Origin of the sequence: Pantoea sp. FN0307 (genome assembly GCF_050113815.1) — a bacterium.
Lineage (GTDB): Bacteria > Pseudomonadota > Gammaproteobacteria > Enterobacterales > Enterobacteriaceae > Mixta > Mixta alhagi.
Window position 1 is genome coordinate 57,672 of record NZ_JBNJSO010000002.1, and the last position, 57,671, is coordinate 115,342.

Consider the following 57,671-nt stretch of genomic DNA (forward strand, 5'->3'; position numbering starts at 1 on the left):
ACGCCAGGTGTTGGCGTTTTGCGTCAGGTTGCCATCCGAACCAATGCCTTTTACCTCCGCGCCCAGACCGTGGCCGTACAGCAGAGCGCTTTTAGCCTGACCGGCGCGCAGCCCGTAAAAGCTGTCGTTGTGCAGCGCCGCCATGGCATGAAAACCAGTGTCACCGGCGTTGTCATTGCGAACGCCATTATTGACGCGCTCTTCGTTATCTTTGGCGCGCAGCCCGCTGAGCATAAACTGGAACGGTCCGACAAAGTTATTGGCGGTTACGATATAGTTTTGGATGGTGTTATCCACCGTTTCAATATCGCCAAAGTTGCGGCCGTAAAGAGAAAAGTTGCTGCGTACCCGATCGTTCCAGCGCACGTCATAAATTCCGCCGCCGGTTCCGGCAAGAAACACCACATCCGAGTCCAGCCAGTGAATATCAAAGTTATCGCGATCGAAGCGCTTGCCTGCCCATAGCGTGCTGTTATGGAACGCGCCGGTAAAGGTCGGCAGGCTGCCTAACTCAACGAAAGCCTGACGCAGATTCAGGCTGCTGGTATCTGCCGTCCAGTCGTTGTAGCTCTGCTGACCATCTGCCAGCATCGCTTTAAAGCGGGTTGTAGCACCGTTAGCCAGGCGGGTTTTATGTTCCAGGTTAAGTTCGACATAGGTGTTATTTTCATTGCCGAGTCTCCCTATCGCACCGCCGGTTTCGCCTGCTGGCGTCAGATAGGGACCGCTCTGCGTGCTGGTGGCCGCATCATTCATGATCAGGCCGGATCGTGCATAGCCGTGAAATTCAAACCCTTCGGCGATCTCTGGCGTTTGCGTCGGCGCGTCTGGCACGGCAGCAGTGGTCATTGGCGATGAAGAAGGCGATGGTACGGCAGCTGAAGACGCAGAAGCGGCGTGCACAGGGTTCGCTGCGGCTGGCGGCGCAGTGTTCGTCAAGGCTACCGGCTGAGACTTGTCACGCTGCTGTTCAATTCCGGCAACGCGCATTTCTGCCTGGCGGGCGCGTTTTTCCGCGTCGGCCGCGCGCTGCTCAGCCGCCTGTAGGCGAGCCTCCATAGCAGCAAGTCGGGCGGCAAGCTGATCTACGCTGGTATCGGCAAAGGCGAACGGCGTGGTGACCAGGGTAAAAGCAGCAACACCAGCCAAAGGGGTCAAGATGTTCAATTAGGCTATTCTCCAGAGGATTAACAACTTTGCTAAACCGGTTCGACAGGAGGATATTGAAATTGGATCTAGTAGATCAATAAAACTTGCTAACCCGGTTTAGTAATTGTGACCGGGCCAGCAATTTTCTGTTTTTAGTGGGGATCCTGATAAGGCAGGGCGGTCATTGCACCGCGTGCCGTTGTTGCCAGTGCGCCACAGCGTTGAGCGCTGGCGATCGCCTGCGGAAGCTCAACAGGTGAAAGGGGGTTAGGATCGCGGATCAGAGCGTCCAGCAGACCGGCAACAAACGCATCGCCTGCACCGGTAGTATCAACTACTTTAACCTGCGGGGCTGAATAGTGGCTCAGTTCGCCGTTCTGCCAGAGCGTCACGCCTGCCTTGCCCTGGGTAACCAACAGCAGAGCGGGACGATAATGCGCGCTGAAACGGGTAATGCCGTCATGCAGCTCGTTGCTGTCGGTGAGAAAATAAAGCTCTTCCAGTGAAAGCTTTATCACATCTGCTTTCAGCAGCGCCTGAGCGACAACGTCGCGCATTTCCTGTGGATCTGACCAGAGGTCTTCCCGTAGGTTAGGATCGAAACTCACCCAGCCGCCAGCCTGCTGGATACCATCGATGGCACTGAAAGCTGCGCTGCGTGATGGCTCGGCGCTGAGGGCAATCGAACAAAGATGCAGACCTTCGCCTTTCTGAAACACAGGGAGATCCGCCGGGGTCAAAAACAGATCGGCGCTCGGGCGTACCATAAAGGTAAAAGTGCGTTCGCCTTCTTCGTCCAGGCCGACCAGCACCGTTGAGGTGCGTTGGTCCGGCAGCGCACGCATATAACCGGTATCCACATTTTCCTGCTGAAGCGTTTTCCGCAGTAGCTGACCAAAGGGATCCTCTCCTGTGCAGCCAATAAAGGCGCTGTTTCCGCCCAGTCGGGCGATGCCGACCGCCACATTTGCCGGCGCGCCGCCAGGACAGACTATCAAACGCTGCTCGCCTTCCGGCAGCAGATCCACTACGGCGTCACCCAATACCCAGATACGTTTTGTCATCGCTTCCTCTTAGCTAATCATGCTAAACCGATTTAGCTAATCATGGCACATTTTTCAATGCGGGTGATAGCCCTGCGTAAACGAGCTTTAAAGGAAAAGAATTGCGGAGCGCCAGCCAGCACGGCCTGCATACGGGTAATTCTGGCTGCCTGCGCATCACCGGGCAGAGCTGTTGCGAATGATGCCTGCGGGAACAGGCGCGCGGCGGATAGCGCCCGGCACGCCGTATAAGTTACGTTTAAGGTTTTCGTGCGAAGGATCAATGAAAAGCTCAATAAAAAGTGAAAAACAGTGCTTTGCGCGCATGAACATATAAGAAATTTCTGACTATGGCCGATAAAGAGGGCACCGGTTTTATTCAGAGATCCCTTTAATGACCATCAAACGCTCTTCACTTATTATTCTGATCGCCTTACTGGCAATTTTTCTGTTCAGTTCCGTGACTAACGCTTTCCTGTTTGTGCGCAGCAATAACTCGCTCGACAGTGTGAACAAGGAAATCCGCGTGGTGTTGTCCATCATCGATCCTATCAACCACAGCCGTAACCTCCGTGTGCATCTGATGGAGTATATGAAGCAGCTGGAGAAAGGCGATATTGAGAGTGCCAACGCCAGAATGGCGGGTGTGGAAACGCTGGTGCAAAAAATGGATGATGCCTTTGCCGCCTATGTAAAAGCGCCGCGTCTGAAAGATGAAGATGTGCTGCTGGCTGAGTATCAGCGTGCCTGGCTGGCCTATAAGCAACAGGGAATCGAACCGCTGATCGCCGCAGCGCATAGCGGCGACCAGGCCGGATTCACCAGTCAGCTCACCCAGGTGGCTAAACTGGACCGCCAGTATGAAATTGCGCTGGATCAGGTGCTGGCGTTGCACGAAGCCTACGCGAAACAGCTCAACGCTACCGCTCAGCAGAACTTTAACTTCTCGGTGATCATGCTGGTGCTGTTTGCCGTGGTGTTTGTTTTCATTATTGGCCTGATCTATTTCCTGTTGAAAAAATACCTGCTTGATTCACTGCTGGCAGCGAAAGAGCAGTGCAGCAAAATTGCCGAGGGGCAGTTACAGCATACCGTACCGGTTAGCGCGACCTCACGCACTGAAATTTCTGAAGTGATGCGCTCTATTGAGCAGATGCGTCTGGCATTGATTCAGATCATTAGCCAGGTACGTGACTCTTGTCACTCCGTAGCCAACGCGTCGCAGGAAATTGCCGTTGGTAATATCGATCTCTCTTCGCGTACTGAGCAACAGGCGTCAGCGCTGACACAAACCGCAGCCAGCATGGAAGAGCTGAGTGCAACGGTAAAACAGAATACCGATAACGTTTATCAGGCAACGCGCCTGACGCAGGAAGCGGTAAAAGCGGCTCAAAGCGGTAACGAAGTCTCGAAAGCGGTGATCACTACCATGAGCGGCATCACACAGAGCTCACGGAAAATCGAAGAGATCACCACCGTGATTAACAGCATCGCCTTCCAAACCAACATTTTGGCATTGAACGCTGCGGTAGAAGCGGCGCGAGCCGGGGAGCAGGGACGGGGCTTCGCGGTAGTGGCCGGTGAAGTGCGCAATCTGGCAAGCCGTAGCGCCGCCGCCGCGCGCGAAATCGAAGAGTTGATTAAAGATTCCGTTACCAGTATCAGCCAGGGATCGCAGCAGGTGACCAAAACCGGCGAGGCGATCGCGAATATCATCGATTCCGTTACGCGCGTTAACGCACTGATGCAGGAGGTTTCTACCGCGTCCGACGAGCAGAGCCGTGGCATTATGCAGATTGAACAGGCGGTAACAGAGATGGATGGCGTGACGCAGCAAAACGCCGCGCTAGTGCAGGAATCTGCTTCTGCGGCTTCTTCACTGGAAGAACAGGTTAACTACCTGAAAAATACCGTTTCGGCGTTCCAGCTACCCGCGCATTAATCAGGCCAACAAGGGCGATAACGTTGCGTCGCCCTTTTCCAACTTGTTTCACAGAAATTGCTGGCAGAGCATAGCCATCTTTTGCGTTATTCACACGCAACTGCCATGCTCTGCTTTCTCTCTTTTTTCTCTCAGGAGTTTAGTGTGCAGGGTGTGCCGCAACAGTTTCCCAGTGAAAAGGATCGCGCCCAGTTTCTTCAGCTTAGCGAGCTGCCCGGCGTTGAACTTTATCAGGCGCATATATCACGCTATGCCTTTGAGCCTCATACCCATGAAGCGTTTGGGATCGGCGCGATTGATTTCGGCGCGGAGCGCTTTCGTTATCGCGGCGCCAGTCATATTGCGGCGGCGCAATCGCTGGTAATGATGAATCCGGACGAACTCCATACCGGCGAATCGCTGGGAGAAGAGGGCTGGCGTTACCGTATGATCTATATCGATCCTGAAACGCTGGAGACGCTGACGGGCGAGCGCGGCTGGTGGTTTACCGAGGTAGTAAAAGAGGAGCCTTTGATTGCTTGCCAGCTTTCGCAGGCGATAGCCGCATTGTGGCGGGCGCCTGATGCACTGACCGCTCACGGTCAGATGCTACAGATTGTGGATCTGTTCCGGCCTTACGCCCGTATTGCGGATAAAGCACCGCAGGAGAAAATGCACCGTTTTGATAAGGTGCGCGACTATTTGCGTGCCAGCTATGCCCAGTCGGTCACCCTGGCGGAACTGGCTGAACTGGTTTCGCTCAGTCCTTATCATTTTTTGCGTCAGTTTAAATATCACTTTCATGTTACGCCGCACCAGATGCTGATGGCCTTTCGTCTGTTTGAGGCCAAGCGCATGTTGGCGCAGGGTTACAGCGCCGCCGATGTTGCTCTTGGCGTGGGGTTAACCGATCAGGCGCATCTGACACGCGCGTTTGCTCATCGCTATGGCATAACCCCCGTTCGCTACCAGAAGCAGATAGCTGGCCGTTAAAAGCCGTCGACCAGCGCCAGTGATCCTCTCCTGCGCCGATCGCAATCTCCTACAATATTTTCCGCTCAACCTGCGTCACAATGGCCGCTCATATAATTGTTAATGAGACCGCTATGCTTGCAGGAGTACTTTTTGCGCTGGCCGCTGGCCTGCTATGGGGCCTGATTTTTGTTAGCCCGCTACTGGTGCCGGAATATCCCGCCACAATGCTTTCCGCCGGCCGCTATCTGGCCTTTGGAATGATCGCTCTGGCGTTAGCCTGGCACGACCGGCACCGTTTGAAACGGTTATCACGCGGCGACTGGGCAGAAGCTTTCCGTCTGACGCTGATAGGCAATCTTCTTTATTACAGCTGTCTCGCCGCCGCTATTCAGCGTACCGGCGCACCCGTATCAACCATGCTGATCGGAACACTGCCGGTAGTAATAACCATCACTTCAAACCTGTTATATGGTGGTCAGGAGGGGCGCTTAGCCTGGGGTAAGCTAATGCCTGCACTGCTACTGATCGTTGTCGGTTTAGTCTGCGTGAATGTGGCTGAGTTACGCGGCGCGGCGCAACACATTGAATGGGCCAGTTATCTGAGCGGTATTGCCCTGGCGGTTATGGCGGTGATCTGTTGGACCTGGTATCCGCTGCGCAACGCCCGTTGGCTACGCGCTAACCCCGATAAAAAACCGGGGACCTGGGCTACGGCACAGGGCGTGGCAACGCTGCCGCTGGCACTACTGGCCTGGCTGCTGGTAGCCCTGATGATGAACTGGACTATGCCAGGTTTTGCTCTGCCTTTCGGCCCCCGGCCAGAGGTCTTTATTCCTCTGATGCTGGCGATTGGGCTGTTTTGCTCATGGATTGGGGCGCTGTGCTGGAATGAAGCCTGTCAGCGTTTGCCGACGGTGCTGGTAGGGCCGCTTATCGTTTTCGAAACGCTGGCGGGGCTGGCCTATACTTTCATGCTGCGCCAGAGCTGGCCACCGCTGCTCACGCTAATGGGAATTGCCTGTTTAATTATTGGCGTATTGATTGCTATTCGCATTAAACCTGAGCCAATAGTCGCACCGTTGGATATTTCCCCATAATTTACTTAGAAAAAGCGTCCGGTTTAAATAGCTGACCAGGCGCTTTTAAGAAAACCCTCAACGGCTTTTCACCGTTTTTGTTTTGATTTGCGTTAAGTGGCAACGTTTACGTAAAAAAAGCCCGTCCGGGAAATAAAATTTTTGCTGAAAGGGAGCTAATATTGCAGTAGATAAAAATTGGCCCTGATATTAAGATAATACTTAACCTGATAACGGCGGTAACCTGGGTCATTTCTCAACTAACTATCTGATTGTCTTGCCATAAGTGCCCCCTCCTGCGCTATCGGATTTTTCGCTAAAACGTTTCAACCCAGACGCATAAATGTCAAAGTTTACTACTGTATCGCTAATGTGTTGCACATCACATTATGGTAAAAATCGCGATCCAAACATTGCTTGAGTTGCCCTCAACAAGCAGAGCGGTAAACAAAGATCCTCTTACAAAAATCATTAGAAACCTGAAAGTGAAAACGGTTAAGACCATCTTTTGAACGCATTGCAACGTGATAATCATTAACTGTGCTTAATGACTTTGCGGCGATCCTGCGATGAGTAGGGTACGGCAAGCAGATAAATCAGACCCCGATTTGCCATAAAAGGCATGGACAAACCGATACAGATTTATCTGGAAAGTATAAGGCAGATTGAAGCGAAATGGACCGTTACAGAGAAGACTATTAAAAGGGCTGAAGTGCTTCCCGGCCGCCTTTCCTGCATAAGTAAAGAAAGGTAAGCCGGGAAATACCTGAAATAAAGGGTTTTAATGTGAGTGTGATAAAAGAAAGCCTAAAAAACAATCGTGCCCAAACTGAAATAGTTCAGGAAAAAATGGTACGAATGGCTTGTTCTTAAAATTTTAATTAATTTCACACATCTTTGCTTATCAGATTTATCCTGAGCGTAGGCATTATTATTTAATCAGTGATTATCACACTGCCCGGAAGGATAGTGATAAACGCTACGGCTAATATCAAGCAGGCGGCAGCTACGGCGTGTACCTATCTCGAAAGTATCCTGTAAATAATTAACTGCTTGCCGCTTATCATTAGTCGTAAAGAAGTTTTTGACCACGCTTTGCAGCATCGCTTTATCAGAACTCAGAATTTGCAGTTCCCGGTTTAGTGCCTGCAGTCTCTCCTCTAACTCTTTGATTTTTCTACCTTCCTCGGAAGATAACCCAGCGTACTTCTTCTTCCAGCTATAAAAGGTCGCTTCAGAAATCCCCAAATCTTCACAGATATCTTTGACCTTAACGCCACACTCAGAAGCTTTAATCGCATTGGTGATTTGCTCTTCGGTGTATCGTGACTTTCTCATAAATGCTGTTACCTTTCTAATCAATTAATGGATGAGAAAAGCTGCAATAATAAATGGATCTAATCCCCTGGAATATTAAAGCAGCGTTTTAAAGTGCGCGATTTGAATGGCAAGCAATAAGTTAAGTTATCCTGTAGAAATATCATCATGGGATTTCTCTTATTTTATCTTTGGCTTAAACCCATACCTTTCTCAGCACCCAGTTTTGTTATAAATTCACTTCCCGTCAGGTGAACGATTTTGACAATGCTGGCACTCCACCGGAAACTTGCGTAACGGTAAATTTGTGCCAGGGTAGCTTTCAAAAAATAATTTTTATGAAATCGTTTACACAAAATTGAAAAGACCATTTTTTACCAGATAGCCTATGAGAAAAATCTCATGAAAAGGCAAGTAACCGTTATTTAGATAACCGGTAGTGGAATGTGGTTTTTAATCTTGTGCCGCCAGAGTTCACTGTGCGTAATTGTACGTTTAAAACACGGACGTCTTTTTCATATGTGAGAAGTGAGAAATACAAAGGATGCGTCGATGAAATACAGTGTGATGTCCAACGCCGCCTGGATGATATCTGAAAAATTTGTTTCCATATTTGGCGTAATTTTTGTCACGTCTTATGTAGCAAAATCTTTTGGACCCACGGTATTTGGTCAGATGTCTTTTTCAACATCGCTGTTCTCAGTGGTGCAAACTATTGCAATTTTTGGCACTGAAACCCTTCTGTTCAAGCGCATCAGTAAAAGCGCACAGAAAGGGATGCGTCTGATGACCATCGCCAAAAAGCTGCGTTTGGCTTTACTGTTGCTGCTTTCCTTGCCGCTTTTGGTTTGGATGTACTACCACATGCGCGAGAACTATCTCGCCTTTGCGTTGGCTTCGTTTGTAGCGGCGCTGTTTGTTACGCAGGATACCTTTAGCGTTTTTAACAATGCCCAGCTGGCGTCGCGCTTTAATACGATTGCCAACACCGTGGGCATGTTGCTGGGCTTTGCTATTAGCTTTAGCGTTGCCTGGCTAAAGTTGAGCCCGCTGTGGTTGACCTTGTCTATTGTCGCCGTCACGCTGGTACCATACATGATTAAACGGTATAGCTTTTATCAGCGTTACAGTGATGAAGAACCGCCGCCAGGTAAAAGCGGCAGTTATCTGCGTTACTTAATATATGCCGGACTGCCTTTAGCGATTTCGAGCATATTTATTTCAATTCAGATAAAAATGGCGCAATTCTTCCTGGTCAGCGTAGGGACTGCAAGGGATGTTGGGTTATTTAACGCAGCGAATATCATTTCTGCATCATGGATATTTATTCCTGCGGCAATTATTACCTCAAGCTTTACTGAAATATTCAGAGAGCAGTCAGAGAAGGCGTTAAAGCTGACTGCACGGTTGAATGGCTATGTCATGGTTATTTCACTATTGATGCTGCTTATCGTATCCCTTTACGGTGAGAAGATCATTATTACCCTGTATGGGGAAGATTACACACAATCAGGAAGTATCGTTACGTTGTTGTCATTAGCAACTTGCTTTTCGTCAATGGGGACGGTCGCATATCGTTATATGGTCAAAGAAGGAGGTTTTAATTATCTGTTGAAGAAAATTCTCTGTCTGATGTTAATCAGCATACCGCTGGCATGGTTATTAATTACCTGTTTTGGTTTGGTTGGCGCAGCCTGGAGCGTTTTAATCACAGAAATTCTGTCCCTGACCGTAATGAATTACTTCTTTAAGCATGGCGTCATTCGCAAGATCCACGTTTCCTCACTCAACTACAAAACTTACAAATGAGGTTAAAATGTCTAAGTTTAAAGATGAATTAAGAAGAAGCGTTCTTTATTTTGTTAAGAAAATGCCGTGGGCATATCAGGACCGCATTCACTATTTTCGTAAATTTAAAAGACTACCCAACATCCGTGAACCCAAGCTGTTTAATGAGAAGGTTCTGTATCGTAAGTTTGTCAACGGCGACTATGCCCGTTACGGCAAACTCTCCGATAAGTTCACGGTACGCGATTATATTGCTGAAGCGATTGGCGAAGAGTATTTGATCCCACTGGTGCATGAAACCAGCGATCCGACGACGCTGCTGAGCTTGCCTGGCCTGAAGAACACGGTGGTTAAGCCTAACCATGGTTCTAACATGGTAGAAATTTTGTTAGAAGAGCCTGATAGCCTGCAAAAGCAGCTGATCATTAATCGTTGCCAGGAATGGCTGCGTAAAGACTTTTCTGAAGAAGCGCGCGAAATTCATTACCGTTATATTAAGCCGCGCATTCTGGTTGAGCAGTATATCGGCGATGGGAAAAGTGCGCCGATCGATTATAAGTTCCACATGTTCAATAAAAAGGACGGTAATTTTGAATATGTGCTGCAGGTGATCTACAACCGCAGCAATCCGGCGTTGTCGATGAACTTTTACGTTAACAACCTAAAAGAAGCCTGGTACAAAATTCGCGATACGGGTCTTGACCTTAATGGAGTGATGCCGAAGCTGGAGCACGCATTAGCGTTAAGTAAAACCCTGGCGAAAGATTTCGATTATGTTCGTGTGGACTGGTATATCCATGAAGAGCAGGTGTGGTTTGGCGAATTAACCTTTACGCCAGGCGCAGGATTGGTTACCGGCCTCGACCGTGGACTGAATCGGATGATGGGTGAAATGTGGTTGCAGGATCATATCACGCAGCCAACGCCAGGCGCTTCGCCGGATGTGACCGACGTAACGCTGCCGGCGATACTAAAAAAAGTATAGTGGTGTTCGGCTGGGTGAATAATAAAAAAAGCGAGCCAGCAAGCTCGCTTTTTTTATCAGGCAATTAATCAGGGCATCGGCCATGCAGGTGGCGTCTGGCTCATGATATTAATAAATGCCTCTTTGGTGATGTTCAGGAAATTATTGAAATTTTCCATACTGAACGTCATCCCCAATAGACCAGCAACAAACCAGCAGGTCAGGCCCACGCCAATGCCGCTAAAAACAAAGGCCATTACCGGATGGCTTGTCTGACGACATTTTGTTTTAAAAGTGCTGGCGAAAAACATTAGTACGGCGCTCAGCAATTCCCAACGCATTACAACAAGGCTGGCGGTAAGCGTAGCCATAATATGCAACCCCTGTGTCTTATCAACCCTGACGCCTGGAAGGAAAAGACAGCGATAAAGATGTCAGGAAGTCTTTATCGGTCATAAACGTAGAGTACTAAAGTGTGACTTGGGTCACATTATAACACTAGATTTTAAAATTTGAACAAAATTTACACCGGCAAAAACGGCTGTTAGCCGTTTAAAAATTAATCGCAGACCAGCACAAAGCGGCGCTCCAGGATGAGTCCTAATCAGACACATTACCGACGAGCAAAAAGAATATAACTAATTGTTTTATCGGCGAATTACAGAGCGATCACCTGCTTTGAGATGAATCTGACCGTCCGTCTTATTGTACCGGGCATGGCATTCAGTCAGTCTTTTTCGAAGTTGCGGGCGCAACCGCTTCGCCCTTTTTATGCACGCCGCTAGCGCTGCGTCTGCCCCTATTATTCAGGACCTATTTATGACCAGGTTGCTTTCTGCTGCTGACATCGGTCTCAGGCATCGCCCACAGCCCAGCACATCGTTTCCCGGCCTCTGTTACGGAGGACGATGTGATTAAATCTCACCCTCACTTTTCTGAAACCGCTCCGGCGATCGCGCGTCCCACACTGCGCAAATCGCTGCAGCGTATTCATCTGATCATTATCGTTGTTTCCATGACGATTTCCTGCATCTCTTTGTCCACGCTTTCCCTGATTGCGTTACGTAACTATGCAGAAAATAACCTGGAGCTATTGGCCTCAACGCTGAGCTATACGGTGCAGTCGGCAGTAATAAAAGGCGACGGACAGATTATCCGCGAAGCGCTGGCGGAAATTGGCGGGCGTGGCTGTCTGGCCGACGGACGGGTGTATGACGGACAGGGGCGGTTATTAGCCAGCTGGCATGAGGCCTCGCATCAGAGCAAAAACGGCCTGGAACGCCTGATTGCGCGCTGGTTTTTTCCGCAGCCGATGAGTATACCGGTGATGCATGGTGGGGAAGAGATTGGAAAGATCTGGCTTATCGGTAACGCCAGTCAGGTTATCCAATATATCTATAAAACGCTTGCCTGGCTGGCTGCCAGCCTGCTGACCACGGCAACGCTGGCTTCACTGCTGTCGCGGCGGATGCATGCCGGGATTATACAGGCGCTCCAAAGTATTACCCTGGTAACCCAGGATGTACGGCAGCGTCGCGCTTTTGGTCGCCGGGTTCCTGCTGCTGAAATCGCTGAGCTACAGGCGCTCAGCCATGATTTTAATTGCCTGCTGGCGGAGCTGGACGAATGGCAAAGCCATATGAAGCGTGAACATGACTATCTGACGCATCAGGCCAGTCATGACAGCCTGACCGGCTTAATGAACCGTATCGCATTTGAACAGGCGCTGACTCAGGCTTTTGCTGATAACGCGCAGCGACAAAGGCTGGCAGTGCTGTTTATTGATGGCGATCGCTTTAAGCAGATCAATGATACATGGGGACATGCGGCAGGCGATGCCATTATTACCGCCACCGCACAGCGGCTGCGCGCGCAGGTAAGAAAAACAGATATCGTGGCGCGCCTCGGCGGCGATGAATTTGCGGTTCTGTTGCGTAATATCACTGAGCCGGAGGAGATAGCCACGGTAGTCGAGCATCTGATGATCAGCATGGAAAGTCCGCTGCTTTTGCCGGACGGCGAGCCAATTATCTGGTCGGTGAGCATTGGCGCAGCGATGGGAAAAAATGCGCGATCCACAGAAGGGTTAATGGCTCAGGCAGATGCTGCTATGTATCACATCAAATCGCTGGGCGGCGGATGGTACTTATCGCCGCTGCTACAAAGCCATCCACAGGCTGAAATAGCCTGAAAGCGGCCCGGCAAACGCGCCGGGCCTGGCTTACGCTTTTAACCGCTGACCGGGCAGCAGATGCCGGTGGTACGCTGGGCGTAACTGCCAATAACATCGTTACGATTATAATTAACGGAACGCTGACGCAGCGCGCTTTGACGACGCATGCTGTGGCGATAGGCCGTGGGCGTTTGTGAAAACTGACGGCGGAATACGCGCGAAAAAGTTTGCTGCGAGTCAAAACCATACTGCATCGCAATATCAAATACCGGACGCTGGGTCAGAGTAAGAGCTTCCGCCGCCAGCGTCAGTCGACGCTCGCGAATATAGCTGCCCAACGTCTGTTTCGTTACGGTACGGAACATACGTTGCAGGTGCCATTTTGAGTAGCCTGCTTTGGCGGCGACTTCATCGATGGACAAGTTTTTATCTAAGTTCTGATCAATCCAGTCAGTCAGAGAATGAATAATGTCGTTATGCATCATGACTACGTCCTTCTGATGAGATTTTAAGCGTTGCGGGTTAATGGGGTGGGAGTATAATTCCTCAAGTTAACTTGAGGTAAAGCGCAAAATGAAAAAAAACAGTTCTCCCAAACCGGTACTGACGCCAGGCGAAGTGGCGAAACGTAGTGGGGTAGCGGTTTCCGCGCTGCATTTTTATGAGGCGAAAGGGCTGATCGCCAGCACGCGCAATGGTGGAAATCAACGGCGCTACAGCCGTGATGTGCTGCGCCGCGTGGCAATCATTAAAATTGCCCAGCGCATCGGCATTCCCCTGGCGACGGTTAGCGAAAGTCTGGCGCATATGCCGGTCGAAAAGCGTATTTCGCCTAAAGCCTGGGAAGAACTCACAGAGCAGTGGCGCGCCGAGCTAACGAAACGGATCGAGACCCTCACGCACCTGCGTGACGATCTTGACGGCTGCATCGGCTGCGGCTGTTTATCGATGCGCGACTGTCCGTTGCGCAACCCCGGCGACCGGCTGGCGGAGAAGGGCACCGGCGCGATCCTGCTCGATCCGCAGCGCGAAGAGGAGTAGCCGCTATACTGGAGGCTGGCGCTTAACCACAGGAATCGGCCATGATCGTTGTCCATCATCTCAACAACTCCCGTTCTCAGCGCATCCTCTGGCTACTGGAAGAGCTGGAGCTGCCCTATGAAATCCGGCGCTATCAGCGTCAGGCAAATATGCTGGCGCCGGAGGCGCTGAAACAGGTGCATCCGTTGGGGAAAGCGCCGGTTATCAGCGACGGCAATCGCGTAGTGGCTGAATCGGGCGCGATTCTGGAATATCTGGCGGACCGCTACGATGCCCAACAGCGGTTGACGCCGCAGAATGAAGAGGAAGCGTTGCAGAGTCGTTACTGGCTGCACTATGCGGAAGGGTCGCTGATGCCGCTGGTGGTTATGCGCCTGATCTTCAGCAGAATGGGCAAGCCGCCGGTGCCCTGGCTGTTGCGTCCCATCGGCGCAGCCTTCGGTAACGGCGTGCGTAAAGGCTTTATCGATAAGCAGCTGGCCACGCATCGTGAGTTTATCGAGCGACATCTGACTACCCATAGCTGGTTCGCTGGCGAACGGCTTACGCTGGCGGATTTTCAAATGAGCTTTCCTGTTCAGGGGCTGGCGGCGCGCGGCGGGTTGAATAATATGCCGGCAACGCAGGACTGGCTTGCTAACATTATGCGTCGTCCCGCCTGGCAGCGCGCCATTCAGCAGGGCGGCGAACTCGATCTGGCGGCGGAGTAGCCAGATAAAGAGGACGTAACGGCTCTTCCTTGCGAATTATCCTGGTTCAGGCGTAAACAGCAGTTGAAAATATGCCCGTAAAGGCAGGATAATCGTTTGCCTTTTTACAGGCCACTATTGCGGCCTAATTCGCGCGGCGAAGTAATCGTTTGCTTTTTTTACTGGCGTCTTCTGTTCATTTCACGCCAGCATCTATCCAGGGATATAAAAACGGTGCGTTCTGTCGCCGCGCAGGCTGTCATCCAAAAATAATGAGGTTTTTCATGTCGACTCCAACACAACCCGCGCGTCGCTCGCTTGATAGCTGGTTCCAAATTTCTGCGCGCGGCAGCAGCGTGCGTCAGGAGATCCTGGCGGGTTTAACCACCTTCCTGGCGATGGTCTATTCGGTGATCGTAGTACCGGGAATGCTGGGTAAGGCGGGCTTTCCGCCCGCTGCGGTGTTCGTTTCCACCTGTCTGGTGGCCAGTTTTGGTTCCATTATTATGGGGCTGTGGGCAAACCTGCCGATGGCAATCGGCTGCGCCATCTCACTGACCGCGTTTACCGCGTTTAGCCTGGTACTGGGGCAGCAAATCACCATTCCGGTGGCGCTGGGCGCTGTTTTCCTGATGGGCGTACTGTTTACCCTGATCTCCGCCACCGGCATTCGCGCCTGGATTTTGCGTAACCTGCCGATGGGCGTGGCGCATGGTACCGGCGTTGGTATTGGCCTGTTTTTACTGTTAATCGCTGCGGACGGCGTTGGCCTGGTGGTAAAAAATCCTGCTCCCGGTCTGCCGGTGGCGCTGGGGGATTTTACCTCTTTCCCGGTTATGATGAGCCTGCTGGGTCTGGCGGTGATTTTCGGTCTGGAAAAACGCCGTGTGCCGGGCGGCATCCTGCTGACAATCATTGCTATCTCTTTGATTGGTCTGGCGGTGGATCCGGCGGTCAGCTTTAAAGGGTTGTTTGCCATGCCCAGCCTGCGCGACGCAAATGGTCAGTCGCTGCTGTTCAGCCTGGATATTGGCGGCGCGTTGCAGGCGGCGGTACTGCCAAGCGTACTGGCGCTGGTGATGACGGCGGTATTTGATGCCACCGGCACGATCCGCGCCGTGGCCGGACAGGCTAACCTGCTGGATAAAGACGGGCAGATCATCAGCGGCGGCAAAGCGCTTACCACCGATTCGGTTAGCAGTATTTTTGCCGGCCTGGTCGGGGCATCACCGGCGGCGGTCTATATCGAATCGGCAGCCGGAACCGCAGCGGGCGGTAAAACCGGCCTGACGGCGATTGTAGTCGGTCTGCTGTTTTTGTTGATCCTGTTTATGTCGCCGCTGGCCTATCTGGTTCCGGCCTACGCCACCGCTCCCGCGCTGATGTATGTCGGGCTGTTGATGTTGAGCAACGTTGCGAAAATCGACTTTAATGATTTTGTCGATGCGATGTCCGGCCTGCTGACGGCAGTGTTTATCGTGCTGACCTGTAACATTGTTACCGGCATTATGCTGGGCTTCGGCGCGTTGGTGATTGGTCGTATATTTGCTGGCGAATGGCGTCGGCTGAATATTGGCACCGTGATTATCGCTATCGCTCTGGTGATCTTCTATGCCGGAGGTTGGGCGCTTTGATCGTTCAGGCGCGGCCGCAGTGCCGCGCTTTCCTTTATTTTTCCGTCACTTTCCTCTGATTTCTTTCATCTACAAAGAAATATCCTGAAGCGTAAACGATCGCACGCCATGTTTTTAACAGCTCGATCGTTTTGTTTTACACTGCTACGGGGTAACCCCAGGGTAATCGATTCACATATGCCTGTTGGAAGAGGCTATAAGGAAAGCATGGAAATCTTTTTTACTATTCTCATTATGACGCTGGTGGTGTCACTGTCCGGCGTTGCCGCCCGTATTATCCCGTTCCAGATCCCTCTGCCGCTGGTGCAAATCGCCGCCGGTGCGCTATTGGCATGGCCAACCTTTGGCCTGCATGTGGATTTCGATCCGGAACTGTTCCTGGTACTGTTTATTCCGCCGCTGCTGTTTGCCGACGGCTGGAAAACGCCGGTCAATGAGTTCCTGCATCATGGTCGGGAAATCATGGGACTGGCCTTAATGCTGGTACTGATTACGGTTGTGGGTATTGGCTATCTGATCTACTGGATGGTGCCAGGCATTCCGTTAGTGCCCGCCTTTGCGCTGGCAGCGGTGCTGTCGCCGACCGATGCCGTGGCCCTTTCCGGTATTGTTGGCGAAGGCCGTATTCCCAAGAAGATTATGTCGATACTACAGGGTGAAGCGCTAATGAATGACGCTTCCGGCCTGGTATCACTGAAATTTGCCGTCGCGGTGGCGATGGGAACCATGGTCTTTACCGTCTCCGGCGCGACGGTGGAATTTTTTAAAGTCGCGATCGGCGGTCTGCTGGCGGGCGCTGCGGTCTGCTGGATATTTGGTAAATCGCTGCGTCTGTTCAGCCGCCTGAGCGGTGACGATCCCGCAACACAAACCGTACTGCTGCTGCTGCTGCCGTTTGCCTCTTATCTGATTGCGGAGCATCTGGGCGTATCGGGTATTCTGGCGGCCGTGGCGGCCGGTATGATGATCACCCGTTCCGGTATTATGCGTCGTGCGCCGCTGGCGATGCGTCTGCGCGCCAACAGTGTCTGGCAGATGCTGGAATTTGTGTTTAACGGCATGGTGTTTTTGATGCTGGGCCTGCAGTTGCCGGGCATTCTGGAAACCTCCATTACCGAAGCCAATGCCGATCCTAACGTTGAGCTGTGGATGCTGTTTACCGACATCCTGCTGGTTTACGCCGCCTTGATGCTGGTGCGTTACGGCTGGCTGTGGGTCATGCAGCGCATCAGCAAGCGTTTCCTGAGCAAAAAACCCATGGAGTTCAGCAATTACAGTTCGCGTGAATTGCTGATCGCCTCCGTAGCGGGTGTTCGCGGTGCGATTACGCTGGCTGGCGTGCTGTCGATTCCGCTGTTTCTGCCTAACGGCGAGGCGTTTCCGGGGCGTTATGAACTGGTATTCCTCGCAACCGGCGTTATTCTGTTCTCGCTGTTCGTGGGCGTGATTGTTCTGCCATTACTGCTGCGCGGGATTGATGGCATCGACAAGTCCGTACATCGCCGTGAGCTACAGCAGGCGCGGGCGATCATGGCGGGCGTGGCGATTGACAGCCTGTATAAGATGGAAGAGCGGCTGGCGCATGACACGGAAGAGAATGTGGATAACGAGCTGCTTAAAGAGGTGAGCTCGCGCGTGATCGGTAATCTGCGTCGTCGTGCTGACGGGCAGGGCGATCTGGATAATGCCCATATCGCCGAAGAGCTGGAACGCCGCTTCCGACTTACTGCGCTGCGCGCCGAACGTGCCGAACTTTATCATCTGCGCGCCACGCAGCAGATCAGCAATGAAACCATGCAACAACTGTTGCGCGATCTCGATCTGCTGGAAGCGCTGCTGGTAGAGAAAGATCATTAAAAGCGGCAGGCGGGCACCTTTGCCCGCCTATACCCACAGGGTCGGCGCATCGCCCGGCCAGTATTCACGGCAGCAGTCAATCCACGCCTGCGCGCTGCGGGAAAGATAGCTGCCTTCTCGCCAGATCAATCCCAGCGTCCACGCCAGTTCCGATTCCAGCGGCAGCCACAGCAGCGATTGCTTATCCAGCCGCTGACAGATCGGCTCTGGTAAAATCGCCACTCCCATCCCCGCCTGCACCATCGACGCCAGAAAATCCCATTGTCCACTGCATACCGCGATCCGCGGCGTCAGGCCTTCACGCTGGAAAGCCTGCTTTAGCTGCCGGTTAAGCGAAAACTCTTCGTTAAAAATCAGCAGCGGGTGCCGGGTGACCTCCGCCAGCGAGACGCTGGTACGCTCCAGCCAGGGCGCGGCGTGCGGCACCAGCACGCACAGCGGATGGCGCATTAGCGTCAGCGTGTTGAGCGGTAGCTGTTCATCTATTGGCAGTGCGGTAAGCGCTAAATCCAGGCTGCCGGAGAGAACCGCTTCCTGCACCGTCAGCCCGCCGGACTCAACGATTTTTAACGTAATGCCGGGATAACGCTGGCGAAATGCAGAGACAGAACCGGCAATTTGCATACCGACCATAGGCGGCACGCCCAGCCGCAGCTCACCGATTTTCAGCTGATTGATATCGCCAATTTCCTGCTGCAGCTGTTTGAACTCCTGCAAAATCATCAGGCCGCGTTGATAAACCACCTGACCGCTGTCGGTCAGGTGTAGCCGACGGCCTTCACGCAGCAGCAGCTTGCAATTCAGTTCATCCTCCAGCTGACGCAACATTTTGCTGATGGTTGGCTGCGTCACGAATAGCGCTTCAGCCGCGCGGGTAAAGCTTTGCTGACGCACCACCTCAACAAAGTAGCGTAACGCCCGAACATCCATCAACTATTCCTTTTATGCATACTTTGGATAATTTTAATTCATTTTTTTCACCCTTTGCCAGCGCCGTATACTGACAGTCATCACAGAAACAGGGGGAGAAAATCAAAATGGCTCTGGCCTTAAGCCCGCAGAAAACGGGATGGTTGCAACGTTTGCAGGTGCCTGTACAGGTCGCTATTTATGTCGGCCTGTTTATCTGCGCGCAACAGCTGGTGAGTTGGCTGCATCTGCCGCTACCCGCCAATATTGTTGGTATGCTGCTGCTGCTGGCGCTGTTGGCGTTGCGCATCATGCCACTGAAATGGGTCAAGGCGGGCGGCAACTGGCTGCTGGCAGAGATGCTGCTGTTCTTTGTTCCGGCGGTAGTCGCGGTGGTCAACTATGGCGATCTGCTAAAAACTGAGGGCTGGCGTATCTGCGTAGTGATTGCGCTAAGCACCCTGATGGTGCTGGCGGCAACGGCGCTGGTGGTGGACAGAGTTTACCGGCTGGAGATCTGGCTGGCGCAACGTAAGCAGGCGCGCCATGAATAATCTCATTATTAGCCTGCTCTGTTTTATCGCCACGCTATGCATCTACTTTCTTAATAAACGACTCTACCGCCGCTGGCGCAAACTGCTGCTGATGCCGCTGGTGCTGACGCCGCTGCTGCTGGTGGGCATGCTGCTGGTGATGCATATCTCCTGGCAGAACTATATCAGCGAGAGCCGCTGGCTGCTGTGGTTACTTGGCCCGGCGACCCTGGCGTTTGCGGTGCCGGTCTATGAAAACCAGAGCATTATCCGCCAGCACTGGCTTTCGCTGTCGGTTGGCGTGGTCACCGCCACGCTGGTGGCCGTATGCAGTTCGGTCTGGCTGGCGCGTCTGCTGGCGCTGCCGGAAATTATCCAGCGCAGCCTGGCGATACGCTCCATCACTACCCCTTTTGCGCTGGCGGCGGCAAAGCAGGTAGGCGGACAGCCCGATCTGGTGGCGCTGTTTGTGGTGCTGACTGGCGTATTCGGTATGGCGGTCGGCGACGTACTATTTCTGCGGCTGGCGGTAAAACAGGGCATGGCCAAAGGTGCAGGTTTTGGTGCCGCATCACACGGTGCCGGTACCGCGCGCGCTTATGAACTGGGGCAGCAGGAAGGCGTGGTCTCCAGCCTGGTCATGATGCTCTCTGGCGTGGTAACGGTGATCATCGCGCCGCTAATTGGTCAACTGATGTGGGCCGCAGCCCGGTAGCAGGCGCCTTAACGGCGAGGCTAAATAAAAACAGGGCCCGTAGGCCCTGTTGTAAAGGATGATAAAGTTGGAGCGTGACGATCAGTGCGTCTTGCCCTGATCGATACCCAGCCCGGTTTGTGAACGAACAAACTGCGAGTGGAACAGCTGACGCTCCTGGGCGCCTTGCGCCGAATGGTCGGTGACAGAGAACAGCCAGGTGCCGATAAAGGCTGCCAGCATCGAGAACAGCGCCGGATACTCATACGGGAACACCGGAGATTCATGTCCCATCACCTGAACCCACACGGTAGGGCCGAGGATCATTAGTATCACCGCCGTCAGCAGACCCAGCCAGCCGCCCACCATCGCACCGCGCGTGGTTAGCCTCGACCAGTACATCGAAAGCAGGATAATCGGGAAGTTACAGCTGGCGGCGATAGAGAAGGCCAGCCCCACCATAAAGGCGATATTCTGTTTCTCAAACAAAATACCCAGGGCAATAGCCACTACACCCAGCACCAGCACGGTGATTTTCGATACGCGCAGCTCCTCGCGTTCGTTGGCCTGCCCCTTACGCCATACGCTGGCATAAAGGTCGTGCGAAACCGCAGAGGCGCCGGCCAGCGTCAGTCCGGCGACCACCGCCAGAATAGTGGCGAACGCCACCGCAGAAATAAAGCCGAGGAAGGTGCTGCCGCCGACCGCATTCGCCAGATGCACCGCTGCCATGTTGTTGCCGCCAATCAGCGCACCAGTGGCGTCTTTAAACATCGGATTTGCACCCACCAGCAGGATCGCGCCGAAACCGATAATAAAGGTCAGGAAATAGAAGTAGCCCATAAAGCCGGTGGCCCAGAACACGCTTTTACGCGCCTCGCGGGCATCGCTCACGGTAAAGAAGCGCATCAGGATATGGGGCAGCCCGGCGGTACCGAACATCAGTCCCAGCCCCAGCGACAGCGCTGAAATCGGATCGTTTACCAGCCCGCCGGGACGCATAATTGCCTGGCCGTTAGGGTGTACTGCCATCGCCTCGGTGAACAGCGTATTGAAGCTGAAGCCGACCGTTTTCATCACCATAATTGCCATAAACGACGCGCCGAACAGCAGCAGCACCGCTTTGATAATCTGCACCCAGGTGGTGGCCAGCATGCCGCCGAACAGCACATAGAGCACCATCAGAATGCCCACCAGCACCACGGCAACGTGATAATCCAGGCCAAACAGCAACTGGATCAGTTTGCCCGCGCCCACCATCTGGGCAATCAGGTACAGCGCCACCACCACCAGCGAACCGCAGGCGGAAAGCGTGCGGATCGGTTTCTGCTGTAAGCGGTAAGAGGCCACATCGGCAAAGGTATAGCGCCCGAGATTACGCAGCCGTTCGGCAATCAGAAACAGAATGATCGGCCAGCCGACCAGGAAGCCCAGCGAGTAGATCAAACCATCGTAGCCGGAGGTGTAGACCAGCGCGGAAATACCCAGAAACGAGGCGGCGGACATAAAGTCGCCGGCGATCGCCAGCCCATTCTGAAAACCGGTAATATTGCCGCCGGCGGTATAGTAGTCGCTGCGCGATCGGGTGCGTTTCGACGCCCACCAGGTGATCCCCAACGTACCGGCGACAAACACCAGAAACATGATAATCGCCTGGTAGTTCGTTCCCTGTTTTTGCACTGCGCCAGTCAGCGCGTCGGCAGCCAGCAGCGGCAGCGGAAACAGCAGAGCGAGCCCCGCCGTAAAGCGTTTTAGCCCGTTCATTATTTCACCTCATCAAGGATCTGTTTGGTCAGACGATCGAACTCGCCGTTGGCACGCCAGACATAAACGCCGGTGAGCAGAAAAGAGATAACAATCAGGCCGACGCCGATGGGAATACCGCGCGTGACGTTGGTGCCTTCATGCAGCGGGGTTCCCAGCCAGTCGGGCGCAAAGGCGATAAGCAGAATAAAGCCAACATACAGGATGAGCATGATAATGGTGAGAAGCAGCGCAAAACGCTGGCGCTTTTGCACCAGCAGTTTAAAGCGCGCACTCTTCTCTATTCGGGCATAGATAGCGTCGTTCATTACAGCGTCTCCAGAGGTAAGAAAAGCGCAAAGGATTTTTTATCGTGTTATGACGTCTGTTTTTTCCCGGCTGGCAGAACCCGCCGAGTCGCGTGCTGACTACGCCGGGCGGCCCTGAACCGCCCGCCGATTATGGCATGGTAATCCCCTGTTTTTCCTCGAGCAGTTTTTCCACCACGCCGGGATCGGCAAGCGTCGAGGTATCGCCCAGGTTGCTGGTATCGCCCGTGGCGATTTTGCGCAGAATACGTCGCATAATCTTGCCGGAGCGGGTTTTTGGCAGTGAATCAGTCCAGTGCAGAATGTCGGGCGTAGCGATCGGCCCAATCTCTTTACGCACCCAGTTGCGAACCTCCGCATAAAGCTCCGGCGTTGGTTCCTCACCGTGGTTCAGCGTGATATAGGCGTAAATCGCCTGTCCTTTAATTGAATGAGGAATACCCACCACGGCCGCTTCGGCGATTTTGGCATGGGATACCAGCGCCGATTCAATTTCAGCGGTGCCCAGACGATGCCCGGAAACATTCAGCACATCATCCACGCGACCGGTTATCCAGTAATAGCCATCTTCATCGCGTCGCGCGCCGTCGCCGCTGAAGTACATATTTTTAAAGGTGGAGAAGTAGGTTTGCTCGAAGCGTTCATGATCGCCGAACAGGGTGCGCGCCTGGCCCGGCCAGGAATCAACAATGACCAGGTTGCCCTCGCAGGCTCCCTCTTGTGAATGACCCTCGTTATCCACCAGCGCAGGCTGAACGCCAAAGAAAGGTCGGGTGGCCGATCCCGGTTTCAGCTCAGTAGCGCCGGGCAGGGGAGCGATCATAAAGCCGCCGGTCTCGGTCTGCCACCAGGTATCCACTATCGGGCAGCGGCTGTCGCCAATTTTTTTGTAATACCACTCCCAGGCTTCCGGGTTGATAGGTTCCCCCACCGATCCCATGATACGCAGCGAAGCGCGGCTGGTGCCGGCAATCGCCTTGTCGCCTTCCGCCATCAGAGCGCGGATCGCCGTTGGCGCGGTATAGAGTAGCGTTACCTTATGTTTATCAACCACTTCCGCCATGCGGCTTGGCTGCGGCCAGTTGGGCACGCCTTCAAACATCAGCGTCGTGGCGCCACAGGCCAGCGGACCGTAAAGCAGATAGCTGTGACCCGTGATCCAGCCAACGTCAGCGGTACACCAGTAAACATCGGTCGGATGATAATCAAACACATACTTAAAGGTCGTGGCGGCATAGACCAGATATCCGCCGGTGGTGTGCAGCACGCCTTTCGGCTTACCGGTAGAGCCGGAGGTATAAAGGATAAACAGCGGATCTTCAGCGTTCATCTCTTCCGGCTGATGATGGGCGCAGGCGCTGTTCATCAACTCATGCCACCAGCAGTCACGGCCGTTTTGCCAGTTAATTTCATTACCGGTGCGCTTCATCACCACCACATGATTAATGGTGGTAACGCCCGGATTTTTTAGCGCGTCATCAACATTTCTCTTTAAAGGAATGGTACGACCTGCACGCACACCCTCATCGGCAGTGATCACCAGTTTCGCGCTGGAGTCGATAATACGACCCGCCACCGCTTCTGGCGAAAAGCCACCGAAAATAACCGAATGCACCGCGCCGATGCGTGCGCAGGCCAGCATCGCGATCGCCGCTTCGGGCACCATCGGCATATAGATAGCAACGACGTCGCCTTTGTTAATATTCAGTTCTTTAAGAACGTTAGAGAAGCGGCAAACCTCGCGATGTAGATCGCGATAGGTCAGGGTTTTACTTTCTCTGGCGTCATCGCCTTCCCAGATAATTGCCGGATGATCGCCACGCTCATGCAGATGCCGGTCAAGGCAGTTGGCGGCCAAATTCAGCGTGCCGTCTTCGTACCAGCGAATGCTGATATTTCCGGGAGCAAAGGAGGTATTTTTAATTTTGCTATAGGGCTTAATCCAGTCCAGGATTTTGCCCTGTTCGGCCCAGAACGCGTCGGGGTCCTGCACCGATTGTTGGTACATTGCCTGGTACTGTTCCGCATTAATCAGGGTGTTTTCCGCAATATTGGCGGGAACGGGATGCTTAATTATTTGGCTCATGGCTGATCTCCTTGAAGTTGTTAATAATATGTCAATCAAAGGTTAATGACAGCGAGAGGCAGCGCTTTGTTTCCTTTTTGCGCGATAGATCACGGGAATAGTAAATGCGATGAAAAATGCAGGGTTTTTATTAGTCTGATGGCAAAACGATAACGCTTCATCTTCTGATTAAGTGTAGGTAATGACGCGCAGAATTGTTGAAAAAAACAGCAAACGGTATCGCTGCGTTAATGCATAGCTATGCTAAAAGCACGGCCTATATTACTTTTCATAACATAGAGTTAGTGTATCAATAACCTAAAGGCATTTATCTTGCCCTGGCACAATCAGACGAAACAGCGTGTCGGAAAGGTTGCTTTTCGCCCGTTGATAATGGTACTTATCAACGGCCCTTTTCCGGGCGATACCATCAATAACCCTCGATTTTACCGGACTTTGTCCCTTTCCCTTATATGTGTCAGCGTCCGCGCTTCCCAGGCGAAATCAGGGTTTGTTAAGGAAATGAAACACTATGAAAGGTTTTAAAATCAGCCTTGCCTGGCAAATACTGATTGCATTGGTGCTGGGTGTCATCGTTGGTGCGATTTTGCATAACCAGCCTGAGGATCGTGAATGGTTAATCACCAATATCCTCTCGCCCGCCGGTGATATCTTTATTCATCTGATCAAGATGATTGTTGTGCCTATTGTTATCTCTACCTTAGTGGTGGGTATTGCTGGTGTAGGCGACGCAAAGAAGCTTGGACGCATCGGCGTCAAAACGATTGTCTACTTTGAAGTGATTACCACCATTGCCATCGTGGTAGGGATTACCCTGGCGAACGTGTTTCAGCCTGGCACCGGCATTGATATGTCGACGCTGGCAACGGTGGATATCTCTAAATATGAAGCCACTACCGAACAGGTACAGAGTGGAGCGCACAGCCTTGTTGTCACCATTCTGTCGCTGATCCCACAGAATATTTTCGCTGCGATCGCCAAAGGCGATATGCTGCCGATTATCTTCTTCTCGGTGCTGTTTGGTCTGGGCCTTTCATCGCTGCCGTCCGAGCATCGCGATCCGCTGGTGAAAGTGTTCCGTTCGGTTTCGGAGACCATGTTCAAAGTCACGCATATGATCATGCGCTATGCGCCGATTGGCGTGTTTGCGCTGATTGCCGTGACCATTGCTAACTTTGGTTTCTCCTCGCTCTGGCCGCTGGCGAAGCTGGTGCTGCTGGTATACGCCGCTATCCTGTTTTTCGCCTTCGTGGTGCTGGGCACGGTGGCGCGTATGTGTAAGCTGAAAATCACCACGCTGATGCGTATCCTGAAGGATGAGCTGATCCTCTCTTACTCAACCTCCAGCTCGGAAACGGTGCTGCCGCGTATTATGGAGAAGATGGAAGCCTACGGCGCGCCGAAAGCCATTACCAGCTTTGTGGTGCCAACCGGTTACTCCTTCAATCTGGACGGCTCTACTCTGTATCAGAGCATTGCGGCGATTTTTATCGCTCAGCTCTACGGAATTGAGCTTTCGCTGATGGATGAGATCGTGCTGGTGCTGACGCTGATGGTGACCTCAAAAGGCATCGCTGGCGTACCGGGCGTCTCGTTTGTGGTGCTGCTGGCGACGCTGGGTAGCGTTGGCATCCCGCTGGAAGGGCTGGCGTTTATCGCTGGCGTCGATCGCATCATGGATATGGCGCGTACCGCGCTGAACGTAGTGGGCAATGCGCTGGCGGTACTGGTTATCGCCAAGTGGGAAGATCAGTTTGATAACGCCCAGGCGAAAGAATACGAACAGCAACTGCGGCTACAAACCGCACGTTAACAGGCTGTTAGCCTCAACGCCGCCCTGGTATCATGCCCGGGCGGCGTTTTTTTTCGCCCGCAGCAAACCGTTCCACTGCGTACAGTTTCATTCTGATAACGAGTTGCTCATTATAGAGCGTCTAAACCGGTTTGCTGCATGAGCGTATACAAGGGAGTTGCTATGAGTCTCGATCTGTCACGTATGATCACCGAAAGCCGCAATCCGGCCAGTGAAAACATTGATGAACTGGCAACGGAGGCGATGCTGCGCGTTATTAATAATGAAGATAAAAAGGTGGCGCTGGCCGTCGAGGCGATCGTGCCGCAGATAGCGCAGGCGGTAGACGCCATCACCGCCGCCTTTCAGCGTGGAGGCCGCCTGATTTATAGCGGCGCAGGTACCTCAGGACGCCTGGGTATTCTGGATGCAAGTGAATGCCCGCCAACCTTTGGTACCCCGCATGAGCAGGTCATTGGGCTGATTGCAGGTGGACATCGGGCCATTTTACAGGCGGTGGAAAACGCGGAAGATAATGCAGATATGGGCGCGGCGGATTTACAGTCCATTCAGTTTAGCGAACAGGATGTGCTGGTTGGCATTGCCGCCAGCGGGCGTACACCCTATGTGCTGGGTGCGCTGGATTACGCTAAACGTCAGGGGGCCGTTACCGTGGCGCTGACCTGTAACCCTGACAGTGAGATGGCACGCGTGGCGCAGATTGCCTTAACGCCGGTTGTCGGGCCGGAAGTGGTAACCGGCTCATCACGCATGAAGGCCGGAACCGCACAAAAGCTGGTGCTGAATATGCTGACCACCGGCGCGATGATCCGCAGCGGAAAGGTCTTTGGTAATCTGATGGTGGATGTGGAAGCCACTAATCAGAAGCTGGTGCAGCGTCAGATTAATATTGTCCGGCAGGCGACCGCCTGTAGCGCTGAGGCGGCGCAGGCGGCACTGGCAGACTGTAACGGCCATTGTAAAACCGCCATCCTGATGGTGCTGGGCCAGCTTTCAGCGGCAGAAGCTACCCACCTGCTGGCGCAGAATCAGGGCTTTATTCGTCAGGCGCTGCAACAGGCGCTTGCGCAAAACCTGTAATTTCTCACGGGCAGCTAACGCACAGGGCTTCACAGGTTAGCTGCTTCATCCTGCTTTTTTATCCCTTTTATCACGCGATTTCTCTTACCCTAAATAAAATCTTATAGATGGAATTAACCCCACTCTGCGCTGCTTTTTTCAGCAAGCGCCTGCCGTCACGCTTAAAACGGGGCTGATATCGGCGGGCAGCGTTTTTTTTCCGCTAAAGATCCGCCTGTCAGATGCCGAAACTATAAAAAAACATAATCTATTCACTGTATCTGACTTTGTCCCCATTCAAGGAATTGATTTCATGCGTAACAACCAGCCCGTCACTCATCAGGAGTTTGCGTTTAGCGATGACGCAACGCTGATGTCCACCACCGACCTTAACAGCCACATAACCTATGCCAACGATGCGTTTATTGATGTCAGCGGCTTTACGCCGGAAGAGATCAATGGTCAGCCGCATAACATGGTGCGGCATCCTGATATGCCGCCTGAAGCCTTTGCCGATATGTGGGCCACGCTGAAGCAGGGGCTGCCCTGGTCTGCGCTGGTAAAAAATCGCCGTAAAAACGGCGATCACTATTGGGTACGGGCCAATGCTATTCCGGTGATGCGCAATGATGCCGTGCATGGCTATATGTCGGTGCGTACTAAACCCTCAGCGGCGGAAATAAAGGAGGCGGAAACGCTGTACGGCGATTTTCGTAGCGGAAATCATAAGGGTCGTAAACTGCATCAGGGACTGCTGGTCTACCGTGGCTGGCGACGCTGGCGTTCAATGTTCAAGACCATGCCGCTGCGTTGGCGTATTCGTTCTGCGCTGCTGGCGCTGCTGCCGTTAACTATCGCTGGCGTCTGGGGGCTGGGCGTGACGGCAGGCGCGCTGGGGATATTCAGCATCGGCATGGCTTTGCTGCTGTTCCTTGCCAGCGCCTGGCTGGAGCAGCAGATTTCCCGCCCCTTGGAGCGGGTCTGTCAGCAGGCGCTCAACGTTGCCACCGGCAACAGCCATAAAGTTGATTTGATGAATCGGGTCGATGAGATCGGCACCACGCTGCGTGCTATCGGTCAGCTTGGTCTGATGTTTCGCTGGCTGGTTGATGACGTGAGCGGGCAGGCGATCAATGTCATGAGCGCCAGCGATGCGATGGCGCGCAGCAATGATGAGCTAAGCCAGCGCACCGAACAGGCGGCAGCTAACGTCCAGCAAACCGCTGCCACCATGAACCAGATGACCTCCACGGTAAAAAGCAATAAAGAGAGCGCGGCAGAGGTAAACCAGCTTTCTATTACCACCAGTCAGGCGGCAGAAAAGGGCGGCGAGTCGATGCGTGAAATGGTAAACACCATGAGCGAAATCGCGGAAAGCGCGAAAAAAATCGCCAGTATTATCAGCGTTATCGATAGCATCGCCTTCCAGACCAATATTCTGGCATTGAATGCGGCGGTTGAGGCGGCGCGCGCTGGCGAGCAGGGCAAAGGGTTTGCGGTGGTGGCCGGTGAAGTGCGGAATCTGGCAAGCCGTAGCGCCAAAGCCGCCAGTGAAATCAAAACGCTGGTAGCAGCCAGCGTGAAACGGGTGGAAACCGGTACCGGGCAGGTCAATCAAACCGGCAGCACTATGCAGGAAATTGTTGCGCGGGTGCAGGATGTTTCAACGCTGATTGGTCAGATTAGCGCCGCCACGGCGGAGCAGGCCACGGCCCTGAGTGAGGTAAGCCAGGCGGTAGAAAATCTGGACGATATTACGCATCAAAACGCGGCGCGTGTACTGGAAGGTGCGGAGGCATCAGGTCGCATGACGCGCCAGGCTACGCGGCTGGTCGAAGCGATCAGCGTTTTTCGCTAACGCGCTCGCCGGGCGATAAGCCCGGCGATTCATGTTTTCCCATGATTAATCTCTGCATGCGCCCGCGTTGCGGATATTTGCTATCGAATCTCTGACAGCTTCAACTACAGTTAAGCTTTGCGCCGCTGCGTCTGGGCGAAACAACACAGAGAGGAAACCATGAGTCAGTTTTTCATGAACGAAAAAAGCGAACTGGTGAACGAAGCGATCGAAGGTGCGTTAATCACCACGCCTTTCCATAACCTGAGCCGACTGGCTGCCGGAGAAGGTATTCGTGTAGTGGTGCGCAACGACTGGGATAAGCGCAAGGTGGCGCTGATTTCCGGCGGTGGCTCCGGTCATGAACCTGCGCACGTAGGCTTTGTGGGAAAAGGCATGCTGACCGCCGCCGTATGCGGCGATGTTTTCGCCTCGCCCAGCGTCGATGCAGTGCTTAGCGCGATTATTAATGTTACCGGCGAAGCGGGCTGCTTGCTGATCGTAAAAAACTATACCGGTGACCGCCTGAATTTTGGTCTGGCGGCAGAAAAAGCGCGGGCGCTGGGTTACAAAGTTGAGCTGGCGATCGTTAAAGACGACATTGCGCTGCCGGACAATCCACAGCCGCGCGGCCTGGCCGGAACCGTATTGATTCATAAGCTGGCCGGTTACTACGCTGAACAGGGCGCTTCGCTGGAAGAGGTCACACAGCGCGCTCAACAGGCTATCGCGGATACCGCCAGCATAGGGCTGGCGTTTGCCACCTGCCATATTCCCGGCGAGCCGCAGGACAACCGCGTAGCGGAAGGGGAAAGCGAACTGGGCATGGGTATTCATGGCGAACCGGGTGTAACAACGCTAAAAACGCAGAACAGTCGTGAAATAGTGCAGATCATGATGGAAAAACTGGCAGAAAAGGTGCCGAACGAGAAACAGGCGCTGCTGCTGATCAACAACCTCGGCGGTTTCTCAATGCTGGAGTCAGGCGTACTGGCGCGGGAAGCGCTACGGTCACCGCTGGCAAACCGGCTGAGTCACCTGGTTGGTCCGGCGACGCTGGTCAGCTCGCTGGATATGAAGGGTTTTTCCCTGACCACGCTGTTGCTGGATCAGGAACGGCTGCGCGCGCTGCAGGCACCGGTAGAAGCCAGCGGCTGGCAGCCGCTGCAACAGCTAGCTACGCCGTCAACAGTAAAGGGCGAAGAGATTAAACGTCCGCCGCAGGCACAGCCCTCTGCAAACGCCGCCGTACAGCGCGTGGTGGACAACGTGTGTCAAACGCTGGTGGATCTCGAAAGCGAGCTGAATAAGCTGGATGCCAAAGTAGGCGATGGCGACACCGGTTCTACCTTCGCGGCAGGCGCACGTAAAATCCTGCAGGCCAGCCAGCAACAGGCGTTACCTTTTAATGAACCTGCACGTTTGCTGACGCTGGTGGGTGAACAGCTGGCGGTGGTGATGGGCGGTTCCAGCGGCGTGCTGATGTCGATTATGTTCACTGCTGCCGGACAGCAGCTGGAAGAGGGCCAACCTTTGCCGCAGGCGCTGATGGCCGGACTGGAGCGTATGAAACACTACGGTGGTGCCCGCATTGGCGATCGCACGTTAATTGATGCGCTGGAACCGGCGTTACAGGCGCTGGTGGAAGGCAAAGGGCTGAGCGAGGCCGCCACTGCCGCGCGTCAGGGCGCAGAATCAACGGCCAGCATGAGCGCGGCGAAAGCCGGGCGCTCTTCCTATCTGAACCAGGAGAGTTTGAACGGCGTTAAAGACCCAGGCGCATACGCCGTTGAGCGCGTGTTCGCTGCGCTTAATTAATGCTGCGTGGTTCGCTGCGCTCAGCCAGGCGTGCCGCCAGTTGAGTAACATACTGGCGCTGCGGCGTAACCCGTAGCGCCAGATTGATATTTTCCATGACCCCGGTGATTTCTGCCATTTCGGCGCTGAGCTTGCCGTTTTCGTACAGTCAGCGATAGCGCTGAGCACGCAATCACTCCGTGAGTTTTGCCGCTATGGTTTCGCCTGCGATAATGCGCTCAAAGCTACGCAACCGTTTGTAAATGGACATCAGGGAGACCAGCGTTGACCAGGAGGCGATCAGATACTGAAAAGAGGCGCGCACCTGATCGAAAACATTGGTGATTTGCTGCAGCAAACCCAACGTCAGGGTGCCAGCAATAATCGCCGGAAACAGAATAAACACGCCAAAAACATTATCAACCTGCAGGTAAAGAATGCGGATAACGTTGAAATAAAGATAATGAAACCACAGGCGAAAATAGTTATAGCGCACCCGGCTAAACAGCTGTTTTACCGTGGGTGGGGCGGCACGTTGAGGATCGTCCTCGCCATAAACCAGCTCTTTACGCCAGGCGGCTTCCACCCGTTGATTACGAAATTCCAGACCCGGCAGCTTGATTCCTACCAGCGCCAGCAGTGCGGTGCCAAACAGCGACCACATCAACGCCGCTACCACCAGTCCGTAGGGCATTGCACCCAGCAGCGGAACGCTTTTGACATGCGTCGACAGAGTGACCAGCACCGGTAAAAATGCTACCAGCGTCATAATGGCCTGAATCAGGCCCACGCCCCAGGATTCCAGCGTGCCGGAAAAGCGCATGGTGTCATCCTGTACACGCTGTGCGGCCCCCTCAACGTGACGCAGCTGCGACCAGTGCGCCATATAGCGGTTGTTCATCGCCGTGCGCCAGCGAAATACCCAGTGGCTGATAAAAAAAGCGTTAAGCACGCCGATGACCACCGCTATCAGTGCAATGCTAAGGAAAGCGCCAATTTGCTGATAAAAAGCCGCGAGCGATACCGAGCCCGCCTTGCTCAGAGCGCGTTGAATTAAATCGTAAAACGGGCCGTACCAGGCGTTAATCGCCACGCCAACCTGCACATCAAACCAGGTCATAAACAGAATCAGCGCTGAACCCAGCACTGACCAGCGCTGCCATGGATGAGGGCTAAAAATAAACCAGCCTGCGGCAAACAGCGCTGCTGTCAGGGCAAAATAGAGATAAAACCACAGCTCGCCGGGCTGAACAAAGCGCCAGGCGTTATCCGGCAGCGGCTGACTGGCATAAGCAGTGAACGTCGCCAGATGAAATACCAGCTGACTGGCCTCGGTAAACCAGAACACGATCGCTATCAGACTGAACAGCGTCGCGGTGCTGAAAAACAGCACAGGTCGGGGGAAAAAACAGCTAAACATAAGCACTCCATAGTCAGGATGGCTCTGTTATAGCCTGTGCGATGTTAATCGTCTGTGGAGGGTTGTGACCAGCCGTTACAGAGAGCTTTTGCTGAGCGCGGCGGCGCAAGAGAGATGTCAGCTTAATGTTAAAAAAATTGTGGTGTTTTGTTTTTTGAAGCTAAAGATTTTACAAAATAACTGTTACAATGCGCGCCTTTGTTACCGGTAACAAAATATTTACTGCCGGAAAAACCCTTCAGTTACTGATAATTACAATAACGATCAGGATCAACAGTTGCGCCGTTAGCAACGAGCGCTAAGGCAATGTCATGTCGCAAAACAAAACAAGCACTTCAAGGCGGGATTTTCTCCTGAAAACCATCACCCTGGCACCTGCCGTGGCGATGGGCACCACCGGGATCGCATCATTTGGACTCAGCCACAGCGCGCAGGCCACCGATAGCGCGTCGCCGGCCGGGCCGCAAACCGCTCGTGATTATCAGCCCGTCTGGTTTTCTGCCGAGGAGTTTGCCTTTATTAAGGCGGCGGTCGCCCGGTTAATTCCGGCTGACGAACGTGGCCCCGGCGCGCTGGAAGCTGGCGTTCCGGAATTCATTGATCGGCAGATGAACACGCCATACGCCACCGGCAATAACTGGTATATGCAGGGACCATTCGATCCTGATGCGCCGAAAGAGCTGGGCTATCAGCTGCCGCTGGTACCGCAACAGATCTATCGCCTTGGTATTGCAGAAGCGGACGCCTGGGCGAAACAGCAACATGGCAAAGCCTTTGCTGCACTGACGCCAGCGCAGCAGGACGCGCTGCTGAGCGAGTTTGAAAGCAACAAGGCCAGCTTTAAACAGCTGCCAGCAAAAGTTTTCTTTGCTTATCTTCTGCAAAATACCCGCGAAGGCTTTTTCTGCGATCCGCTGCACGGCGGCAATCAGCACATGGTGGGCTGGAAGCTGATCGGCTTCCCGGGCGCACGCGCTGACTTTATGGACTGGGTGGAGCGCGGCGAGCGTTATCCCTTCCCGGCGGTATCGATTCGTGGAGAAAGAGCATAAGCATGGCAAACCAGATGAAAAAAGTAGACGCGGTGATTGTCGGCTTCGGCTGGGCCGGATCGATTATGGCGAAAGAACTCACGGAAGCAGGATTGCAGGTCGTGGCGCTGGAACGCGGTCCGCACCGCGATACTTACCCGGACGGCGCTTATCCGCAGGTAATTGATGAACTCACCTATAACGTTCGCAAAAAGCTGTTCCAGGATCTGTCGAAAAGCACCGTGACCATTCGTCACAATCCTTCCCAGACCGCACAGCCCTACCGTCAGCTGGCGGCGTTTTTACCCGGCACCGGCACCGGCGGCGCTGGCCTGCACTGGTCGGGCGTCCATTTCCGTGTCGATCCCATGGAGCTGCGGATGCGCAGCCACTATGAGGAGCGTTACGGCAAAAACTTTATTCCGGAAGGGATGACGATTCAGGATTTCGGCGTAAGTTACGACGAACTGGAACCCTTCTTCGACAAGGCGGAAAAAGTGTTCGGTACCTCCGGCTCGGCCTGGAGTATCAAAGGCAAAGTGGTCGGACAGGGCCGTGGCAACCCGTTTGCCCCCGATCGCTCGGACGATTTCCCGCTGCCGCCGCAGAAACGCACTTATTCCGCGCAGCTGTTTGCCAAAGCGGCTGAGTCTGTGGGCTACCATCCTTACGATCTGCCTTCGGCAAATACCTCTGCGCCTTACACCAATCCCTATGGCGCGCAGATGGGCCCGTGTAACTTCTGCGGCTACTGTAGCGGCTACGCCTGCTACATGTATTCCAAGGCTTCGCCCAACGTCAACATCTGGCCAGCGCTGCGCCAGGAGCCGAAGTTTGAGCTGCGTGATAACTCGCATGTGCTGCGCGTTAATCTGACTGACGATAAAAAACGTGCCACCGGCGTAACCTATGTGGATGCGCAGGGCCGCGAGGTTGAGCAGCCGGCGGATCTGGTGATCCTTTCCGCCTTCCAGTTCCATAACGTGCATCTGATGCTGCTTTCCGGCATCGGTAAGCCTTACAACCCAATCACCAACGAAGGCGTGGTGGGACGTAACTTTGCCTATCAGAACATCTCTACCATCAAGGCGTTCTTTGGCAAGGATGTACATACCAATAACTTTATCGGCGCAGGCGGTGCGGGCGTGGGCGTGGACGATTTCAACGCCGATAATTTTGATCACGGTAAATATGGCTTTGTGGGCGGATCGCCTTTCTGGGTTAACCAGGCGGGCGTGAAGCCGATTTCCGGCTTGCCGGTGCCGCAGGGCACGCCTGGCTGGGGCAGCAAGTGGAAAGCGGCAGTGGCCGATCACTATACGCACCATGTTTCTATGGATGCGCACGGCGCGCACCAGTCTTACCGCACCAACTATCTCGATCTGGATCCGAACTATAAGGATGCCTTTGGTCAGCCGCTGCTGCGCATGACCTTTGACTGGCAGGACAACGACATCAAGATGTCGCAGTTTATGCACGGCAAAATGCGCAAAATTGCCGAGGCGATGAATCCAAAAGAGATCATCGGCGCGCCAAAAGTGCAGGGCACCCATTTCGATACCACGGTTTATCAGACCACGCATATGAATGGCGGCGCCATCATGGGCGAAGATCCGCAAACCAGCGCGGTGAACCGCTATCTGCAAAGCTGGGATGTGCCGAACGTTTTTGTGCCGGGTGCGTCCGCTTTCCCGCAGGGACTGGGCTATAACCCAACCGGCATGGTCGCCGCGCTGACTTACTGGTCGGCCAGGGCAATTCGTGAACAGTATCTGAAAAACCCCGGACCGCTGGTGCAGGCATAAGGATGATAGCGATGAAAAAGGTATTACTGGCGCTGTGCCTGATGACGTCCGCTACTGGCGCAATGTCGGTTGATAACCAGGGCGGCGATTTGATCAAGCGTGGTGAGTATCTGGCGCGCGCGGGTGACTGTGTCGCCTGTCACACCAGCAAAGATGGCAAACCCTTTGCGGGCGGCCTGCCGATGGAAACGCCGATCGGCACCATTTATTCCACCAATATCACGCCCGATAAGGAAAGCGGTATCGGCAGCTACAGCTATGACGATTTCCAGAAAGCGGTACGTCACGGCATCGCGAAAAACGGCGATACGCTCTACCCGGCCATGCCTTATCCCTCTTACGCGGTGGTAAGCGATGAGGATATGCAGGCGCTGTACGCTTACTTTATGCATGGCGTGGCACCGGTGGCGCAGCAGAATAAAGAGAGCGATATTCCCTGGCCGCTGTCGATGCGCTGGCCGCTCTCTGTGTGGCGTACGCTTTTCGCGCCGGACGTGAAGGCGTTTCAGCCGAAATCGGGCGAAGATCGGGAACTGGCGCGCGGACGTTATCTGGTGGAAGGGCTGGGACATTGCGGCGCCTGCCACACGCCGCGCAGCATTACCATGCAGGAGAAAGCGCTGAGCGATGAGAAAGGCAGCGATTACCTTGCCGGCAGCAACGCGCCGATTGATGGCTGGACCGCCAGCAACCTGCGTGGCGATAACCGTGACGGCCTGGGGCGCTGGAGCGAGGACGATCTGGTGCAATTTCTGCGCACCGGTCGCAATGACGATACGGCGGCTTTCGGTGGCATGACGGAAGTGGTAGAGCATAGTCTGCAGTATCTGAGCGATGAGGATATCAAGGCGATAGCGCGCTATCTGAAATCGTTAGGCGCGAAAGATCCTTCGCAAACCGGCTTCCAGTCAGATGACGCGGTGGCACAGGCGCTGTGGAAAGGCGACGACAGCAAAGCAGGCGCGGCGGAATATGTTGATAGCTGTGCCGCCTGTCACCGTACCGATGGCCAGGGCTATAAGCGTTTCTTCCCGGCGCTGCGCGGCAATCCGGTGGTGCTGGCAGACGATCCGACCTCGCTGATCCACATCGTCCTGACCGGCAGCACCTTGCCGGGCGTACAGGGCGCACCAAGTACGGTAGTGATGCCAGGCTTTGGCTGGCGTCTGAACGATCGGCAGGTGGCCGACGTGGTGAACTTTATTCGCACCAGCTGGGGCAACCAGGCCGCGAAGCCGGTCACCGCACAGGATGTGGCCGACGTACGGAAAACGTCATTTGTTTCCAGGCAGCAGGGCAATATTGATATTGAAAAACTGCCACAGGCTGCGCATTAAGCCTAAGCCGTAATCGCACGGCGGCGCATCTTTAACCGGATCCGCCGCCGTTATTTTTTGCGGCACGTGATTACGAAAGGAAATCTTCCCGCTGTGGCGTAAAGGTATCCAGCAGCACGCCTGGCTCCAGGCAGACGCAGCCATGCACCACATCCGGCTTTTTATAGAGCGTATCGCCAGCGCTGACCTCATGGGTTTCGCCATCAATGGTAAACGCGAAGCGGCCTGACAGCACGTAGGTGAGCTGCTCGTGCGGGTGATGATGCAGCGGGCCAACCGCATCTTTTTCAAATGTCACTTCCACCGCCATCATGCCGCCGCCATGCGCCAGGATGCGCCGCGTCACGCCATTGCCCAGATCTTCAACCTGAGTCTGCTCTCTGAAAATAAACATACCGTTATCCATTATCTGCGGGTTGATCGAAAAAATCGTCGCGGATGGCAGCCAGGTAAAGCGCGGGCTGCCCTTCATAATCGGAGGTGAACAGCACCTGGCGATTGTCCGGGGTGAACGATGGATGCGGGTGGGTCACCTGACGATCGCCGTCCAGCACGCGCCACGAACTGTTATGGGCCGCCAGCGCACGATGGCGGCGCGTTTCCACATCAAACAGCCACAGCATCGGATCGTTTTCAATGGTGTAGCCTTTGGTATCCTGCACATCCACTGGTGTACCTGAACCGTCTCCTACCAGCAGCGTGCCATTGTGATTACTCATCAAATGCGAGCAGGCGGGCATGGTCATTAAAACTTCATTATGCTGCGTTACCGGATCGTAGCGGCAGATCTCGCGATCGGGACGATCTTTATGATAGGAGACATAGATCAGCGCCGATCCATCGGGCACCCAAAACTCATGGGTACAGCTTTCGCCAGGCGCATGATCTTTTACCTTGCGCATATTGTCGCCATCCTCGTCAATCAGCCACATACGGGCATCAACCCGATCGTGCGGGCCTTCATGGCAAAAGGCGACGGTATGATCGTCGTAAGGACGATAGATAGGATGGCCCAGCCACAGACGCTGCTCCAGAATGGTTTCCGCTTCACCGGTGCGTAAATCAACGCGCAGCAGGCGGCAGTGCGGATTTTTTTCAAAAAAGGTTTTAAATACCTGCCAGTCGCTGAGCGGTTCCCAGTCTTCGCGATCGATTTCAATGCCGACCAGACTGGTACATTCGCTGTTGGCAACCCAGGTGCCATAGCCTACCCACGCCTGTGGCACGGTGTAAATGGTGACCTCTTCATACGTGTCCAGATCCACACGGCGTAGCTGGCGCTCGTTTTTAACGTAGAAAAGATAGCGATCGTCGGGCGAGAGAAAGCCACCAAAGGTATTATCGCCAGCACCTTCCGTGAGCTGGGTGGCCTGCTGCTGCTTTAAATCAAGCAGATAGTAGTTGCGATGACCATCAAACTCACCGGCAAACAGCAGCTTGCTGCCGTCGTTGAAAAAGCACTTCTGGTAGAAATAGTTGCGGTGGCATAACACCTCTGGCGGCGTTAAGCGCACCATTTCCGCACCGGTCTTCTCATCCTGAAAACGATAGAAGGGCAGATGTAACCGACTCCCCTTTGCCATAGCTTTTTCCTCCCGCCAGGGGTTAATAGAAAATGAAACGCTGTTTCACATTGTGGAGAGCATACCCGGTTCGTGGCGGTTGCCGAGCGTAGCCTGAAGAAAATGTAAGAAAGATCACACAATTTTTCGGGCGGCAGCTAAATGCGCGCGGGTGCGCAAAAAGTAAGTGAAAAAGGGGCCTGAACCCAGAAATGTGAAAACCGTCACAGCAAAAAGTTAAAGCGATCTTTATAAGGAACAGCTAATATTAAATTATGAAACGGTGTTTCATAATTATGAATGCATACCACCGGCAGATAACCAGCCAGGTAATAAGAGGATAAACGATGAAAATTGCTCTGATGATGGAGAACAGCCAGGCGGCAAAAAACGCCGTGGTACTAAAAGAACTGCAGCAGGTCGCTAACGGTCTGGATTATCCGGTATTTAACGTGGGCATGAGCGATGAGCAGGATCATCATCTGACCTATATTCACCTGGGTATTATGGCCAGCATTCTGCTGAATTCAAAAGCCGTGGATTTTGTTATTGCTGGCTGTGGCACTGGCCAGGGTGCCCTGATGTCGCTAAATATTCATCCGGGCGTCGCCTGTGGTTACTGTATCGATCCGGCGGATGCCTATCTGTTTGCCCAGATTAATAACGGTAACGCGCTGGCGCTGCCTTTCGCCAAAGGTTTCGGCTGGGGTGCGGAGCTGAACCTGCGCTTTATCTTTGAAAAAGCCTTTAGCGGCGAAAAAGGCCAGGGCTATCCGCCGGAGCGTAAAGAGCCACAGGTGCGCAACGCCGGTATCCTTAATCAGGTCAAAGCGGCAGTGGTGAAAGATAACTACCTTGATACACTGCGCGCGATCGATCCCGAACTGGTGAAAACAGCGGTCAGCGGTCAGCGTTTCCAGCAGTGTTTCTTTGAGAACTGCCAGGATAAAGAGATTGAAAACTTTGTCCGTGAAATGCTGGGCTAAGTAAACAAAAAGCCAGCCTCCGTAAAGATGGCTGGCTTTTTTGTCTTCAGGCGGCGGGGCCGGGGGTTAACTCCTGGCCCTGTTTGCTATTAGAAGTTATAACCCACAACCAGATAGTAACCCCAGCCGGTTGATTTCACTTCAAACGGACCGTCGCCGAAGTTCGGATGGGCACCATCCGCCCACTGACCGCCGTTATGGAAGTAACGCGCCACCACCGAGTAGTGCCAGTGATCGTAGCCCAGCGCGAGGATATGGCTGGAGGCGATAGAGTTACTGGCGCGAGTAGCACCCGGCGTTTTATCAGCCAGATCGGAGCCCCAGTCGAAGTTGGTAAAGCCGATATAGCTCAGGTTGCCGCCCCACAGCGTGGTGATCGGCAGGAAGTATTTCACCTTGAAGCGGTAACCATCCCAGCTGTTTTCATTCGCCGCACCATAGTTTTCCCACTGATATTTGGCGTAGACGTTAAGCGACAGGCCCAGTTTGGTATGGGTATCGATATCCGTTCCCAGACCCATATACCAGGTATTCTGACGGTTGTTGCTGTCCCGGCCCATGTCGTAAACGTAGTTATTGGCGAAATACCACTCTTTGAAAGGACCGAAGCTCAGGTCGGTGCCGGTCAGCTTATCAATAGAAAAGCGTGGTTCAATTTCCAGGAATAGCGGCGAACCTTTGTCCCAAATGCCTTGCTGATAGCTGTTTGCCGCGCCGAAGAAATTAGGAATATCCAGGTAGCCATAAAAATCAAACCAGTCTTTATGGGCAAAGGCTTCATATTCCAGATAGACGTCGTTATTCAGATGCGGCCCGAAGCGGGTGTGGTTGCTGCCCACCACGTTAACGCTCTGATGCCACCAGTCAGAGACATAGGTCGCATCGCTGGTTTGCGCCTGAGAAGTGACGCTGTATGACGCTGCCAACAGCGCGCCTGCCATCAACATTTTATTTTTCATTGGTTACCACATGCTTAATGGCCTCTCTGCTGAGTCAGAGAAGGCCGCGAATCAGTGCCCATTTCTGGACGGAAAGGTGTTGTTATATGCCACTCCGGGGAAGACGTACGGGTACGTCGCGGCAGCCCGCATAGGTTGCCTGTATCCTGCGGATAGAAAATAGATATTGCTCACGTTTGTCAAAGTTTGTTTCATTTTGATTCAGTTGTTTTGTGATGAAGATCACGAACAAACGTTGTATGTTTAAAAATTTCGTCATACACCGCCTTTTCAATAGCAAGCAATCGCTTTCGTATGTTACGCAAACGATTAGCTGTAATGTTGTTGCTGTAAGGGATATGTAAGGATATGTCATATTGTTTTGAACGCATGTTCAGGAAAATTATTGAACATGCGTTCAAAAAGAGGCACACTGCCCGCCAGCTAAACATTACGGGACAAAGGAATGGGATACTTAAAAGCGGACGTGCGGGCAGAATTGTTACTGAATGTCGCTATAAAAGTGATGAAAAGCGAAGGATACGCTGCGGTTACTGCACGCAAAGTTGCGCAAGAGAGCGGGGCAGCTGTAGGGCATATCAACCGTCATTTCGCTTCGTTAAGTCAGCTAAAGTGTCAGGCATTCCTGGCTATTGTGCATGAGAAATCGGCGGAACATAAAGCAGCCAGCGAAGCATCAAGCGGTATCGACGCCGTACTCGCGCTGCTGGGTACCTGTGATAAAAAAACGCGCGATATAGAAATCTGGCGTGAAGTGTCGGTGCTGGCGCATCAGGATCGCGCACTGCACGAAATCTTTGTCTATGCGCTGAATCAGTGGCACAGCATGCTCAGTAGTGTCATCGAAAATAACCATTTGCGTTGCCATGATATGGCGTCTGCTACCGCCTGGCGTTTGATCGCGCTGGTTCTGGGGCAGGATTTACTGGCCATGCACGGCGTCATTGATGGTGATGAAGAGGTGCTGCGCTGCAATTTGCTTCACCTTATTCGGCTGGAGTTGCAGCCAGATGCGTCCGCACGGTAAAGGGAGAGAAACATGAGCGTAAGCGCGGCAAGTGAAAAGATGTTCACCTATGGCGTTATTCGTGAACTGATGCGCTGGATTGAAAGCAATCCACATCGACGCATTACCGTAGATGACTGCGCTGAAAAAACGGGTTATTCAAAATGGTATCTTCAGCGTTACTTTCATGCGGTAACCGGGAAAACCCTGGCAGCGTTCTGCCGCGAAAAGCGTTTGGTTGCCTCAGCTCGCATGCTGTTAGAGGCGAATGTCACCATTGAATATGTTGCGGTACAGCATGGTTTTTCTTCCCATGATACTTTCCACAAAACCTTTGTTCGTCACTATGGCATGACGCCTGGCGAATTCCGTCAAAAGTGCCGTGAATAACTCAGGTCAGTAAAGACTGGCCTGCACGGTAATTACCTTATCGTTTATTTATCTCCCATAAAATCACAGCAGAGTTAATGCTTATTACCGCTTCGCCTGTTAATAACCCTGCGTTTATTTAATATTTGCATCCGATTGTAATTAAATCTTTCAAATCTGAAGATTTACAGGGCCGTTCTTTTTCTTTTCAATCATTTATTACCGCTGCGTTTATCATTTGCGTTCCTCAACGCGTTAGCTAAATTTATACCCGTAGTCGCGAATATTCTTTTCCATTACCCAGGTAGTGGATAAGAATATTATTTATGAAATAACGAGGAGGAATACTATGACTGAACATCGTGGCAATCCTGGTAATTTCGCAGAAGATCGTGAGAAAGCATCAGAAGCCGGTAAAAAAGGCGGTCAGCATAGCGGGGGTAATTTCAAAAATGACCGTGAAAAAGCTTCCGAAGCTGGTAAAAAAGGCGGCCAAAACAGCCACGGCGGTGGACGTCCCTCTGGCAGTTAACCGATTAGCTGGCTGATCCCATCGTTTTCAACCCCCGACACGTTTTGTATAACTGTCGGGGGTTTCTCATTTCCGGATCTCTATTTATAGCACTAATCTGAATATCACCCGTTTCTGCTTTATAGCGCATTAACAAAAACATAACGCAATTTTTTTTGCGTTAGGGTTGTTAATTGCTGTTTCGCTGCCTACGCTTTTTAAGTATGGATTTTAAGGTTCGCCGAACTTTTATCGGTGAACAATATGAAAGAGATAATTCTGACGTTGCGTTTGTTGATTACGTTGGGCTTATTTTCTGACTCACTTATCACGAGGTGAAAGTATGACTTATCAGGAAAACTATCTCAGCTGGCTGCGTGACGCGCATGCAATGGAAAAACAAGCAGAAGAAATGCTGGAAAAAATGTCTTCGCGCCTGGAGCATTATCCCGATCTTAAAGCACGTCTTCAGCAACATATCGAAGAAACACGTCAGCAGCAGCAAATGCTGCAACAGGTTATCGATCGCCAGGATACCTCCAGCTCTACCATGAAAGACATGATGGGGAAAGTGGCGGCGATGGGTCAGGCGATGGGCGGTATGTTTGCTTCCGATGAAGTCGTGAAAGGCGCAATCAGCGGCTACGTCTTCGAACAGTTTGAAATTGCCTGCTACACCTCTCTGATTGCCGCCGCTGAACTGGCTGGCGATAGCGAGGGTGCACGCGTATTTGAGCAAATCCGCGAGCAGGAAAAAGCAATGGCTGACTGGGCACTGAACCATCTGCCTGATGTTACCGAGCAGTTCATGGTGCGTTCTGCACAGCCAGATACCGAAGCAAAAAAATAATATCAAAGCCAGCAATGGCATTTCACTGCATTGAGGTTGCCAGCGTTGGCAACCTCTATAGAGGAGTGAGCAATGTTTAGACATGTCAAACAATTGCAGTACACGGTACGTGTGGCTGAACCTAACCCAGGGTTGGCAAATCTGCTGCTTGAGCAGTTTGGTGGTCCGCAGGGTGAACTTGCCGCCGCCTGCCGTTATTTTACCCAGGGTCTGGGCGATGACGATGCCGGACGTAAAGATATGCTGCTGGATATCGCAACGGAAGAGCTGAGCCATCTTGAGATTATCGGTTCTCTGGTAGGGATGCTGAACAAAGGCGCAAAAGGCGCGCTGGCTGAAGGAACCGAACAGGAAGCTGAGCTTTATCGTTCATTAACCGGCAACGGTAACGATAGTCATACCACCGCATTGTTGTACGGTGGTGGGCCGCCGCTGACAAACTCTGCTGGCGTACCCTGGACCGCAGCCTATATTGATACCATCGGCGAAGTCACCGCCGATCTGCGCTCCAATATCGCCGCAGAAGCGCGTGCAAAAATCATCTACGAACGACTGATTAACCTGACGGATGATCCAGGCGTAAAAGATGCGCTGGGCTTCCTGATGACGCGCGAAGTCGCGCACCAGATCTCTTTTGAGAAAGCGCTCTATTCGATTCGTAACAACTTCCCGCCAGGCAAACTGCCGCCGATTGAGAAGTATGCCAACACTTACTTCAATATGTCTGAAGGCGGTGATGTACGCGGTAGCTGGAACTCGGATGAGAACTTTGATTACGTCGCGAATCCTCAGCCGGCGGTTGACGGCGGCGACGGTCTGGCATCAGTGATGCTGTCGGAGCAGGAAAAAGCCATGCTTGAAAGCATGGCGTTGCGCACCCGTTCTAACCCGGATATTGATCCTACCACCGGGGCTGAACTGGGCTCGCAGCAGTTAACTGACGACGCGCAAAACCTTACGCCGAAACAGTAAGCTTCTCCTGAGCCGCCTGCGGGCGGCTCAGTTTTACTTGTCTTTTCCCACTGGTATTTTCCCCTTCTTTTTGTCAGGCTGTCCGTCACATGCTGACGGGGAACCTTATGCAACCGCTTGAAAATATTACCGCAATGATGGTTTTTGCCCGTGTAGTGGAAACCCAGAGTTTCACCGAGGCGGCGAATAGCCTTGGCCTGTCAAAATCTTTTATCAGCAAAGAGATTGCGCAACTGGAAATCCGGCTGGGCGTTAAGCTACTGGAGCGGACAACCCGACGCATGGTGGTCACCGAAGTGGGGCGCGCCTGGTATCAATTTTGCGCCCGCGCCCTGCAGGAAGTGCAGGAGGCCGATGCGTTTATTCGCGATTATCATCAACAGCCCGCCGGTAATCTCAGCATTATTGCGCCAGTTAATTTTGGTCGACGCTGTATCGTGCGCGGCGCGCTATAGGTTGCTATGGCTTTTCTGGCGATCCGCAGGCATAAAAAAACCCCGGCGTCAGGCCGGGGTTTTGTCAGCGTTGCGGGTCAGATTATTTCTGATCCGGCAGCGCGTAGGCAATGATGTAATCACCCAGTTTGGTGCCAAAAGAGCCGTGGCCACCAGCAGAAATCACCACGTACTGTTTGCCGTTGGCTTCATAGGTCATCGGCGTTGCCTGACCACCCGCCGGCAGACGGCCTTCCCACAATTTTTCACCGGTATTGGTGCTGAAAGCGCGCAGGTAGTTATCCGCTGTCGCAGCGATAAAGAATACGTGACCTGCCGTGGTTACCGGGCCACCCAACATCGGCATACCCATTTTGAACGGCAGAGGAACCGGCGAGCTGTCGCGAACGGTACCGATACGTTTTTTCCACACCACTTCGTTGGTTTTCAGATCCAGCGCAGAGATATAACCCCAGGCTGGCTGTTTGCACGGCAGACCAATCGGAGAAAGGAACGGATTCAGTTCCACACCAAAAGGTACCCCATACTGCGGCTGAATACCGGTTTCGGTGCCTGAACCGCCTTTCGCATCGGCTGGCGGCTCCATCGGGTTACCTGGACCACGTGGAATCAGCTTAGAAACAAACGGCAGCGCCATTGGGTTAGCAATCGCGATCTGACGGTTAGGATCCACGGCGATACCACCCCATTCAAACATGCCAAGGTTGCCCGGGAATACCAGGGTACCCTGTTCAGACGGCGGCGTGAACGGGCCTTCATAGCGCAGACGATGGAAGATAACGCGGCACACCAGCTGATCGAACATGGTGGCGCCCCACATATCTTTGCCCGACAGGTTATCTTTCGGACGGAACGTCAGCTCTGAGTAAGGCTGGGTTGGCGACAGGCGATCGCCTTTTGCCGGACCTTGCGGAACCGGGGTTTCCGGCGCAGGCACAACCAGCTTACCGTTGCGGCGATCCAGCACAAAGATGTTACCGGTCTTGGCAGGCGCGTAAATAACCGGGACGGTATTGCCATCTTTATCGGTAATGTCAGCCAGCGTCGGCTGGGACGGCAGATCCATATCCCACAGGTCATGGTGAACGGTCTGATAAGACCACGCCAGCTTACCGGTCGTGGCGTTCAGAGCCAGAACGGTGTTGGCGTAACGCTCCTGCTCCGGCGTACGGTGACCACCCCAGATATCCGGCGTGGAGACGCCCATCGGCAGGTAAACCAGATCCAGTTTGGCGTCATAAACCGCAGGCGCCCAGGAGTTAGGTGAGTTCGGTACGAAGGTTTTACCGTCTGCCGGGATGGCATTTGGATCTTTCGCGCCCGGATCGAACACCCAAAGCAGCGCGCCGGTATTCACATCAAAGCCGCGGATAACGCCTGACGCTTCATGCGTGGAGTAGTTATCGGTTACCGCGCCTGCGACCACAATGACTTTATCAGTGATAACCGGCGGAGAGGTTGGCTCATAGGAACCCGGCGTGGAGACTGACTGTTTGTGCTGCAGATCCAGCTCGCCGTTGTTAGCGAAGTCCGGGCAGCGTTTGCCAGTTTCAGCATCCAGCGCGAACAGACGACCGTCGTTTACCGGCAGGATAATGCGGCGTGCGCAAAGTGCCGGCGCGGCAGTACCCGCAGCAGCAGCAGCAGGGGCTTCATGATAAGAAACGCCACGGCAGGTGATATGCTGGAAAGTTGGGTTTGACTTCAAATCTGGATCAAATTTCCATTTCTCTTTACCGGTTGTTGCATCCAGAGCAAACAGAATCTGGTGTGCAGTACACAGGTAAAGGGTGTCGCGGATTTTAATCGGCGTCACTTCATTGGTGATTTCACCCGGATCGTTCGGCGTTTTCAGGTCGCCGGTACGGAAGGTCCAGGCTACCTGCAGATCTTTTACGTTCTTCTCGTTGATTTGGGTCAGCGGAGAATAACGGGTACCTGCCTGATCGCGGCCATAGGCCGGCCAGTCGCCCGGTGGGATCGAGGTATCAGCCGCAGCCGGTGCAGTTTGTGCGGAGGCTGGCAGGGTGCCGTTGATCTCCTGCGGATCGTTAAACACAGCCCACGCCAGCACAATAACGCTGACAGCCAGGCTCAGACCCATCAGAGAAGCGCCTGCTTTGCTACCGTGAGACGGCGTAATGCCGCGATATACAAACGGCAACAGCAGCCAGATGCCAAAAATAACCCAAACGTCGGTACGCGGTGCCAGGGCCCAGAAGTCGAAACCGGCTTCCCATACTGACCAGGCTACCGTACCCAGCAGCAGCAGTGCGTAGACCACCAGCGCGGCGCTGTGACGACGATATAACAGAAAGGCCGTTACCAGCATCGCAATACCGCTAATAACGTAGTACCAGCTACCACCTATTGTGGAGAGCCAAAGCCCGCCAATCAGCAAATACGCGCCGCAAAGCACAGCGAATAATACGGTGAGAAGCCGTATCACGCGTAAAGATGATGAGGAGTCTTTCCCCATAATTTAGTCCTCTTGAGTGTTGCCATAAACCTAAGTAAACAACCAGCCTGGTTGTATACCAGCAGATAAAGTACGGGTGTTCAGTGTTCCTGATAGCGCTCTTCTGTGAGCTAAATGTTCCTGATGCGTTAAATTTTATATGAATAAGCGTTACAAGTTTCGATTTTTTTGGCAGGAATTATGATCCGCTGCTTTTTATATAGCAGCTGATCCTGATGTTGGGGCAAAAAATAGCCACGAGAATCGACTTATGGCGAAAAAAAACGCGCTATTTCCGCCACCGGATAACGATTAACCGCATAGTGAGAGGCCACGCCGGAATAAACGGCGGCGGTAAGGAAAAAACGTTATTTATTAATCATGAGGCGAGTAGAACACCAGCTAATAAATGAGCGCTGATCGGAAGATAAAAATGGCCCTCCAGCCACTCAGGGCGGCAGCGGACAAGATAGACCATTTGTAGCTCGGTCCCCGATAACGCGCCAAACCCGGCTGTGCCACGTAGTGATAATTAACATTGCTAATAAAAAGGCTGAAACAGCGACGATGGCTGTGAAAACAGAGCCTCAGCCATAGACTGCCCGGCACAATATCCTCATGCAGGGCATGCCGGTGCGTAATGATAATTTCGCGTTCGGCTTATGACGCGGGCCTGATATCGCGGCGGGAAATTTCAGGCGGAAAGCGTGATTGCAAGTGATAAATATAAAAACTTCCCGCGAACAATCGCTTCGCCAGGAACCAGACAAACCAGAATTTCGGTCGAAATTCTGGTTTTAGAGGCGGGATTGTTACAACAGGGCTGCGTTAGCTTTCCACAGCAAGAGGGGCGTCAGCCGGAATAAAGCTATTAATAATGCGAACATAGTGTTTACGCTGCGCTTCGGTGAAATCATTATTGGCAGCCAGAGTGAACACAATCAGTTTACGTGAGTGCGGATTAAGCCGCGGATGCCAGGGTAGCGTCACAATTGACGATACCTGCCGAACCCACGCACCATCTTCAAGAAATTTATTGGCGGTTTGCAGCACAGGCAGCTTTGCTGGGCCAATCTCATGTTTCAGGTTTTTCCCCTCCACCTCAAAACCAGGGACAAATCGTTTCATTTTATCCCATTGCTTTTCGCAAAAATCATCTACTGTCTGATCTTGTTCCAGCGTGGCGCGGTTAATCAAAATATTATAGGCATTATGATCATCGTCCATAAAGCGAAGGATATTAATTGATTGATCCTCCTGTGGGTCGAATGTCATGAAACTCCCTTCGTTAAGCGGATAGGTCACAGGTTTTTTGCTCATAGGTGACTCTCTCTTATTCCTTAATGGTGTTGTACAGGTAGCGGAATGATTTCAACGCGGCGGTTCTGTGCGCGTCCTTCCTGGGTATCGTTACTGGCTACTGGACGGGAGTTACCCGCGCCTTCAATGATAAAATGGCTGGCCGGCAAACCGGTCTGTTCTGTCAGCCAGTCCCGAATCTTCCTGGCGCGTTCGGTTGATAACGACAGGTTTATGGCGGCGGATCCGGTATTGTCCGAGTGACCGATGATGAGGTACTTCTGTTGCGTCGCGCCCTTTATTTTGGGAACCAGCCCCGCCAGTATTTCTTCACTGCCCGGTCTCAAATTGCTGCTGCCGCTTTCAAACAGCGGCGCTGTGCCGGAAAGGGTGAATAAGGCCGCGTCAGCACTCTCTTCATGCTCCCTCATTAACATTTTTAACGGCGTTATCCGGCTGAGGTAACTCTGAATTTCGTCGATGTTCCGCTTGCCGTAGTAATAAAAAACCGTCGTCAGGCAGATAAGGATCGCCAGTAGCGCGACAATACCGGGCCACTTTCTGCGGACCGGCGATAGTGCGATCGCTGGTGGACGTTCAGGCGCAGCTTCTGGTTCTTGTTCCTGTTCGATGAGCGGTAGCAACGGAATTGCAGGTAGCGGCGGCATGGCAATGCATGTCGACAAACCCGGCAGGATCCCATATTTCTCCGCGAGCCAGAGCGACCAGGCGCCATGGCGAGTGAATCCTTGTCCATAATCGGCAAGGAGAACGCCCACCAGATCGATTTGCGTGCTGTCGAACAGGTTTTGCAACACACTCATGATTCGCTTTTCCGCCAACCAGGCGATGAGTGTGCAGGCCAGGGCATGGCGCTGAATAGCGTAGAGATCGCTGCCGTCATCGCGGGCGTCAAGCTCGGTAATCAGGTTAACAAGACGCGATTCCAGCTTGAGGTGGCAGTCAGGCGACGCCGTTAGTCCGCCTGTCCAGATAGCGCTGTCTGGATCATGAGGATAGCGCTGCTGGCTTAGCCGTGTATAAAGCCCAAGCAGACAAGGTAAATGCTCCGGCAATCGGTTTGATGAAAAAGCGTGTTGCCACGCCGTGATTTGTTCAATCATGACGCTGCTGTTTTCGAAACCATCTGCCAGTAGCGGAAAGAAGGCCAGCGTTGTCACCGTGCCGTGGCTTTTTTTTACATGCTCCAGTCGGCCGATCAGCGTGCTGACGTGTTCAGCAACAACCCAGACGATACTGTTGTCGCTACTGGAGGAGAGATTGGCCTGGCTAAACCACTTACCGGCGAACGGCCCAATAATAAAGACCATCAATCGGGGGGACCCTGCATCGCCGTGTTGTACGATCCACGACGCCGGTTCTCCTGCCGATGAGCGTAATGGAGCGCGTGCGCGCGAAAAATAGCGAGCCCGCCAGGCAGTACGTAGCGTAATGAGCGTTTCGGTTCGCCCTTCCAGTTGTATCAGCAGCATTAAAAGCTTCCACGCGTAGCGAAATATCACTTCGCTGTCAGTGTTGAGCAGAGCGTCAAGCTGGGCGGAGAGCGTGAGGTTTTCTTGACTTTCGGTGTAACCGTAAAAGTAATGCACCAGTGAATAACGTTGCCAGGAAAGGGAGTTATGTTGCTTATTACTGGTGAGCCGTTTATCGAAATAACAACATAGCGCGCGGCAGAGCGATTCACTCTCTGCCTGTGTCTGGTCTTCCGTCAGCAGCGCCTTATTAAATTGTTCGATGAGCGAGATCAGCCTGAGCTGAAAGTCCGCAGCGGAAGGAATGATCCCGTCAAAGGAGAGAAGTGTATCGATGCCCGTTAGCCTGCAAAAAAGGGTTTCGCTTTTCACCATGCTTTCTCCGTGACGTTGCCCCAGCCTGAGGTATCTGACCACGGGCATATTCGAATAACAGAAGGCCTGTCAATGCTGGCGGTTTTAAACTCAAGTAAAAGCGTAGGGAGATTATCGGCCGATTCGGTGCGTAACGTTTCCAGCTCCTGGGGTTCCAGCGTGCGCTTATACAGCAGGATATTCTGCGCGTTATAAACACTGAGATGCAGATTGCTCATCCTGGTTTCATCGGTCTCATAATCTGACGCGTTCAGCGTGATGGATTTTTTGTAGTAGGCGAACTGCCGGTTAAGCCATTCCGTTTCGTCGGCTGGCGGTGTCGCAAAAAAGTTAATTTTTTCGCTATCCAGGACTTCAGGCAAAACCGTGCTTTTTTGCAGGCAGATACCAGCCTGATATTCAAACTGTCGCAGGGTTCTCTGATTGCCTAACGTGTAAGGGGCGAGGCTGGCGACAGATTCTTTCTCTTCCAGTCCTAACAGGGTCCTGACCCGTTTTTTCGCAACCAGGTCTCTTTCCCACCACGCTTTTTCGACTTTGCCCTGATCCTTCGCCTGATTATTGTGATCGCCCCAGACTTTGCTGTGTTCTTTACGCTGATAGTAATGCCAGAGCAGCGGCTTATGGGGATGATAAACGTCGTAGCCGTGAGTGAAGGCACGGACCGCCATGGCTATCTCTTCTCCAGCGAAGAATATCTGTGGATCGTTGGGTACCGTCTTTACAAAATCGCCGAGAGTGAAGATGAATCCGCCAGCCAGATAGCTGCCGCGTACCGGTACCTCGGCTTGAAACGGCGTAGAGCTAAACATCGGAATGCCTTGCGTGTCGTATTCACGGAAAATCAAACGGCTAACATAGGTCTTTTTACTGGCCTCTTCGTCGTCCCCTGGCTTGTAAGCCGGGGGATAAGAGGAGATTATCGGGCGGGGGGACGTCGTCTGTAGTTGTCGCAGCATGACTGTCATTTCGTTATCCCAGTCAGGAATAAAGCGGCAGTGAGAGTCTATCTGCAGGAAATAACGCTCATTTTCGAACAGCGTTTCCGCCAGGCTGCGCGCCCAGCATGCCCCCTGGCTGGTATAATAGTGGACGCTGATAACATCAATGCGGGCCTGGTTATAGCGAAACATCAATACTTCGCGTCCTTCGACGACCCGGCCTCCCTGTGGCGTAAACCCGGCCTGTTCGAAAACCTCTGGCATTTCGTTGTCTTGCCAGCAAATCGCAATATGCAGATTTTCCGGATGCGCAGCATGGCGCAGCATATCCCTGAGGGTCGGCAACAGTTCCGGATCGCGATAGCTGGCGATGCTGATAAAAATTGTCGCTGGGTTATCCATATTTCCCTGATCCATTAATTATTCCGTTTACTGAATATCAAAAACGATTTCTGCTTTTGCTGTGAAAATGCCACCAGCGGGCGTGGCGGTATTGCCTGGAATTAACGTGGCTTTCCATAAGAATTCGGCGGGTCCCTGGCTGGTGATATTGCTCTTTTGCTCGTAAGTGGTGCCGTCGACTTTCATCAACTGGTTATTACCGTTGGTGATGCGGATCCTCAGCCTGTCTTTATTGCCGGCCGCATCTTCGACCCGGATATAGCTGCCGTCTGAAGAGGGGGTATCGGTGATTATTGAGGCTTTGGCTGAATAGGTGCCATAGTCGCTCTTACACACAATGGCGAAATCCATATTGCGGGTCACGCCTGCGCTTAGCAGCGTGGGCGTCACGGTATTAAAATCGATGGTTTTGGCATTATCGGTAGTACATGCCGGGGTGCTGACTATTTTCATTCCGCCAATATTTAATTTGACGGTGAAATTGGCTGGATTGGCACTCATTATATAGTTATAGCCAATTAGCCCTGCGGGCAATACGGTATCGCCCGTTGGGCTATTCAGGCGTATTCTGCCGGTTTTAAAAAACTGGATGCGGTAGAACGATCCCGCTCCAACATCCAGCATACCGGTTGTTGGTATCACCCATTCCCCCGTATTCTTATCCTTTACAGGAGAAAATTTCAGGTAGCTGGTGGACGGGAAGTTACCAAAGGCCTCACCATTGCTGAATAACAGCTTAACGCCAATACCGGGAATATTGGTCTGATAGATCCTTGTGCTCGGATCCTGGCCAAACAGATTTACCGCGCGCTTTCCATATTCTGTATTTACATCACACTTGTCGAAGCCAACACCGACTCCCAGCACCGTGCTGTCGTACTGAGCGAACTCCTTCGAGGTATCGATCTCCTGATCGGCGGATAGGGTAATCACCTGTGAGCTGATAGCGAGCGGCGTCGGCTGGCCGCGCGCAAGCGTACAGACGGCCCAGGCGCCAGGCGATATCAATATCGTGGAAAGCAGAGCGATAGCGATCCTTAACATCTTTTATTCCTTCTCTTGACTCAGAATGGCGACGATTTCAGGGGGATACATCTTTAAGAGTTCGGCGAAATTTTTCCCAATGCTCTCCTCTGCGTACCTCAAAACCGGAATGAGCGGGCTACTGGGTTCGGTCATTGCGAACCAGCTGCGAACTTCTTGCAGTCGGTGCAGCGCATCGGTGCGGTTGTTAATGCCCTTGCGGACTTCCGACGCCGCCGAAGGGCGCTCGCCACTAACCGCTGGGGCTTCAACGGAAAGCGGTGCGGCATTGATTACAGGAACAGGACGTTCTTCCTGTGCGGGGATTTCCGGTAAGGTATCTGCAGGGAGGTCTGCCGCCGGCGCTGTGCTGCCAAATTCACTGGAAAACATGGCAAGAATATTTTCCAGCACGTTTAGTTCCGGCGCTTCATCCTGAAGTGTTGCGGCAAGCTCTTTTTTTATCTCCTGTAAGAAGAAATGCGCCTGAGTGAGTGGGCGGATCGCGTCTCGTGCGTTGAGATGCCATTCGTGCACTAATGCGGCGATGGCCGTCTCTGGCAGAGCGCCTTCTTCCCGGGGAACCTGGTGTGCCTTTTCAAACTCCTTTACGCTGATTTGCAGGCCAGCGGCTCGTGGAAGCGACTGGTTACGTAAATCCGCCAGCAGACCATGAATATCCTCCAGTTCGGCGAATGCATTCGCTCGCAATATAGGGGCAAACTCCCCCTCGTCCAGCAATTGGGGATGGAGATCGTCTGGCCAGGCCTTCAGCAAGGCGTGGAGGACTTCAGTACCCTCCGCCAGCGCAGGCAGGCCAATCTTACGTAATCGACAGCGCATCAGGATAACCAACAGCCGGATATCCTTGCTTTTTTGCAGCAGGGCAAGGCAATTTTGCTCTATTTCCGTCCAGTTAATGGGTTCCGCCGCTTCGACGAAGCTGCCGTATTCGGCTCCCAGTTTTGGTTGGATCTGGGATTGCAGCATGATAAATGCCGGATCGTAATCCAGACTTGCGCCGCAGGGGGCATCCTCTGTGACTGGCTGCATGACATGCTGGTAATAATCTGAACAGGCCAGGACTGGTATATGATTCATCACGTTTTATTTTTTATCCCTGTTGTTGGTATCCTTAATTCGGAGCGATTATTAGCGATGATACGTTTCCGGTTCGAAGCTCATACCGTAAACCGGCGAGTCGCATGTCTCCCTCTCTAGCCAACTGGCGTAACCAAGCTGATGATTACCATCGAGCGTGGCGCGCGGTACTTGATCGGGTGCCAGTATTAACTGGACATCCCAGGCATACTCGAAACCGATAAAGCTGCGCACCAGTTCACGAAGTACTGACAGGTCGCGACCCCATGGGCTGAAAAGCATGTACTGAGAGAGGGAAAGTGGTCCCATTAACAATTTGAATTTGTGCTGCCTGTCCAGTACGGTGTTGCCGAGGATCGCACCGTCGCCCAGTAAAGATGCGTAGCAGTCATCGCCAAGCGCGGTTTGATCTTTGCTGTCCAGGAAAATCCATTGCAGCTCAAACTCTTTCATTCGAACAGGAACGTTGAAGTAGTACTGCATAGCGCCCAGCAGGCCGTCTGGATTACGGGCTTCACGAACCAAATGCGCAGAAGAGGCCAGCCTGGCATGAACCGGAAGCGGTTCTGGTGCCAGCTCAGCTGGATCCAGCCCTACCAGGCTACCGACATAAAATGAAAAACGTTCGTCGTCTTTACGATCCAGCGAGGCAGTATCCTGCGATAAAAACCAGGCACGATAGAACAGGCTAAGCGCCCGATGGTGGAAGATATCCACGAAGTCGATTAGCGTGTGGTCGTGTTGTTCATAGCGTGAGTAGGCCAGCTCAGAAAGATGAAGCGGCATCGCCCCTTGCGCGCCCCAAACCCCCAACCCGAACAACTGAAGCTTAATTTTGTCATCCTGTTGGCTGATGGCAGCTATCTCGCGCGGCGAGAAGACCATGCTTGCTACCTGCCCAAGGCGGAAGCGCTCCTGAGAAGGCAACGTGGCCTTACCCGGCGGTGGCAAAGCAGGTGTACGGGCGGCCATTGCGCGCATGATGCTGATGAAACCCGCCTCCCATGGAACCTGAGTATCAAACCAGGCTTCCAGCCCATCAGGTTTTGTCATAACGCCCCCCGTCTGCCCGGGCGCGCTTTCCAGCGCGCGATCAATCCGCGTTGCATGGAGTGCAGTTCAGTTTCCGTAAATACGTTAATGGAGGCATGGCGCGCCAGATAGTTTTCCATCACCAGGCCAAATAAATAGGGACTTATGCCGGAGAAACCCTCTTCGTCCACGGTCAGGCTACAGTTTACTCCGCGTCCGTAGACCAGCAATCCATCGTCCGCCAGGCGGCGTACGACTGGCTTGGTCTGGCATCCTACCAGGCTGTTAATTTGCTCAATGGGTTCAGGATCAGCGGCGCTGGTGAACAGCCTTAGCATATTGCGCAGCGACTCGCCGCCCTGAGCGTGTTCCATATCCGAGAGCGGCAGATAGTTAAAGCTCAGCTGGCGGATCAGCCTCCATGCGGACTCACCCACAGATAATGGAGGTTGTGGAGCGCTGGGCGCGCTGACAAAGCGCGCGCCATGAATAGGGACGGAATCCGACATGGTGAGATCGAAGTTGCCGGTATTGGTGAGAAGACGAGGCAAATCGCGATTAGTGACCATCGCATCGACCAACAGGTAGCGAATATGTTCGCTATAGGGCGCTTCTTGCTGGTCGACCAGCGAGATGAAAATTTCGGTGCCGCTGTAAGGTGTTCGGGTGTCATATTTGCGGCCGGTGGTCTCTTTAGCGCGCATCTCTCGCTTAACAGAGAAGTAACGCCCAAAATTGCCCATATCGCTATGACGAGTTTGATAAAGCGGATTAAATATTAACTCTTCGCTGGTTTCCGCCTGCAGACCCACTACTTTGTTTACGGAAAAAACTTCATAGTCGAGTGAGCGGCTGCGATCGGGAATGATATGGAAATAATTCAATGCCCGGTTGATCTCAATGCGGTCCACCCGTTTCGGAAACAGGTTAATGACCGGAGTACAAAAAAGTAAAAAACGTGAAGCGTCGAGATGAACAGTAAGATCCTGCGGCAATTTAGTTAGGAGAATAATGACTTCTACTTCGTTAGTATTGTTTTGTTCCAGCGCAGCGGAGAGCTGAGTGAGAGAAAAAAAGTAAAAACGCGCACGGCATGCAATATATTCCTGAATTAATGTATGACCGTGAAACATATTCCATTGCAGCGGTAACAGGCTTTGATCAGGCGCCAGACCTTCGAATTTTAGCGGTTGATGGCTGATGACATGGTGCCGTGGCTTATTTTGTTCTCCGCTACGTACTACTGTTGCAATATGGCTGCCGTGAAGCAGCTCAAAGGTATGTGAAACAATGCGTTCATCTCCCTGAATATAAACAGGAAGTTCATCCAGTCCTTTCAGGCTGGAGAAAACCAAATCGCCCTGTAGTTTCAATTTCATGCGTAGTGCGCCTTTTAACTGATGGCGCTTGATACGATAGTGTTCAAGGTCAGGAATATCGGGGGGAACCGAGGTTAGTCTGACTTCTGTAAGTTCCAGCGGCCATAATGTCACATCCTGGTTATTTCTAAATTCGCAGCGAGTCATTTCACCGGGCAGGATTTGGCTGTAAAACGCACTCTGTTTAGGAATGAGATAGCCATGCGTTAAATCGCCTTCACTTAGATCCGGCTTTAGTTGCACGACCCCCATTGAAGGTGTTGGCGAGTTATAGTTGGGATAGACGATATCAAGCAAGCGCTGGGTAAATTTAGGGAATTCAGCATCGAGCTTTATCTGCGTCCTGGCAGATAAAAAGCAAAAAGCTTCTATTAAACGTTCAACATAAGGATCGGCAATTTCAATGCCGTTCATTCCCAGGCGCCCGGCAATCTTAGGGTGGCGGGCAGCAAACTCGTGTGCCATTTCCCTGATGAAAGTCAGTTCCCGATTGTAGTAATCCAGAAAGTTGTGTTCCACTTGGCATCCTGTAATTATCGGCAAGGTAAATCTAACTAACGGTAATGCTTAGAAGCAGGAGAAGCAGGAGAAGCAGGAGAAGCAGGAATATCATGCGGTTCTCGTCGAACTCCTTTTCCTCTCTTTATTAACATCATTCTAAAAGTAAAAAGTATTTTTTTGCTTTGCATATTAATTGTTTTTGTTAATTTAGGAATGTCTCTCGGGCTGTATTCTGAAAAAGAAATGTTTTTGTTTTGAAAAAGAATTCTTTGCCGGTCAAATGATAGGAATGTTTCTCGGGCTAAATTCTTAAAAGCCACAATTTCTTTGTTGAGGGGTTTTATTTACCAGCCAAATAAATAGAATGCCTAACAGGAATAAATAAAATGATTAATGGTTGACTTGGCAGTTGAGTTGTCAATCTTATTGACAAATATATAAAAAGTAGGGTGTTCTTATCTCTTGCCCAGGAGGGAAAGTGGATGAGCACGGCAATCAAATTTCGGATTAAATCAGGGCGGATTTTATTGTGGCAATAACCAGAAAAAATCTATTTAGCAAGCTCAACACTATCTTGTTTAAAAGTGTAGAAAGTGCAACAACACTGTGTAAATTACGTGGCAATCCTTATGTTGAGCTGGTGCATTGGTTAAATCAGTTATATCAGCAGCAAGATAGTGATATTAAGCATATTATTCGATATTTCGACATTGATGCTGAAATGCTGGAACGCGATTTTGCGCAGGCATTAACTCGTCTGCCAACGGGAGCCAGTTCTATATCTGATTTTTCTTATCATATAGAATTAGCGATTGAACGCTCCTGGGTATTCGCCAGCCTTGAATGCCACGCTGGTTGCATTCGCAGCAGCCATTTGTTGATGGCAATGCTTACCACAATGGAATTACGTCGCGCGCTTTTCGCTATTTCTCCTTTATTTGAAAAAATCCCGCTGGAACCATTAAATAAAGACCTTGGCTATATCGTTCGCGATTCTGCAGAACAAAGCGACCTGGCAGGCGATGCGGTGATAACTGGCGAAGCGGGGATTCCCGGCGAGGCCAGTAATGCCATGGGATCGCCCCTGAATGGGGGGGGGTTGGCCCAATTTTCGACAGATCTCACCGCACTGGCGCGGGAAGGAAAAATCGATCCCGTACTGGGACGCGATAAAGAGATCAATACCATGGTGGATATCCTGTTGCGTCGTCGGCAGAACAATCCATTACTGACGGGGGAGGCCGGGGTAGGTAAGACCGCTGTAGTCGAAGGTCTGGCGTTGGCTATCGCGGCAGGCGAGGTTCCCCCCTCTCTGCAGAAAGTTCGTTTGTTGACGCTTGATGTGGTGGCGCTCTCGGCGGGCGCCAGTATGAAAGGTGAATTTGAGGCGCGCCTCAAGTCAGTCCTGGAAGAGGCCGTCGGCTCCGCAGAACCGGTAATTCTGTTTATTGATGAAATTCATACGTTAGTGGGTGCGGGCGGCAATGCCGGAACGGGCGATGCGGCGAACCTGATGAAACCCATGCTGGCGCGTGGTCAATTGCGCACCATCGGCGCGACGACCTGGAGTGAATTCAAACGCCATATTGAAAAAGATCCGGCGTTGACCCGCCGCTTTCAGGTGCTGCAGGTAGAAGAACCTTCGGAAGAGTTGGCTATCGCAATGGTGCGTGGTTTGCTGCCGGTTCTTGAGAAACATCACGGCGTCTGGATCATGGATGAGGCCGTCCGGGCTGCTGTCCGGCTTTCCCATCGCTATATTCCTGCTCGTCAATTGCCTGATAAAGCGATAAGCCTGCTGGATACTGCCTGTGCCAGGGTAGCGGTGGCACAGCACACGCCTCCGACGGAGCTGCAAATACTGAAATTCCGCAGCCAGTCCGCACAGGCTGAACTGTCGCTCCTTGAAAAGGCGATTGATTTCGGAAAAGAAGACGAGCAGCGTCTTACGCCAATCCAGAGCATGATTACGGAACA

Annotated in this window: 48 protein-coding genes and 1 pseudogene (2 of these 49 cut by a window edge); 27 read left to right on the forward strand and 22 right to left on the reverse strand. The window is 52.7% G+C overall.

Going from position 1 to position 57,671, the window contains the following annotated elements:
• Together ACQE3Z_RS07775 and ACQE3Z_RS07780 are read right to left on the reverse strand one after the other, a co-directional pair.
• Nucleotides 1–1,059, reverse strand: the 5' portion of a protein-coding gene (locus tag ACQE3Z_RS07775) for a carbohydrate porin (RefSeq protein ID WP_426973737.1). 438 nt of this gene lie to the left of the window's left edge; the window shows 1,059 of its 1,497 coding nt (coding positions 1–1,059); it begins with the start codon at nucleotides 1,057–1,059; its stop codon lies off the left edge, out of view.
• 242 nt (nucleotides 1,060–1,301) lie between these two features.
• Nucleotides 1,302–2,213, reverse strand: a complete 912-nt coding sequence (locus ACQE3Z_RS07780) for an aminoimidazole riboside kinase (RefSeq protein ID WP_426973144.1) — start codon at nucleotides 2,211–2,213, stop codon at nucleotides 1,302–1,304.
• A 373-nt stretch (nucleotides 2,214–2,586) separates the two neighbouring features.
• Between ACQE3Z_RS07780 and ACQE3Z_RS07785 the strand changes: the two genes are divergently transcribed.
• The 3 genes from ACQE3Z_RS07785 (at nucleotide 2,587) to ACQE3Z_RS07795 (ending at nucleotide 6,185) form a co-directional block, all read left to right on the forward strand.
• Nucleotides 2,587–4,134 (forward strand): methyl-accepting chemotaxis protein, encoded by a 1,548-nt coding sequence (locus ACQE3Z_RS07785; RefSeq protein WP_426973146.1) that lies wholly within the window; start codon nucleotides 2,587–2,589, stop codon nucleotides 4,132–4,134.
• 144 nt (nucleotides 4,135–4,278) lie between these two features.
• A complete protein-coding gene (locus ACQE3Z_RS07790; RefSeq protein ID WP_426973147.1) occupies nucleotides 4,279–5,106 on the forward strand; it encodes an AraC family ligand binding domain-containing protein in 828 nt (275 codons plus the stop codon).
• Between the two features lie 113 nt (nucleotides 5,107–5,219).
• The gene (locus ACQE3Z_RS07795) at nucleotides 5,220–6,185 is read left to right on the forward strand and encodes a DMT family transporter (RefSeq protein WP_426973148.1); all 966 of its coding nucleotides are present in this window, start codon (nucleotides 5,220–5,222) and stop codon (nucleotides 6,183–6,185) included.
• Between the two features lie 918 nt (nucleotides 6,186–7,103).
• On the opposite strand, the gene ACQE3Z_RS07800 is transcribed toward ACQE3Z_RS07795, so the two are convergent.
• Complete coding sequence (locus ACQE3Z_RS07800) at nucleotides 7,104–7,502, reverse strand: transposase (protein WP_085069697.1); 399 nt, start codon at nucleotides 7,500–7,502, stop codon at nucleotides 7,104–7,106.
• A 531-nt stretch (nucleotides 7,503–8,033) separates the two neighbouring features.
• Between ACQE3Z_RS07800 and ACQE3Z_RS07805 the strand changes: the two genes are divergently transcribed.
• Complete coding sequence (locus tag ACQE3Z_RS07805; RefSeq protein WP_426973150.1) at nucleotides 8,034–9,290, forward strand: oligosaccharide flippase family protein; 1,257 nt, start codon at nucleotides 8,034–8,036, stop codon at nucleotides 9,288–9,290.
• Nucleotides 9,291–9,297: 7 nt separating this feature from the next.
• Nucleotides 9,298–10,254, forward strand: coding sequence for an ATP-grasp fold amidoligase family protein (locus ACQE3Z_RS07810; protein WP_426973151.1), 957 nt, complete (start codon nucleotides 9,298–9,300; stop codon nucleotides 10,252–10,254).
• 68 nt (nucleotides 10,255–10,322) lie between these two features.
• Here the strand turns inward: ACQE3Z_RS07810 and ACQE3Z_RS07815 are convergent, their stop codons facing one another.
• A complete protein-coding gene (locus ACQE3Z_RS07815) occupies nucleotides 10,323–10,604 on the reverse strand; it encodes a YjcB family protein (protein WP_085069703.1) in 282 nt (93 codons plus the stop codon).
• Between the two features lie 539 nt (nucleotides 10,605–11,143).
• Between ACQE3Z_RS07815 and ACQE3Z_RS07820 the strand changes: the two genes are divergently transcribed.
• Nucleotides 11,144–12,424 carry a diguanylate cyclase domain-containing protein gene (locus ACQE3Z_RS07820; RefSeq protein ID WP_426973152.1) on the forward strand — a complete coding sequence of 427 codons (1,281 nt, stop codon included), beginning with the start codon at nucleotides 11,144–11,146 and terminating at the stop codon, nucleotides 12,422–12,424.
• A 38-nt stretch (nucleotides 12,425–12,462) separates the two neighbouring features.
• Here ACQE3Z_RS07820 and soxS read toward each other — a convergent pair whose 3' ends face one another.
• The gene (soxS, locus tag ACQE3Z_RS07825; protein WP_250651039.1) at nucleotides 12,463–12,891 is read right to left on the reverse strand and encodes a superoxide response transcriptional regulator SoxS; all 429 of its coding nucleotides are present in this window, start codon (nucleotides 12,889–12,891) and stop codon (nucleotides 12,463–12,465) included.
• A gap of 88 nt (nucleotides 12,892–12,979) precedes the next feature.
• Here soxS and soxR point away from each other — a divergent pair, with 88 nt between their 5' ends.
• The 4 genes from soxR to ACQE3Z_RS07845 all read left to right on the forward strand — a co-directional run bounded on the left by soxR (nucleotide 12,980) and on the right by ACQE3Z_RS07845 (nucleotide 17,627).
• A complete protein-coding gene (soxR, locus tag ACQE3Z_RS07830) occupies nucleotides 12,980–13,447 on the forward strand; it encodes a redox-sensitive transcriptional activator SoxR (protein ID WP_085069709.1) in 468 nt (155 codons plus the stop codon).
• A gap of 41 nt (nucleotides 13,448–13,488) precedes the next feature.
• Complete coding sequence (locus ACQE3Z_RS07835) at nucleotides 13,489–14,157, forward strand: glutathione S-transferase (RefSeq protein WP_426973153.1); 669 nt, start codon at nucleotides 13,489–13,491, stop codon at nucleotides 14,155–14,157.
• A gap of 263 nt (nucleotides 14,158–14,420) precedes the next feature.
• Complete coding sequence (locus ACQE3Z_RS07840; RefSeq protein WP_085069713.1) at nucleotides 14,421–15,770, forward strand: NCS2 family permease; 1,350 nt, start codon at nucleotides 14,421–14,423, stop codon at nucleotides 15,768–15,770.
• Between the two features lie 207 nt (nucleotides 15,771–15,977).
• On the forward strand, nucleotides 15,978–17,627 hold the full coding sequence (locus tag ACQE3Z_RS07845) for a Na+/H+ antiporter (protein ID WP_426973155.1): 1,650 nt from the start codon (nucleotides 15,978–15,980) through the stop codon (nucleotides 17,625–17,627).
• 27 nt (nucleotides 17,628–17,654) lie between these two features.
• Here the strand turns inward: ACQE3Z_RS07845 and ACQE3Z_RS07850 are convergent, their stop codons facing one another.
• The gene (locus tag ACQE3Z_RS07850) at nucleotides 17,655–18,557 is read right to left on the reverse strand and encodes a LysR family transcriptional regulator (RefSeq protein ID WP_426973156.1); all 903 of its coding nucleotides are present in this window, start codon (nucleotides 18,555–18,557) and stop codon (nucleotides 17,655–17,657) included.
• Between the two features lie 107 nt (nucleotides 18,558–18,664).
• Between ACQE3Z_RS07850 and ACQE3Z_RS07855 the strand changes: the two genes are divergently transcribed.
• Complete coding sequence (locus ACQE3Z_RS07855) at nucleotides 18,665–19,090, forward strand: CidA/LrgA family protein (protein WP_426973157.1); 426 nt, start codon at nucleotides 18,665–18,667, stop codon at nucleotides 19,088–19,090.
• Nucleotides 19,083–19,784, forward strand: coding sequence for an LrgB family protein (locus ACQE3Z_RS07860; RefSeq protein WP_426973159.1), 702 nt, complete (start codon nucleotides 19,083–19,085; stop codon nucleotides 19,782–19,784). The genes ACQE3Z_RS07855 and ACQE3Z_RS07860 overlap by 8 nt, the downstream gene beginning before the upstream one ends.
• Before the next feature lie 81 nt (nucleotides 19,785–19,865).
• Here ACQE3Z_RS07860 and actP read toward each other — a convergent pair whose 3' ends face one another.
• The 3 genes from actP to acs form a co-directional block, all read right to left on the reverse strand.
• Nucleotides 19,866–21,527 carry a cation/acetate symporter ActP gene (gene actP, locus ACQE3Z_RS07865; protein WP_426973161.1) on the reverse strand — a complete coding sequence of 554 codons (1,662 nt, stop codon included), beginning with the start codon at nucleotides 21,525–21,527 and terminating at the stop codon, nucleotides 19,866–19,868.
• A complete protein-coding gene (locus ACQE3Z_RS07870; protein ID WP_085069725.1) occupies nucleotides 21,527–21,835 on the reverse strand; it encodes a DUF485 domain-containing protein in 309 nt (102 codons plus the stop codon). Before ACQE3Z_RS07870 ends, actP begins: the two co-directional genes overlap by 1 nt.
• A 130-nt stretch (nucleotides 21,836–21,965) precedes the next feature.
• On the reverse strand, nucleotides 21,966–23,921 hold the full coding sequence (acs, locus tag ACQE3Z_RS07875) for an acetate--CoA ligase (RefSeq protein WP_250651031.1): 1,956 nt from the start codon (nucleotides 23,919–23,921) through the stop codon (nucleotides 21,966–21,968).
• 511 nt (nucleotides 23,922–24,432) lie between these two features.
• On the opposite strand from acs, the gene gltP reads away from it, so the two are divergent.
• From gltP to ACQE3Z_RS07895, 4 genes are all read left to right on the forward strand, one after another.
• The gene (gene gltP / locus ACQE3Z_RS07880) at nucleotides 24,433–25,734 is read left to right on the forward strand and encodes a glutamate/aspartate:proton symporter GltP (protein ID WP_426973164.1); all 1,302 of its coding nucleotides are present in this window, start codon (nucleotides 24,433–24,435) and stop codon (nucleotides 25,732–25,734) included.
• A 162-nt stretch (nucleotides 25,735–25,896) separates the two neighbouring features.
• Nucleotides 25,897–26,814 (forward strand): N-acetylmuramic acid 6-phosphate etherase, encoded by a 918-nt coding sequence (gene murQ / locus ACQE3Z_RS07885; RefSeq protein WP_426973166.1) that lies wholly within the window; start codon nucleotides 25,897–25,899, stop codon nucleotides 26,812–26,814.
• Nucleotides 26,815–27,106: 292 nt separating this feature from the next.
• Complete coding sequence (locus tag ACQE3Z_RS07890; RefSeq protein ID WP_426973168.1) at nucleotides 27,107–28,651, forward strand: methyl-accepting chemotaxis protein; 1,545 nt, start codon at nucleotides 27,107–27,109, stop codon at nucleotides 28,649–28,651.
• A gap of 159 nt (nucleotides 28,652–28,810) precedes the next feature.
• Nucleotides 28,811–30,448, forward strand: a complete 1,638-nt coding sequence (locus ACQE3Z_RS07895; protein ID WP_426973170.1) for a dihydroxyacetone kinase subunit DhaK — start codon at nucleotides 28,811–28,813, stop codon at nucleotides 30,446–30,448.
• 172 nt (nucleotides 30,449–30,620) lie between these two features.
• Here the strand turns inward: ACQE3Z_RS07895 and sbmA are convergent, their stop codons facing one another.
• Nucleotides 30,621–31,847: a peptide antibiotic transporter SbmA gene (gene sbmA / locus ACQE3Z_RS07900; RefSeq protein WP_426973171.1), complete on the reverse strand. Its 1,227-nt coding sequence runs from the start codon at nucleotides 31,845–31,847 to the stop codon at nucleotides 30,621–30,623.
• A 311-nt stretch (nucleotides 31,848–32,158) separates the two neighbouring features.
• Between sbmA and ACQE3Z_RS07905 the strand changes: the two genes are divergently transcribed.
• Genes ACQE3Z_RS07905 through ACQE3Z_RS07915 form a run of 3 tightly spaced genes read left to right on the forward strand, consistent with a single transcriptional unit; the run spans nucleotide 32,159 to nucleotide 36,020 of the window.
• Entirely contained in the window at nucleotides 32,159–32,899 is a 741-nt protein-coding gene (locus ACQE3Z_RS07905; protein WP_426973172.1) for a gluconate 2-dehydrogenase subunit 3 family protein, read from the forward strand.
• Between the two features lie 2 nt (nucleotides 32,900–32,901).
• On the forward strand, nucleotides 32,902–34,683 hold the full coding sequence (locus ACQE3Z_RS07910; protein WP_085069742.1) for a GMC family oxidoreductase: 1,782 nt from the start codon (nucleotides 32,902–32,904) through the stop codon (nucleotides 34,681–34,683).
• Nucleotides 34,684–34,694: 11 nt separating this feature from the next.
• Entirely contained in the window at nucleotides 34,695–36,020 is a 1,326-nt protein-coding gene (locus ACQE3Z_RS07915) for a c-type cytochrome (RefSeq protein WP_426973174.1), read from the forward strand.
• 70 nt (nucleotides 36,021–36,090) lie between these two features.
• Here ACQE3Z_RS07915 and ACQE3Z_RS07920 read toward each other — a convergent pair whose 3' ends face one another.
• Nucleotides 36,091–36,414, reverse strand: coding sequence for a cupin domain-containing protein (locus ACQE3Z_RS07920; RefSeq protein WP_250651024.1), 324 nt, complete (start codon nucleotides 36,412–36,414; stop codon nucleotides 36,091–36,093).
• A gap of 4 nt (nucleotides 36,415–36,418) precedes the next feature.
• Nucleotides 36,419–37,603 (reverse strand): oligogalacturonate lyase family protein, encoded by a 1,185-nt coding sequence (locus ACQE3Z_RS07925; RefSeq protein WP_426973176.1) that lies wholly within the window; start codon nucleotides 37,601–37,603, stop codon nucleotides 36,419–36,421.
• Between the two features lie 326 nt (nucleotides 37,604–37,929).
• Between ACQE3Z_RS07925 and ACQE3Z_RS07930 the strand changes: the two genes are divergently transcribed.
• The gene (locus ACQE3Z_RS07930) at nucleotides 37,930–38,568 is read left to right on the forward strand and encodes an RpiB/LacA/LacB family sugar-phosphate isomerase (RefSeq protein WP_085069746.1); all 639 of its coding nucleotides are present in this window, start codon (nucleotides 37,930–37,932) and stop codon (nucleotides 38,566–38,568) included.
• Nucleotides 38,569–38,657: 89 nt separating this feature from the next.
• On the opposite strand, the gene ACQE3Z_RS07935 is transcribed toward ACQE3Z_RS07930, so the two are convergent.
• Nucleotides 38,658–39,527, reverse strand: a complete 870-nt coding sequence (locus tag ACQE3Z_RS07935) for a nucleoside-specific channel-forming protein Tsx (protein ID WP_426973177.1) — start codon at nucleotides 39,525–39,527, stop codon at nucleotides 38,658–38,660.
• A 445-nt stretch (nucleotides 39,528–39,972) separates the two neighbouring features.
• Here ACQE3Z_RS07935 and ACQE3Z_RS07940 point away from each other — a divergent pair, with 445 nt between their 5' ends.
• From ACQE3Z_RS07940 to ACQE3Z_RS07965, 6 genes are all read left to right on the forward strand, one after another.
• Nucleotides 39,973–40,554, forward strand: a complete 582-nt coding sequence (locus tag ACQE3Z_RS07940) for a TetR family transcriptional regulator (protein WP_426973178.1) — start codon at nucleotides 39,973–39,975, stop codon at nucleotides 40,552–40,554.
• Between the two features lie 12 nt (nucleotides 40,555–40,566).
• Complete coding sequence (locus tag ACQE3Z_RS07945) at nucleotides 40,567–40,923, forward strand: helix-turn-helix domain-containing protein (protein WP_426973179.1); 357 nt, start codon at nucleotides 40,567–40,569, stop codon at nucleotides 40,921–40,923.
• A gap of 328 nt (nucleotides 40,924–41,251) precedes the next feature.
• Entirely contained in the window at nucleotides 41,252–41,434 is a 183-nt protein-coding gene (locus tag ACQE3Z_RS07950) for a general stress protein (RefSeq protein WP_085069752.1), read from the forward strand.
• A gap of 322 nt (nucleotides 41,435–41,756) precedes the next feature.
• Nucleotides 41,757–42,263 carry a ferritin-like domain-containing protein gene (locus ACQE3Z_RS07955; protein WP_352412391.1) on the forward strand — a complete coding sequence of 169 codons (507 nt, stop codon included), beginning with the start codon at nucleotides 41,757–41,759 and terminating at the stop codon, nucleotides 42,261–42,263.
• A gap of 72 nt (nucleotides 42,264–42,335) precedes the next feature.
• Entirely contained in the window at nucleotides 42,336–43,235 is a 900-nt protein-coding gene (locus ACQE3Z_RS07960) for a manganese catalase family protein (RefSeq protein ID WP_426973180.1), read from the forward strand.
• A gap of 107 nt (nucleotides 43,236–43,342) precedes the next feature.
• On the forward strand, nucleotides 43,343–43,690 hold the full coding sequence (locus ACQE3Z_RS07965; protein ID WP_426973182.1) for a LysR family transcriptional regulator: 348 nt from the start codon (nucleotides 43,343–43,345) through the stop codon (nucleotides 43,688–43,690).
• 82 nt (nucleotides 43,691–43,772) lie between these two features.
• Here ACQE3Z_RS07965 and ACQE3Z_RS07970 read toward each other — a convergent pair whose 3' ends face one another.
• From ACQE3Z_RS07970 to ACQE3Z_RS08010, 9 genes are all read right to left on the reverse strand, one after another.
• Complete coding sequence (locus ACQE3Z_RS07970; RefSeq protein WP_426973183.1) at nucleotides 43,773–46,169, reverse strand: glucose/quinate/shikimate family membrane-bound PQQ-dependent dehydrogenase; 2,397 nt, start codon at nucleotides 46,167–46,169, stop codon at nucleotides 43,773–43,775.
• 807 nt (nucleotides 46,170–46,976) lie between these two features.
• Nucleotides 46,977–47,468, reverse strand: coding sequence for a DcrB-related protein (locus ACQE3Z_RS07975; protein ID WP_426973184.1), 492 nt, complete (start codon nucleotides 47,466–47,468; stop codon nucleotides 46,977–46,979).
• Nucleotides 47,469–47,488: 20 nt separating this feature from the next.
• The gene (locus tag ACQE3Z_RS07980; protein ID WP_426973185.1) at nucleotides 47,489–49,315 is read right to left on the reverse strand and encodes an OmpA family protein; all 1,827 of its coding nucleotides are present in this window, start codon (nucleotides 49,313–49,315) and stop codon (nucleotides 47,489–47,491) included.
• On the reverse strand, nucleotides 49,309–50,673 hold the full coding sequence (locus ACQE3Z_RS07985; RefSeq protein ID WP_426973186.1) for a GlcNAc-transferase family protein: 1,365 nt from the start codon (nucleotides 50,671–50,673) through the stop codon (nucleotides 49,309–49,311). Before ACQE3Z_RS07985 ends, ACQE3Z_RS07980 begins: the two co-directional genes overlap by 7 nt.
• 12 nt (nucleotides 50,674–50,685) lie before the next feature.
• The gene (locus ACQE3Z_RS07990) at nucleotides 50,686–51,702 is read right to left on the reverse strand and encodes a fimbrial protein (RefSeq protein ID WP_426973188.1); all 1,017 of its coding nucleotides are present in this window, start codon (nucleotides 51,700–51,702) and stop codon (nucleotides 50,686–50,688) included.
• 3 nt (nucleotides 51,703–51,705) lie between these two features.
• A complete protein-coding gene (locus ACQE3Z_RS07995) occupies nucleotides 51,706–52,782 on the reverse strand; it encodes an ImpA family type VI secretion system protein (RefSeq protein ID WP_426973189.1) in 1,077 nt (358 codons plus the stop codon).
• 51 nt (nucleotides 52,783–52,833) lie between these two features.
• Complete coding sequence (gene tssG / locus ACQE3Z_RS08000) at nucleotides 52,834–53,835, reverse strand: type VI secretion system baseplate subunit TssG (protein WP_426973191.1); 1,002 nt, start codon at nucleotides 53,833–53,835, stop codon at nucleotides 52,834–52,836.
• Nucleotides 53,832–55,712: a type VI secretion system baseplate subunit TssF gene (gene tssF / locus ACQE3Z_RS08005; protein WP_426973193.1), complete on the reverse strand. Its 1,881-nt coding sequence runs from the start codon at nucleotides 55,710–55,712 to the stop codon at nucleotides 53,832–53,834. The genes tssG and tssF overlap by 4 nt, the downstream gene beginning before the upstream one ends.
• 35 nt (nucleotides 55,713–55,747) lie before the next feature.
• Nucleotides 55,748–56,014, reverse strand: a complete 267-nt coding sequence (locus ACQE3Z_RS08010) for a hypothetical protein (RefSeq protein WP_426973194.1) — start codon at nucleotides 56,012–56,014, stop codon at nucleotides 55,748–55,750.
• A gap of 191 nt (nucleotides 56,015–56,205) precedes the next feature.
• Between ACQE3Z_RS08010 and tssH the strand changes: the two are divergent.
• Nucleotides 56,206–57,671 (forward strand): annotated as a pseudogene (gene tssH, locus ACQE3Z_RS08015) (type VI secretion system ATPase TssH); its annotated part runs 1,138 nt beyond the window's last position; the annotation flags it as partial.

What these genes read in the sequence shown, in the direction of transcription:
- ACQE3Z_RS07780 (WP_426973144.1), bottom strand. Translation starts at nt 2,213, where the DNA reads ATGACAAAACGTATCTGGGTATTGGGTGACGCCGTAGTGGATCTGCTG.
- ACQE3Z_RS07785 (WP_426973146.1), top strand. Translation starts at nt 2,587, where the DNA reads ATGACCATCAAACGCTCTTCACTTATTATTCTGATCGCCTTACTGGCA.
- ACQE3Z_RS07795 (WP_426973148.1), top strand. Translation starts at nt 5,220, where the DNA reads ATGCTTGCAGGAGTACTTTTTGCGCTGGCCGCTGGCCTGCTATGGGGC.
- ACQE3Z_RS07800 (WP_085069697.1), bottom strand. Translation starts at nt 7,502, where the DNA reads ATGAGAAAGTCACGATACACCGAAGAGCAAATCACCAATGCGATTAAA.
- ACQE3Z_RS07805 (WP_426973150.1), top strand. Translation starts at nt 8,034, where the DNA reads ATGAAATACAGTGTGATGTCCAACGCCGCCTGGATGATATCTGAAAAA.
- ACQE3Z_RS07810 (WP_426973151.1), top strand. Translation starts at nt 9,298, where the DNA reads ATGTCTAAGTTTAAAGATGAATTAAGAAGAAGCGTTCTTTATTTTGTT.
- ACQE3Z_RS07815 (WP_085069703.1), bottom strand. Translation starts at nt 10,604, where the DNA reads ATGGCTACGCTTACCGCCAGCCTTGTTGTAATGCGTTGGGAATTGCTG.
- soxS (WP_250651039.1), bottom strand. Translation starts at nt 12,891, where the DNA reads ATGATGCATAACGACATTATTCATTCTCTGACTGACTGGATTGATCAG.
- soxR (WP_085069709.1), top strand. Translation starts at nt 12,980, where the DNA reads ATGAAAAAAAACAGTTCTCCCAAACCGGTACTGACGCCAGGCGAAGTG.
- ACQE3Z_RS07835 (WP_426973153.1), top strand. Translation starts at nt 13,489, where the DNA reads ATGATCGTTGTCCATCATCTCAACAACTCCCGTTCTCAGCGCATCCTC.
- ACQE3Z_RS07840 (WP_085069713.1), top strand. Translation starts at nt 14,421, where the DNA reads ATGTCGACTCCAACACAACCCGCGCGTCGCTCGCTTGATAGCTGGTTC.
- ACQE3Z_RS07845 (WP_426973155.1), top strand. Translation starts at nt 15,978, where the DNA reads ATGGAAATCTTTTTTACTATTCTCATTATGACGCTGGTGGTGTCACTG.
- ACQE3Z_RS07850 (WP_426973156.1), bottom strand. Translation starts at nt 18,557, where the DNA reads ATGGATGTTCGGGCGTTACGCTACTTTGTTGAGGTGGTGCGTCAGCAA.
- ACQE3Z_RS07855 (WP_426973157.1), top strand. Translation starts at nt 18,665, where the DNA reads ATGGCTCTGGCCTTAAGCCCGCAGAAAACGGGATGGTTGCAACGTTTG.
- ACQE3Z_RS07860 (WP_426973159.1), top strand. Translation starts at nt 19,083, where the DNA reads ATGAATAATCTCATTATTAGCCTGCTCTGTTTTATCGCCACGCTATGC.
- actP (WP_426973161.1), bottom strand. Translation starts at nt 21,527, where the DNA reads ATGAACGGGCTAAAACGCTTTACGGCGGGGCTCGCTCTGCTGTTTCCG.
- ACQE3Z_RS07870 (WP_085069725.1), bottom strand. Translation starts at nt 21,835, where the DNA reads ATGAACGACGCTATCTATGCCCGAATAGAGAAGAGTGCGCGCTTTAAA.
- acs (WP_250651031.1), bottom strand. Translation starts at nt 23,921, where the DNA reads ATGAGCCAAATAATTAAGCATCCCGTTCCCGCCAATATTGCGGAAAAC.
- gltP (WP_426973164.1), top strand. Translation starts at nt 24,433, where the DNA reads ATGAAAGGTTTTAAAATCAGCCTTGCCTGGCAAATACTGATTGCATTG.
- murQ (WP_426973166.1), top strand. Translation starts at nt 25,897, where the DNA reads ATGAGTCTCGATCTGTCACGTATGATCACCGAAAGCCGCAATCCGGCC.
- ACQE3Z_RS07890 (WP_426973168.1), top strand. Translation starts at nt 27,107, where the DNA reads ATGCGTAACAACCAGCCCGTCACTCATCAGGAGTTTGCGTTTAGCGAT.
- ACQE3Z_RS07895 (WP_426973170.1), top strand. Translation starts at nt 28,811, where the DNA reads ATGAGTCAGTTTTTCATGAACGAAAAAAGCGAACTGGTGAACGAAGCG.
- sbmA (WP_426973171.1), bottom strand. Translation starts at nt 31,847, where the DNA reads ATGTTTAGCTGTTTTTTCCCCCGACCTGTGCTGTTTTTCAGCACCGCG.
- ACQE3Z_RS07905 (WP_426973172.1), top strand. Translation starts at nt 32,159, where the DNA reads ATGTCGCAAAACAAAACAAGCACTTCAAGGCGGGATTTTCTCCTGAAA.
- ACQE3Z_RS07910 (WP_085069742.1), top strand. Translation starts at nt 32,902, where the DNA reads ATGGCAAACCAGATGAAAAAAGTAGACGCGGTGATTGTCGGCTTCGGC.
- ACQE3Z_RS07915 (WP_426973174.1), top strand. Translation starts at nt 34,695, where the DNA reads ATGAAAAAGGTATTACTGGCGCTGTGCCTGATGACGTCCGCTACTGGC.
- ACQE3Z_RS07920 (WP_250651024.1), bottom strand. Translation starts at nt 36,414, where the DNA reads ATGTTTATTTTCAGAGAGCAGACTCAGGTTGAAGATCTGGGCAATGGC.
- ACQE3Z_RS07925 (WP_426973176.1), bottom strand. Translation starts at nt 37,603, where the DNA reads ATGGCAAAGGGGAGTCGGTTACATCTGCCCTTCTATCGTTTTCAGGAT.
- ACQE3Z_RS07930 (WP_085069746.1), top strand. Translation starts at nt 37,930, where the DNA reads ATGAAAATTGCTCTGATGATGGAGAACAGCCAGGCGGCAAAAAACGCC.
- ACQE3Z_RS07935 (WP_426973177.1), bottom strand. Translation starts at nt 39,527, where the DNA reads ATGAAAAATAAAATGTTGATGGCAGGCGCGCTGTTGGCAGCGTCATAC.
- ACQE3Z_RS07940 (WP_426973178.1), top strand. Translation starts at nt 39,973, where the DNA reads ATGGGATACTTAAAAGCGGACGTGCGGGCAGAATTGTTACTGAATGTC.
- ACQE3Z_RS07945 (WP_426973179.1), top strand. Translation starts at nt 40,567, where the DNA reads ATGAGCGTAAGCGCGGCAAGTGAAAAGATGTTCACCTATGGCGTTATT.
- ACQE3Z_RS07950 (WP_085069752.1), top strand. Translation starts at nt 41,252, where the DNA reads ATGACTGAACATCGTGGCAATCCTGGTAATTTCGCAGAAGATCGTGAG.
- ACQE3Z_RS07955 (WP_352412391.1), top strand. Translation starts at nt 41,757, where the DNA reads ATGACTTATCAGGAAAACTATCTCAGCTGGCTGCGTGACGCGCATGCA.
- ACQE3Z_RS07960 (WP_426973180.1), top strand. Translation starts at nt 42,336, where the DNA reads ATGTTTAGACATGTCAAACAATTGCAGTACACGGTACGTGTGGCTGAA.
- ACQE3Z_RS07965 (WP_426973182.1), top strand. Translation starts at nt 43,343, where the DNA reads ATGCAACCGCTTGAAAATATTACCGCAATGATGGTTTTTGCCCGTGTA.
- ACQE3Z_RS07970 (WP_426973183.1), bottom strand. Translation starts at nt 46,169, where the DNA reads ATGGGGAAAGACTCCTCATCATCTTTACGCGTGATACGGCTTCTCACC.
- ACQE3Z_RS07975 (WP_426973184.1), bottom strand. Translation starts at nt 47,468, where the DNA reads ATGAGCAAAAAACCTGTGACCTATCCGCTTAACGAAGGGAGTTTCATG.
- ACQE3Z_RS07980 (WP_426973185.1), bottom strand. Translation starts at nt 49,315, where the DNA reads ATGGTGAAAAGCGAAACCCTTTTTTGCAGGCTAACGGGCATCGATACA.
- ACQE3Z_RS07985 (WP_426973186.1), bottom strand. Translation starts at nt 50,673, where the DNA reads ATGGATCAGGGAAATATGGATAACCCAGCGACAATTTTTATCAGCATC.
- ACQE3Z_RS07990 (WP_426973188.1), bottom strand. Translation starts at nt 51,702, where the DNA reads ATGTTAAGGATCGCTATCGCTCTGCTTTCCACGATATTGATATCGCCT.
- ACQE3Z_RS07995 (WP_426973189.1), bottom strand. Translation starts at nt 52,782, where the DNA reads ATGAATCATATACCAGTCCTGGCCTGTTCAGATTATTACCAGCATGTC.
- tssG (WP_426973191.1), bottom strand. Translation starts at nt 53,835, where the DNA reads ATGACAAAACCTGATGGGCTGGAAGCCTGGTTTGATACTCAGGTTCCA.